The sequence below is a fragment of the Methanomicrobiales archaeon HGW-Methanomicrobiales-1 genome, from assembly GCA_002839675.1.
In the GTDB taxonomy this organism is placed as follows: domain Archaea; phylum Halobacteriota; class Methanomicrobia; order Methanomicrobiales; family Methanospirillaceae; genus Methanoregula.
This window is the reverse complement of the sequence record PGYM01000002.1, coordinates 334,172-391,842: the sequence shown is the minus strand read 5'-3', so window position 1 is coordinate 391,842 and position 57,671 is coordinate 334,172. Positions and strand designations below refer to the sequence as shown.

58 protein-coding genes (2 of these 58 running past the window's edge) are annotated in these 57,671 nt (G+C 52.9%); 29 read left to right on the top strand and 29 right to left on the bottom strand.

Translation table 11 applies throughout. The features are described from left to right. Nucleotides 1–36 carry the 3' portion of a lysine transporter LysE gene (locus tag CVV30_08320; GenBank protein PKL69549.1) on the top strand. The gene continues 642 nt to the left of window position 1, outside the view, so the window shows 36 of its 678 coding nt (coding positions 643–678); its start codon lies beyond the left edge, outside the window; its stop codon occupies nt 34–36. Nucleotides 37–249: 213 nt separating this feature from the next. On the opposite strand, the gene CVV30_08315 is transcribed toward CVV30_08320, so the two are convergent. The 6 genes from CVV30_08315 to CVV30_08290 are packed head-to-tail and all read right to left on the bottom strand — an operon-like array spanning nt 250 to nt 4,085. After that, a complete protein-coding gene (locus CVV30_08315; protein PKL69548.1) occupies nt 250–1,047 on the bottom strand; it encodes a hypothetical protein in 798 nt (265 codons plus the stop codon). Next, complete coding sequence (locus CVV30_08310; protein ID PKL69547.1) at nt 1,047–1,514, bottom strand: hypothetical protein; 468 nt, start codon at nt 1,512–1,514, stop codon at nt 1,047–1,049. Before CVV30_08310 ends, CVV30_08315 begins: the two co-directional genes overlap by 1 nt. Beyond that, entirely contained in the window at nt 1,492–1,863 is a 372-nt protein-coding gene (locus CVV30_08305) for a hypothetical protein (protein ID PKL69546.1), read from the bottom strand. Before CVV30_08305 ends, CVV30_08310 begins: the two co-directional genes overlap by 23 nt. Continuing rightward, nucleotides 1,851–2,363: a hypothetical protein gene (locus tag CVV30_08300; GenBank protein ID PKL69545.1), complete on the bottom strand. Its 513-nt coding sequence runs from the start codon at nt 2,361–2,363 to the stop codon at nt 1,851–1,853. Before CVV30_08300 ends, CVV30_08305 begins: the two co-directional genes overlap by 13 nt. Further along, a complete protein-coding gene (locus CVV30_08295; GenBank protein PKL69544.1) occupies nt 2,357–3,466 on the bottom strand; it encodes a hypothetical protein in 1,110 nt (369 codons plus the stop codon). The genes CVV30_08300 and CVV30_08295 overlap by 7 nt, the downstream gene beginning before the upstream one ends. Beyond that, nucleotides 3,459–4,085, bottom strand: a complete 627-nt coding sequence (locus CVV30_08290; protein PKL69543.1) for a hypothetical protein — start codon at nt 4,083–4,085, stop codon at nt 3,459–3,461. The genes CVV30_08295 and CVV30_08290 overlap by 8 nt, the downstream gene beginning before the upstream one ends. Nucleotides 4,086–4,303: 218 nt before the next feature. Between CVV30_08290 and CVV30_08285 the strand changes: the two genes are divergently transcribed. Continuing rightward, nucleotides 4,304–7,585 carry a hypothetical protein gene (locus CVV30_08285; protein PKL69542.1) on the top strand — a complete coding sequence of 1,094 codons (3,282 nt, stop codon included), beginning with the start codon at nt 4,304–4,306 and terminating at the stop codon, nt 7,583–7,585. Nucleotides 7,586–7,689: 104 nt separating this feature from the next. On the opposite strand, the gene CVV30_08280 is transcribed toward CVV30_08285, so the two are convergent. Both CVV30_08280 and CVV30_08275 read right to left on the bottom strand, forming a co-directional pair. Then, nucleotides 7,690–8,562: an ATP phosphoribosyltransferase gene (locus tag CVV30_08280; protein PKL69541.1), complete on the bottom strand. Its 873-nt coding sequence runs from the start codon at nt 8,560–8,562 to the stop codon at nt 7,690–7,692. A gap of 63 nt (nt 8,563–8,625) precedes the next feature. Further along, a complete protein-coding gene (locus CVV30_08275) occupies nt 8,626–9,891 on the bottom strand; it encodes a DUF1015 domain-containing protein (protein PKL69540.1) in 1,266 nt (421 codons plus the stop codon). 156 nt (nt 9,892–10,047) lie between these two features. Between CVV30_08275 and rimI the strand changes: the two genes are divergently transcribed. Further along, nucleotides 10,048–10,533, top strand: coding sequence for a ribosomal-protein-alanine N-acetyltransferase (gene rimI / locus CVV30_08270; GenBank protein PKL69539.1), 486 nt, complete (start codon nt 10,048–10,050; stop codon nt 10,531–10,533). Nucleotides 10,534–10,571: 38 nt separating this feature from the next. Here the strand turns inward: rimI and hmgA are convergent, their stop codons facing one another. Next, nucleotides 10,572–11,849 carry a hydroxymethylglutaryl-CoA reductase (NADPH) gene (gene hmgA / locus CVV30_08265; GenBank protein ID PKL69538.1) on the bottom strand — a complete coding sequence of 426 codons (1,278 nt, stop codon included), beginning with the start codon at nt 11,847–11,849 and terminating at the stop codon, nt 10,572–10,574. Between the two features lie 42 nt (nt 11,850–11,891). On the opposite strand from hmgA, the gene CVV30_08260 reads away from it, so the two are divergent. From CVV30_08260 to CVV30_08245, 4 genes are all read left to right on the top strand, one after another. Beyond that, nucleotides 11,892–12,809, top strand: a complete 918-nt coding sequence (locus CVV30_08260) for a methyltransferase (GenBank protein PKL69537.1) — start codon at nt 11,892–11,894, stop codon at nt 12,807–12,809. Between the two features lie 80 nt (nt 12,810–12,889). Beyond that, on the top strand, nt 12,890–13,135 hold the full coding sequence (locus tag CVV30_08255; GenBank protein PKL69536.1) for a hypothetical protein: 246 nt from the start codon (nt 12,890–12,892) through the stop codon (nt 13,133–13,135). 233 nt (nt 13,136–13,368) lie between these two features. Next, nucleotides 13,369–14,706: a ribonuclease J gene (locus CVV30_08250; GenBank protein ID PKL69535.1), complete on the top strand. Its 1,338-nt coding sequence runs from the start codon at nt 13,369–13,371 to the stop codon at nt 14,704–14,706. 209 nt (nt 14,707–14,915) lie between these two features. Further along, nucleotides 14,916–15,659, top strand: a complete 744-nt coding sequence (locus CVV30_08245; protein ID PKL69534.1) for a hypothetical protein — start codon at nt 14,916–14,918, stop codon at nt 15,657–15,659. Nucleotides 15,660–15,686: 27 nt separating this feature from the next. Here the strand turns inward: CVV30_08245 and CVV30_08240 are convergent, their stop codons facing one another. The 4 genes from CVV30_08240 to CVV30_08225 are packed head-to-tail and all read right to left on the bottom strand — an operon-like array spanning nt 15,687 to nt 18,997. Then, nucleotides 15,687–16,076 carry a transcriptional regulator gene (locus CVV30_08240; GenBank protein ID PKL69533.1) on the bottom strand — a complete coding sequence of 130 codons (390 nt, stop codon included), beginning with the start codon at nt 16,074–16,076 and terminating at the stop codon, nt 15,687–15,689. Nucleotide 16,077: 1 nt separating this feature from the next. Further along, nucleotides 16,078–17,244 (bottom strand): acetyl-CoA acetyltransferase, encoded by a 1,167-nt coding sequence (locus CVV30_08235; protein ID PKL69532.1) that lies wholly within the window; start codon nt 17,242–17,244, stop codon nt 16,078–16,080. Next, complete coding sequence (locus tag CVV30_08230) at nt 17,241–18,293, bottom strand: hydroxymethylglutaryl-CoA synthase (GenBank protein ID PKL69531.1); 1,053 nt, start codon at nt 18,291–18,293, stop codon at nt 17,241–17,243. The genes CVV30_08235 and CVV30_08230 overlap by 4 nt, the downstream gene beginning before the upstream one ends. Beyond that, nucleotides 18,287–18,997: a transcriptional regulator gene (locus CVV30_08225; protein PKL69530.1), complete on the bottom strand. Its 711-nt coding sequence runs from the start codon at nt 18,995–18,997 to the stop codon at nt 18,287–18,289. Before CVV30_08225 ends, CVV30_08230 begins: the two co-directional genes overlap by 7 nt. Nucleotides 18,998–19,121: 124 nt before the next feature. On the opposite strand from CVV30_08225, the gene CVV30_08220 reads away from it, so the two are divergent. From CVV30_08220 to CVV30_08210, 3 genes are all read left to right on the top strand, one after another. Beyond that, complete coding sequence (locus CVV30_08220; protein PKL69529.1) at nt 19,122–19,787, top strand: riboflavin kinase; 666 nt, start codon at nt 19,122–19,124, stop codon at nt 19,785–19,787. Then, complete coding sequence (gene ribB / locus CVV30_08215) at nt 19,784–20,464, top strand: 3,4-dihydroxy-2-butanone-4-phosphate synthase (GenBank protein PKL69528.1); 681 nt, start codon at nt 19,784–19,786, stop codon at nt 20,462–20,464. Before CVV30_08220 ends, ribB begins: the two co-directional genes overlap by 4 nt. Before the next feature lie 88 nt (nt 20,465–20,552). Further along, nucleotides 20,553–21,743 (top strand): peptidase M24, encoded by a 1,191-nt coding sequence (locus CVV30_08210; GenBank protein ID PKL69527.1) that lies wholly within the window; start codon nt 20,553–20,555, stop codon nt 21,741–21,743. A gap of 304 nt (nt 21,744–22,047) precedes the next feature. On the opposite strand, the gene CVV30_08205 is transcribed toward CVV30_08210, so the two are convergent. Together CVV30_08205 and CVV30_08200 are read right to left on the bottom strand one after the other, a co-directional pair. Beyond that, on the bottom strand, nt 22,048–22,629 hold the full coding sequence (locus CVV30_08205; protein PKL69781.1) for a nucleic acid-binding protein: 582 nt from the start codon (nt 22,627–22,629) through the stop codon (nt 22,048–22,050). Nucleotides 22,630–22,646: 17 nt separating this feature from the next. Next, a complete protein-coding gene (locus CVV30_08200; protein PKL69526.1) occupies nt 22,647–23,894 on the bottom strand; it encodes a nucleotide-binding protein in 1,248 nt (415 codons plus the stop codon). Between the two features lie 147 nt (nt 23,895–24,041). Here CVV30_08200 and CVV30_08195 point away from each other — a divergent pair, with 147 nt between their 5' ends. Further along, complete coding sequence (locus tag CVV30_08195) at nt 24,042–24,239, top strand: disulfide oxidoreductase (protein PKL69525.1); 198 nt, start codon at nt 24,042–24,044, stop codon at nt 24,237–24,239. Between the two features lie 12 nt (nt 24,240–24,251). Here CVV30_08195 and CVV30_08190 read toward each other — a convergent pair whose 3' ends face one another. Beyond that, nucleotides 24,252–25,127: a hypothetical protein gene (locus CVV30_08190; GenBank protein PKL69524.1), complete on the bottom strand. Its 876-nt coding sequence runs from the start codon at nt 25,125–25,127 to the stop codon at nt 24,252–24,254. A gap of 150 nt (nt 25,128–25,277) precedes the next feature. Beyond that, nucleotides 25,278–26,594 carry a hypothetical protein gene (locus CVV30_08185; GenBank protein ID PKL69523.1) on the bottom strand — a complete coding sequence of 439 codons (1,317 nt, stop codon included), beginning with the start codon at nt 26,592–26,594 and terminating at the stop codon, nt 25,278–25,280. 297 nt (nt 26,595–26,891) lie between these two features. Between CVV30_08185 and CVV30_08180 the strand changes: the two genes are divergently transcribed. Beyond that, nucleotides 26,892–27,320, top strand: a complete 429-nt coding sequence (locus CVV30_08180; GenBank protein PKL69522.1) for a hypothetical protein — start codon at nt 26,892–26,894, stop codon at nt 27,318–27,320. 41 nt (nt 27,321–27,361) lie between these two features. On the opposite strand, the gene CVV30_08175 is transcribed toward CVV30_08180, so the two are convergent. The 3 genes from CVV30_08175 to CVV30_08165 form a co-directional block, all read right to left on the bottom strand. Further along, nucleotides 27,362–27,724: an oxidoreductase gene (locus CVV30_08175; protein PKL69521.1), complete on the bottom strand. Its 363-nt coding sequence runs from the start codon at nt 27,722–27,724 to the stop codon at nt 27,362–27,364. Between the two features lie 124 nt (nt 27,725–27,848). Next, nucleotides 27,849–28,487, bottom strand: coding sequence for an orotidine-5'-phosphate decarboxylase (gene pyrF, locus CVV30_08170; GenBank protein PKL69520.1), 639 nt, complete (start codon nt 28,485–28,487; stop codon nt 27,849–27,851). Next, nucleotides 28,484–29,416 carry a deoxyhypusine synthase gene (locus CVV30_08165; protein PKL69519.1) on the bottom strand — a complete coding sequence of 311 codons (933 nt, stop codon included), beginning with the start codon at nt 29,414–29,416 and terminating at the stop codon, nt 28,484–28,486. Before CVV30_08165 ends, pyrF begins: the two co-directional genes overlap by 4 nt. 318 nt (nt 29,417–29,734) lie before the next feature. Here CVV30_08165 and CVV30_08160 point away from each other — a divergent pair, with 318 nt between their 5' ends. The 8 genes from CVV30_08160 (at nt 29,735) to CVV30_08125 (ending at nt 33,641) form a co-directional block, all read left to right on the top strand. After that, a complete protein-coding gene (locus CVV30_08160) occupies nt 29,735–30,244 on the top strand; it encodes a hypothetical protein (GenBank protein ID PKL69518.1) in 510 nt (169 codons plus the stop codon). A 45-nt stretch (nt 30,245–30,289) separates the two neighbouring features. Further along, nucleotides 30,290–30,673: a hypothetical protein gene (locus CVV30_08155; protein PKL69517.1), complete on the top strand. Its 384-nt coding sequence runs from the start codon at nt 30,290–30,292 to the stop codon at nt 30,671–30,673. Nucleotides 30,674–30,676: 3 nt separating this feature from the next. Next, nucleotides 30,677–30,994: a hypothetical protein gene (locus CVV30_08150; protein PKL69516.1), complete on the top strand. Its 318-nt coding sequence runs from the start codon at nt 30,677–30,679 to the stop codon at nt 30,992–30,994. After that, the gene (locus tag CVV30_08145) at nt 30,991–31,212 is read left to right on the top strand and encodes a hypothetical protein (GenBank protein ID PKL69515.1); all 222 of its coding nucleotides are present in this window, start codon (nt 30,991–30,993) and stop codon (nt 31,210–31,212) included. The genes CVV30_08150 and CVV30_08145 overlap by 4 nt, the downstream gene beginning before the upstream one ends. Nucleotide 31,213: 1 nt before the next feature. Then, the gene (locus CVV30_08140) at nt 31,214–31,570 is read left to right on the top strand and encodes a hypothetical protein (protein ID PKL69514.1); all 357 of its coding nucleotides are present in this window, start codon (nt 31,214–31,216) and stop codon (nt 31,568–31,570) included. After that, nucleotides 31,521–31,823 (top strand): hypothetical protein, encoded by a 303-nt coding sequence (locus CVV30_08135; GenBank protein ID PKL69513.1) that lies wholly within the window; start codon nt 31,521–31,523, stop codon nt 31,821–31,823. Before CVV30_08140 ends, CVV30_08135 begins: the two co-directional genes overlap by 50 nt. Before the next feature lie 139 nt (nt 31,824–31,962). Then, nucleotides 31,963–33,069, top strand: a complete 1,107-nt coding sequence (locus CVV30_08130; GenBank protein PKL69512.1) for a hypothetical protein — start codon at nt 31,963–31,965, stop codon at nt 33,067–33,069. Nucleotides 33,070–33,194: 125 nt separating this feature from the next. Continuing rightward, a complete protein-coding gene (locus CVV30_08125; protein ID PKL69511.1) occupies nt 33,195–33,641 on the top strand; it encodes a hypothetical protein in 447 nt (148 codons plus the stop codon). Nucleotides 33,642–33,880: 239 nt separating this feature from the next. On the opposite strand, the gene CVV30_08120 is transcribed toward CVV30_08125, so the two are convergent. Next, entirely contained in the window at nt 33,881–34,423 is a 543-nt protein-coding gene (locus tag CVV30_08120; GenBank protein PKL69510.1) for a hypothetical protein, read from the bottom strand. Between the two features lie 108 nt (nt 34,424–34,531). Beyond that, nucleotides 34,532–35,083 (bottom strand): hypothetical protein, encoded by a 552-nt coding sequence (locus tag CVV30_08115; GenBank protein PKL69509.1) that lies wholly within the window; start codon nt 35,081–35,083, stop codon nt 34,532–34,534. Between the two features lie 472 nt (nt 35,084–35,555). Between CVV30_08115 and CVV30_08110 the strand changes: the two genes are divergently transcribed. From CVV30_08110 to CVV30_08085, 6 genes are all read left to right on the top strand, one after another. Continuing rightward, nucleotides 35,556–38,582: an SAM-dependent methyltransferase gene (locus tag CVV30_08110; GenBank protein ID PKL69508.1), complete on the top strand. Its 3,027-nt coding sequence runs from the start codon at nt 35,556–35,558 to the stop codon at nt 38,580–38,582. Nucleotides 38,583–38,596: 14 nt separating this feature from the next. After that, on the top strand, nt 38,597–39,892 hold the full coding sequence (locus CVV30_08105) for a hypothetical protein (GenBank protein PKL69507.1): 1,296 nt from the start codon (nt 38,597–38,599) through the stop codon (nt 39,890–39,892). 228 nt (nt 39,893–40,120) lie between these two features. Continuing rightward, a complete protein-coding gene (locus CVV30_08100) occupies nt 40,121–41,569 on the top strand; it encodes an MFS transporter (GenBank protein PKL69506.1) in 1,449 nt (482 codons plus the stop codon). Between the two features lie 62 nt (nt 41,570–41,631). Then, a complete protein-coding gene (locus tag CVV30_08095) occupies nt 41,632–44,019 on the top strand; it encodes a hypothetical protein (protein PKL69505.1) in 2,388 nt (795 codons plus the stop codon). Between the two features lie 171 nt (nt 44,020–44,190). After that, a complete protein-coding gene (locus CVV30_08090) occupies nt 44,191–44,448 on the top strand; it encodes a hypothetical protein (protein PKL69504.1) in 258 nt (85 codons plus the stop codon). After that, the gene (locus CVV30_08085; GenBank protein PKL69503.1) at nt 44,445–44,834 is read left to right on the top strand and encodes a hypothetical protein; all 390 of its coding nucleotides are present in this window, start codon (nt 44,445–44,447) and stop codon (nt 44,832–44,834) included. Before CVV30_08090 ends, CVV30_08085 begins: the two co-directional genes overlap by 4 nt. A 653-nt stretch (nt 44,835–45,487) precedes the next feature. On the opposite strand, the gene CVV30_08080 is transcribed toward CVV30_08085, so the two are convergent. The 4 genes from CVV30_08080 to CVV30_08065 all read right to left on the bottom strand — a co-directional run bounded on the left by CVV30_08080 (nt 45,488) and on the right by CVV30_08065 (nt 52,256). After that, complete coding sequence (locus tag CVV30_08080; GenBank protein PKL69502.1) at nt 45,488–45,931, bottom strand: hypothetical protein; 444 nt, start codon at nt 45,929–45,931, stop codon at nt 45,488–45,490. A 183-nt stretch (nt 45,932–46,114) separates the two neighbouring features. Beyond that, a complete protein-coding gene (locus CVV30_08075; protein PKL69501.1) occupies nt 46,115–49,054 on the bottom strand; it encodes a hypothetical protein in 2,940 nt (979 codons plus the stop codon). Nucleotides 49,055–49,208: 154 nt separating this feature from the next. Next, a complete protein-coding gene (locus CVV30_08070; protein PKL69500.1) occupies nt 49,209–50,909 on the bottom strand; it encodes a hypothetical protein in 1,701 nt (566 codons plus the stop codon). 114 nt (nt 50,910–51,023) lie between these two features. Continuing rightward, on the bottom strand, nt 51,024–52,256 hold the full coding sequence (locus CVV30_08065) for a tRNA(Ile2) 2-agmatinylcytidine synthetase (protein PKL69499.1): 1,233 nt from the start codon (nt 52,254–52,256) through the stop codon (nt 51,024–51,026). A 43-nt stretch (nt 52,257–52,299) separates the two neighbouring features. On the opposite strand from CVV30_08065, the gene CVV30_08060 reads away from it, so the two are divergent. After that, entirely contained in the window at nt 52,300–53,226 is a 927-nt protein-coding gene (locus tag CVV30_08060; protein PKL69498.1) for a transcriptional regulator, read from the top strand. A 75-nt stretch (nt 53,227–53,301) separates the two neighbouring features. Then, nucleotides 53,302–54,957: a thermosome subunit gene (locus tag CVV30_08055; protein ID PKL69497.1), complete on the top strand. Its 1,656-nt coding sequence runs from the start codon at nt 53,302–53,304 to the stop codon at nt 54,955–54,957. Between the two features lie 189 nt (nt 54,958–55,146). On the opposite strand, the gene CVV30_08050 is transcribed toward CVV30_08055, so the two are convergent. Together CVV30_08050 and CVV30_08045 are read right to left on the bottom strand one after the other, a co-directional pair. Next, complete coding sequence (locus CVV30_08050) at nt 55,147–55,707, bottom strand: hypothetical protein (GenBank protein PKL69496.1); 561 nt, start codon at nt 55,705–55,707, stop codon at nt 55,147–55,149. A gap of 142 nt (nt 55,708–55,849) precedes the next feature. After that, complete coding sequence (locus CVV30_08045; protein ID PKL69495.1) at nt 55,850–56,389, bottom strand: hypothetical protein; 540 nt, start codon at nt 56,387–56,389, stop codon at nt 55,850–55,852. Between the two features lie 207 nt (nt 56,390–56,596). Here CVV30_08045 and CVV30_08040 point away from each other — a divergent pair, with 207 nt between their 5' ends. Next, the gene (locus tag CVV30_08040) at nt 56,597–56,962 is read left to right on the top strand and encodes a hypothetical protein (GenBank protein ID PKL69494.1); all 366 of its coding nucleotides are present in this window, start codon (nt 56,597–56,599) and stop codon (nt 56,960–56,962) included. Between the two features lie 75 nt (nt 56,963–57,037). On the opposite strand, the gene CVV30_08035 is transcribed toward CVV30_08040, so the two are convergent. Further along, nucleotides 57,038–57,671, bottom strand: the 3' portion of a protein-coding gene (locus CVV30_08035; protein ID PKL69493.1) for a hypothetical protein. The gene runs 89 nt beyond the window's last position; 634 of the gene's 723 nt are visible here — the last part of the coding sequence; the start codon falls outside the window, past its right edge; it ends in the stop codon at nt 57,038–57,040.

The window sequence follows — 57,671 nt, the reverse complement described above, 5'->3', positions numbered from 1 at the left end:
CTGGTTCTGCTTGCACTACCTTACGTGCAGGGATAGGATGAGGATTGAGATCGATTCTGGTGTGCAGTAATCTTCGGAATTGCTCCGGATAACGGTCAGATCGCCCGTCCAAGGTTTTCTGTGCCTTACTCACGAGAGAACGCTTATCCATTCGGTAATCGAAAAAGTGATCGGATCTTCAATAAAGAATTTTGGACCTATTGTCGGGATAAAAACCGTTTGGTATTCAATTAACTTGCCCAAAAAAGATCAGAGCGATCTGATGATCACTTCGTATTGTTTGATCACCAGAGTGTTGGTTGGTGGCAGGTTATACGTCAGTATCGATCCCGTACCTGGCGTTCCACTTACCAGTGTCATGCCCTGTGTTTTCTGGAAATAGTTATCCCACGCTATCGAGTAATCCTGTGTCGGGTCTGGGGTGTATTCCAGAGTTACTATATCTCCTGCTGGGAGGCTTTCAATTCTGAATTGCGTCTCTCCTAGGGCCATCTGGACGGTTCCCACTCCTGTCCGAGATAGTATGTCGGTGCTGGTAATATTGACAAGATTAATGACCATGGTATTCGTCTGGCTGTCATGGAACCACCGTGGCTCAGCGAGCATTACCGATCCCGGCTCCGCGTGTGGGCGTTTTACGACCGCTCCATTCTGGAGAGATATGTCCGTGCCGGCAGACGCAGAGGAGTACATCAGATCCCCGGAATGGAAGGAATCCACGTAAATGGTAGTGGAGTTGTATATTTTTATCGACGATGTTGCAGGAGTATATCCCGAACCGAATACCGCCAGCGTCCCGCCCCCGATCTTTAAGGATGTTTCCTTGTAAGGCACAGCCTTATACGCGAGACTTTTTACGTCGTTTTGCAATACGATTATGTTCTTTTCCATGATCTGTTCATCTGCACTTGTCTGCTGTTGGAGCAGCATCGGGTAACCGTAGAGTGTTACCATCCCGATACCGGCTATTACAATAGTGAATATGAGAAGAAACCCGATTGATTCGGATACTCCTGCAGTGCATGAAATCCGGTTTTTACCCGTCATTAAAACCCTCTTGAATCAAAGCTTATCATATTCAGTCCCGTGCCGGTAGTATTTCCCATTGCCCTTTGGGTAGAACCGATACCGGCAATCGCTACATTGGTGGTAATCATGCCTCCCGAGACTGTGACGGTCTGGGTTGTTGGATCACTCCCGACAGTATTTCCGATCTCAACATAATACCCCCTTCCCGCGACATCATCCGGGATATCGAACCGTGAGGTAATATTCCCAGTGACGGGGGCGATGGCATACGTGTCAACAATCCTGGTGGAGATACCGTTACTAATATCGGTAAATGCTGAATACGTGAGAGTGTTCACCGGCCCCTGCATGAAATTTGCATTGACTAAAAGCAGCATCACCACAAAGAGGATCATCAGGATTCCGGAAATCAGGATGTACTCTATCATCGTTGCCACGCCGGCGTCGTCACTATCAAGGTTCCTAAGGTGATCTCCAGTCCTCATTATATTCCACCACCCCGTTGTTGTAATGGATTTCACCATAGGTAAATCCCTCACTCGTGGTATTTGAGAATAATACCACCGCATTCTGCCGGCCCAATGACATAGTATGGATATCTTTCTGCACGTTCGTTTTGTTTTTGAATGGATCGGTGTCATCCATATAAGCAGTCTGAATGATCACGTCACGAATGCCCCTGATATCATGTTTCGGGAATTCCAGTACGGCCTCCGCGGTTGTCTGTCCAACTACTGTTGACTGGTTGAGAACGATCGCAATGAAGAACAGGCTGAAACTCACGACAAATCCCATTAGCACTATCCACTGTGCATCATCTTTTAATCCCGCCATAAGAGTACCTCCACGAGAACGGCATGTTTCCCTGAACAGGAGAGGGCAGAACAATCGGGAAATCGTTTTTCGACAATTACCCACTCGGAAACACGTACGGGATGTTCCCCTCCAACAAGTGGGCGCCCGGAATTACTCAGGCTGGTACTGTTGATGGATCCGGTCAAATCTGCGTAGGTCACATTTGCTGCAAACTGGACATGATCCCGGTCAGTTCCGGTCTTGTTATTGACGATATTAAGAAACATTTCACTGAATGTTTCGGAACGATCCTGTTCAACAATTGTCTGAAGGGGGCTTTTTACGATTGTACTGTTGGGTGCAGTGTTCATCATCTTCAGGGCATCATTTCCCAGTACTTCCAGCTGCATATCGCTGATGTGGGTATCTCCCGCAGTGTATACCGATGTGCTGTTGACAACAATGAATGCGGTCAGGAGCATAATCAGGCCCGCGGCGATGCCCTCGATGGTATATAGCTGGCCCGAATCGTTTACCATACCGCCACCTCCATGACTGCATCGTTGAGAGTCGGCTGGGTCACATTTGTCGGAATGTAATTGTAATCAAAGGGGCTTTTTGTAGTGGAATTCAGGTACTGCTGGCCGAACGGATAATCAATGGTAGAGTCGAGCCCGAAGGTCAGGTTGATATAGATAGTATCTGTGGGGGATGCGTACTTGAAAAATGACGGCTGGAATATCATAGAGATATTCTCCACAACCCCGGGACGTGGTTGCGGCAGCGGGCGGGTCGCAACTGGTTTTCCATCCATGTAGAGATACGTGGTCACATCATTCACGGCCAGATCGTTGAGTGTTGTTTCCCCGTACGATGATTTGTAAAACCGGATCTGGGTCAGATTTGCAGTTGCGTATTTATTTTCTGGAATTCCGGGTGGCCGGACCGGAATGGCATTCAGACCGGATATATTGATAATAATCCGATCCTTCTGCGGATTGATCTGGTATGCGGAATCTGTGATATCCCCCTTGAGGAGTTTCGTACCATCGATCTGCATGGAGAACTGGTGGTATGAAACGTTCTCTGAATTGTTAAATCCAAACTCCCGGATCATGCGGGAATCAATGGTAGTATTGCTCGAGGATTTGATCTTCACATCCCTGCGGATATACCCATAGGGGTAATTGTCCGGCACAACGTCTCCAATAGAGAGGAGTCCCTCGCCGACCACCATGAGGGAAACATTGAACCGGTAGGGGTTGTCCCCGAAGATCACGCGTGGACGATAATCATCGGGATAGGAATATACCGTAGAGCAGAAAAAACGGTTCACTTTATTTTTATCGAGGATATGGGGGGAATCTTTTGTAATGGCAAACCCGAACCGTTTAATATCCACTTTATTACTGTCTGCCAGGAATTCCCACGCGTTACTGTCAACGGGTGGTCCTGCCGGGTTGCCCGGATCTTCGACAAGAATTACACTGGTCCGGTAAGCTATCGCATCGTAATCGATCGTGCTGGATTTCAATCCAATAAACAGGCCCGGTACCATGGTTGCCACCCAGATAAAGGCAATCATGAATATCGTGAAACCTGTCAGGAAATCTATCGACATTATCCCGGAATCGTCAGTCATGGGATGATTTCAACGCCCCTGTCTTCGCATCAAATTCCATGACTCGTGTAGCCCCATTTCCTGAAACGGTAAGGGTATAGTTATCCATCGAGAGTGCAAGATCCCGGGACCCTGTCAGGTTTTCACCCGGGTTCCTGATAATCGCCGCCCGGTTCTTCAGGAAAAGATCTTCTGGTGTGATGATCGAATTCATCTGAATCTCCCTCTGGGGGAAGACCCCAGTCCAGGCAACGATGGTTCTGCCTTGTGGGTCATAGGTGACAATGGATGTGCTGGTGTTGTGGCGCACCGCAAATGTCCAACTAACGGTCTTTCCCTCCTCGTCAAGACCGATTCCTCTGGCGAATAGGATCTGGTTTTTTGGGGAGGGATTTACTGCACTGTCGTTCCCGGTGTTGAACTGAAGGTTAGTAAGATCGGCAGTAATTTCCCTGAAACTAAGCATTGCCTTTTGTTCCTGAGTTATGGTCTCGGTCCGGAACCCGAAATCGGAAACCGTTCCGGTCTCATTTTGGGGAGAGGCGGGTGGCTGCGTACTGCAACCGATGGTAAAACAGGTAGCAAGTACGAGGATAAGTGAAAATAAGACTGTAAGATGCTTTCGGGCCGTTGTGCTCATGTATGCTTCTCATGCTTTTTTGTGGTGATGAACTATTTATGTTGATTCATCTGCTTGAATTTTTGTACGCTCCTGCAAGGCAACACTCGGGTGGGCAAACACTGATTAAGGTAACAAAACTCATCATTTTGCAAATTTGACAAAAAATATGACTTTTTTCAATATAAAAAAATATAAATACTCAAAAATATAATGTATCGCTCAGGAAGGGATCAGGTTTGAAGATCCACCGCATAATTCTGATTGCACTTGGCTTGTTTTTCATGGTGAGCATCACAGCCGCCGCAGACCTGACCCCCTCGACTATGGTCAGCTCAAATCTCGGCTGGATTATTGCAAACGGTAACGATCAGGTTACCATTATCGTTCACGTCATGCAAGGGTCGCCTGCAACGGATGTGTCCGGAGCGAATGTCGTCTTCTCCCTTGTGGGCGATTCACAGGATTTGGGAACACTATCTTCCCCGTCTGCAACAACCGGCATTGACGGTATCGCACAAACCGTGTTCCGGAGCAAGACCAAGAGCGGGACGGTGACCATCAATGCCACCGTTACCTCCACTGATGGGACGATATTACCTATCAGCTGTACCCAGCGAATTGATCACGATATTCCATCGGGAGCAGTAGTTGATTACCCGCTCAAAGTGACAGCGGGTTCAGTCACCCAAATCGTTATCCCACTTACAGACATTTCGAATAATCCCGTTGATAATAAAAACACGGCAGAAATCCACAATATCGTTCTCCATATGTCAGGCGACGGGGGCGCAGGCTTCCTGCAGGGCACGGAATATGTGCAGGATCTGACAGTTCCAACAGATGGGGGAGGGAATGCTTCTGTGGATCTTCGGGTCTCAACACTTGCCGGGCCAAATAACATCCAGATCTACCCAATCGGATCATATCTGGGAGGCCTGGTCACTATCACGGGCGTAGCGGACAGCGATCCGTGTTATCTGGTCCAGCTGCACCCCTCTCCTTCGTCTTGGCCTGCCGATGGCAAGGATCCAGAGCACAGTTTTATCTTTTACTGGACGGTTCTGGATAAAAATCACAATCCTATTGGATATGCAGATCTCTGGGTCACGACATCCAAGCCAGGGGAAGAAGTCCATCTGATTACGGGTCCCGATGGTATCGCTTCCACACCTTATGGTGCGAAGAGCATCGCCGGTATATACACCATTACAGCCACGCCAGTTGTTCCCGGAACAACTACTGCAATGAATGCAACGCTTCTTTGTACTGATACACTTGAGTCTGGCTTCTGCAGTCAGACTGTAGAATTTACCGCCTTGGACCCGGTTGACATGTTCCTGACAGCAAGCCCCCAGACAATGGTCAGCATGGATGTTGACGGGGCAAAACCGGTTGATGTCAAAGCCCGGGTGGTAGATGTCTCGGGCAATGCAGTCAAGGGAGAGACCGTCATTTTCACGAAGTCTGCCGACACGCTTACCTACACGAAGCCTGATGGCACTCTAGGCACGTTCGCGGAAACCGTTTCATCATCACTTACCCCTCCAACTACGGTCACCACTGCGATGGACAGCGGTTATGCAACTGTTCAGTTCCTACCGGGAACCTTTGCCAAGAAGGGAGAGACAGGGTACGATGAGGCAGCAACGGGATCCTGTAAAGTGACAGCTACATGGACTAATGGGAAGACCGGCGAGGTAAAGACCCGGGAGATCACGTTTGTCTGGAAGAATTATCCGTTTCTTACTGTTGAATCGGAGATTGATAACTTGGATCCCAATGTGGGGGATATCATCAATGTCAAGATCTGGATCAAGGGGACCGGCGCAGCACTCCAGCCAAAGCCAATCGATGTCGTGCTCTGTAATGACCGGTCAGGGAGCATGCTGCTGGATTATCCTGATAGGATGGTCCAGGCCAAGGATGCGGCTTTGACTTTTTCCTCAAAACTAACGGAAGGAAAGGATCATATCGGGCTTGTATCCTTTGGTGATAATGATGGAGAATCCGGTTGGGCGAAACTGGCACCGACTAAATCGGGAAGCTCATGGAGCTGGGATCATGTGTATGGTAGCTGGTATTGGGTAGCCGACGATTCAGCTTATGAGTGTGGCAACGGTTGTCCCGGGTATTATTACAACAAATATGATCCAGCTTCCCCCCACCAGCTCTACCTCAACGCTCACTACAATGCAGGGAAACCGAAGGATTACGGGGATAATGTTTACGCGAGCAATGATCTCGTTCTGAACTTGCATACCCTGACAGAGGTAACTGGAGGTCTCGACGGAATTGTACCTGCCGGGGGAACTCCAACACGTGAAGGACTGTACAATGCGGTTTCGCAGTTTCCTGCTTACTCGACAGAGAGACCCGTAAGAGCGATCATCCTGCTGACGGATGGTAAATGGAATACCGGGGGAGATCCCGAAAGTATAAAGACATCTCCCTCGATCAAGTCATTCCCCGATGTCGGAACAGGCAGTATTATTGCATGGGCAAATAGCAAAAAAATAAAGATATTCACTATCGGCCTTGGATCTGATGTGAGTAGTGATGAACTGACCCGGTACGCCACGGATACCGGAGGTAAATACTACCCGGCCAGCGATCCCACTCAACTGGCGACCATCTACACAGATATTGCCGGGGCGCTGAACGAGCAGGCTGGCGGACAGACCCAGCTGAAAGCCGACTTCGGTAAAATCACCGTTGACGGAAATGCTGTTACCGGTGATGCAGTAGATGAATATCTTGAATATGTGTACAATCCTGGCGGAGGAGCCTCATCCTCAACACTGGTGAAAAAGTACACAGAGGTCCCGGTTATTCCCCCGAAGAACCAGTATTATGAATACGTACGTGACGATACCGGCAACTGGACGAACCCTACCCTTATCCCAGGGCTGACCCCAAAGCAACTGGACTTCGATGTAGGTAAGATAATCCTGAATGATATCTGGATGGCAAACATCCAGTTCGAGATGAAAAAGGCTGGTGCGATTGGGATCTTTGGCGATCAGAGTCCAGTCACCTTCATCGACACGGTCACCGGTAAAAGCCAGACGGTAACTGTGCCATCCAAAATATGGACAATTCATCCGGGTCAAGCGGATAATCCTTTCGGGACACCAACAACCCTCACGGTGACAGATGTGCTGGTTACGCCCGTTGCAACGGATCCGAACCTCATGACGGTGTCATGGAAGATTGGATATGACGGGGACAAACACTTGAACGAGAAGCTGTTGTACTGTTCCGAGACCAGTTCAAATCCTGTTTCCTGCGCAGCATCTCAAAATTTATGGCCGGCATATGCAAATCTACTGATTTCACCCCCCGCTGGCAATAGCGGCACATACTCATTCGTAATTGATACCAGCACCTTGAAACCGGGGGATATCTACCGGATAACCGTACGGGCCTCAGAATCCACACCGGGGGGAAAAGAAAATTCCGGTTCTGCCCTCTATTCGAAAGGTGATGTATCAACAAGGGCGTTTATCAAGCTGGAATAATATTCTTATTTGTTCAATCCTTTTTTTTCATCATATGATGGATGTATTTCTGATAATTTTTTATGTTATTGATATCGAAAAAATAAATTTCTCCTGTTGCCCAGCTACGGCACAATCTTCGTTATCGGGATCTCCAGGATATCTTCTGCCCCACACGCCTTGAGCCGGGGGATCAGCTGGTTCACCATATTTTTCTGCACAACCGTCTGGATACTGTAATAATCGATCCCATGGAGCTGGCTCACCGTCGGCTTTTTCATTGCTGGCAGGGCTGCAACAATCTTCTCCATCGATGCAGAAGGAACGTTCATGGTCAGGAGCACCTTGTTTCTTGCTTCAATGACGCCAAAGAGCAGCGTCCGGATCTCTTCGATCTCCCGACGCTTCACCGGGTCTGCCCAGCTTGCCTTGTTCGCACAGATCACCGTGTGGGACTCCATGATCTGCCCGATGATCTTCAGCCCGTTCTTGCGCAACGTGGTGCCGGTCTCGGTCAGGTCGACAACAACATCCATGAGATCGGGGACTTTTGCCTCAGATGCACCGAATGAATGGAACATCTGGACGGGAATTTTCAGATCTTCGAAAAACTTCCTCGTGAGCTCAGGGTATTCGGTCGTCACCCGGCTGTTCGGGCGGATCTGGGAGACATTTTCGATGGGCTCGTCACGGTGGACCGCGATCACGATCTTTACGTTGCCTTCCCCGGTCTTGCTGTACGAGAGGTTGGCCACCTCCACGACATCCGAGTTGGTCTCGTTCACCCAGTCAAGACCAGAGATGCCTATATCAAAATAGCCCTTCTCCACGTACGTGGGGATCTCCTGCGGGCGCAGGATCTTGATCTTGCCGATCCGATCATCAGCAATGCGGGGATTGTAATCGCGGTCCGTGCGCTTGACCTCAAGGTCTGCTTCCTTGAAGAGCTGGAGTGTCTGTGCTTCAAGGCTGCCTTTCGGGAGTGCGATGGTAATCATACCGTATACTCTTCGCGGTAAAAAGAATAAAGATGAGGGGTTGGTACAGGTTTACCACGGAATTCACTCGAACGTGTGAACCACAAGCCCGCTCAAGAGTTTGGGCTCGAACCACGTGGACTTGGGGGGCATGACGCCTCCGGCATCGGCAATGGACAGTACGGTCTCGACCCGGACCGGCTGCATGGCAAACGCGAGCCGGTATTCCCCGTTGTCGACAAGCCGTTCCAGATCGGCAACCGGCCGGGCACCCCCGAGATACTGGAGCCGGGCATCGCCACGGGGATCGGTGATCCCGAGCATGCCTTCCAGCACCCACGTCTGGAGCACAGCCACGTCAAGGGCATCTAATGGTGCCGCATTCTTCTCCAGCAGGCGCGTGCACTCATACCACTGGCCCCCAAGATACATGTGCACAACGTGGTAGCGTTCCGGTTTCTTGCACTTTGGTTTTATGTTGAATCCGCGTCCGTCCACCCTGCCGTACGGCTCGACATCAAAATATTTTTTCAAAGCGTCAAGGAAGGTGTCCTGTGTGTACGTGCCCAGATCCATGAGCAACCGGCTGTAGCCATGGATCTTTACCTTGTCGTGGGCAAACATGACCCCCATGAACCGGAAAGTTTCTTCATCGCAGGGGACCTTTGCTGCGATCCTGCGGTCAGCCACGTTTACTGCCGCCTTTGCCCGGTGGTGCCCGTCAGCGATATAGAGTGAGGGTAGGCCTGCGAAGTGCTGTTCGAACCGGGCAAGGATGGTCGGGTCCGTGATACGGAAGATCTGGTGAATATCTCCATCATCGGTCCGCACCTCTGCATCGGGAACCGCGCCTCCGGAAACCTGTGCATTGATGAGCGAATAGATGTCCCCGCTGTTCCGGAACAGGAGTACTACCGGCCCGTTGTGCGCCTTTACGGCTTCAATGTGCCGGGTCCGGTCCTCTTCCTTGTCGTACCGGGTCTGCTCGTGCCTGCGGATATGGTTCTGCCGGTAATCGTCAACATCAAGACAGCAGCAGAGGCCAAGGAACGTATCCCCGTCCTGTTTCACCCGGTAGGCGTACATGCCCGGCTCGGGATCCTTTTGGATCTTTCCTGATTCCTGGAGTGCTGCAAAGTTCTCGTGCGCCCGCTCGTATACCTTGTCATCGTGGGGGTCGATGCCGGGCAGTTCCGCATCCGGCCTGCTCACGCGCAGGAAACTCTCGGGTTTTTTCTCAATGATCCTGCGGGCTTCATTTGCAGTCACGACATCATACGGAACGGCAGCGATTGCCTGCGCACATTCACGGGTGGGGCGCACCCCGGAAAAACGATAGATCTTTACCATACCAACACCAGCACCGGACAGGGAGACACAGTTGCTCTAAAAGTTGGGTGTGATCCCTTATATTTCCGCACACCGCTGCCGCCCGTTCAGGGGCAAAAACTTTGACCTGCGGGCTCCCAGCAGTACAGCAATATCCCCATTGTGGGAGACCCCGACATGATCCGACCCCATGATCTTGTGACCTATCCGCTGCCCTTGATACGGCGGGCAATACCCTCTGATCTCGCGGCGATTGTAGCTATTGAGAAAGAGTGCTTTATCGACCCGTGGGAAATGCCGGTCTTTTTAGAGGCGCTCACCTATTACCCGACCACCTACTTTGTTGCAGTCTGCGACGGTCAGGTAGTGGGCTTTGTGGTGGGTGGGCTCGAAGATAATGGCGAGAATATCTACGGCCATCTCTGCAACCTGGGGATCAGCCCGATGTACCGCCATAAAGGGATCGGCAGGCTGCTTGTGCGCCGGGTAGAACACCAGTTTGCCCTCGAACTTGCAACCGCAGTCCAGCTCGAAGTGCGGGTATCCAACACGGCAGCGCAGCAGTTTTACAAACGGCTGGGTTACCGGCACGTGTTCGGGATTGACCAGTACTATGCAAACGGGGAAGATGCGTTTGTGATGATGAAGTGGTTCCGGTTCTGATGAAAAAAGAAAATATCCGGGAATACTTTTTTTAAATATCAGCCGCGCCCGAGCTGCTGGTGTGCCCGGGCAAGGTGCTGGGCGGCAAGTGCACCGAGAAGGGACAGTTCCCCGGCAAGGACGGCTGCACCAATGATCTCGCCCAGTTTCTTTGCATTGGTTCCCGGGGGTGAACCACTGCCGGCAACCCCTAAAATTTTGAGGCATTCCTGTTGCGTCCCGACAACGGTTCCCCCTCCCACGGTCCCTACTGGGAGGGAGGGAAGCGTGACCGCGACGTAAATCCCGGTATCCGTGAGATCAACGGTGGTGATACAGGTGCTGCCATCGATTGCATGCGCCGCGTCCTGCCCGCAGGCAATGAACATCGCTGCCACAACGTTTGCCGCGTGCGCATTGAAGCCCATGGCGCCGGCCCGGGCTGACCCCACGAGGTTCTTCCGGTAGTTCACTTCATGAATGGTCTTTGCATCGGTCTTGAAGATCTGGGCGATCAGTTCGTGGGAGAGGGCAACTCCCGCGACAACGCTGCGCCCCCGGCCCATGATTGCGTTGATTGCGGCTGGTTTCTTGTCCGTACACATATTGCCGGAAAGGGCAATGAGCCGCACTCCCGTTCCCTGTGCGATCAGGTCGGCCACTTTCGCGCTTGCGATGGTGACCATGTTCATCCCCATCGCATCCTTGGTGTCGAACTCCAGCCTCACATAGACACTTGTTCCCGCTACAAAGGTGACCATATCATTCAGTTTCCCATGGGACGTCGTACTCTCCGCAGCTGCTTTGAGTTCATCGCGGTGAGCGACCACCCAGTCGCAGACCTGTGCCGCGTGAACTATGCTGTCGGCAGCAAAGACCGGTGCCCGGGTCATCCCGTCATGCAGGACACGCACTTCGGCCCCACCGGCTCTCGAGATCGCACTGCACCCGCGGTTCACGGATGCGATAAGCGCACCTTCCGTTGTTGCGAGTGGGAGCCAGTATTTGCCCTGCGCGTAACCGCCTTTTATCGAGATCGGCCCGGCTACGCCAAGCGGTACCTGTATCGTGCCGATCATATTCTCGCAATTGCGTTTCACTACGCGCTCGATATCGATCGAGAAGATGCCGAGATTTTCGAGTTTTGTACCGGTCTCCTCTTCGATATATTCCCGGCGCACGCGGATCGCATCCATGGCCGTGAGCTCGGTCTCCAGCTGGTAAAGCCGGAGTTCCCCGCTCTTCAGTTTTCCGTGGATTATTGTGTCCCGCTCATTGTTCCGACCGGAACCTTCACTGTTTCCGGCCCCTGATCGGTGCCCGCCATCATCAGCCATGAATAATGGTAGCACGTATAAATTTATGATACACGTGGTTGCATGACAGTTGAACAATGGGGCATCCGGGTACCTGCACGCGAGGGAGAAACCACACGGCGGGCACTTATCGATGAAGGCGCGCTCGATCTCTCACTTAAGGTACGGCGCGATGGCGACGCGCTCCTCCTCCCGCTTCTTGACTGGCGCGAGGGTGCAGAGCAGTGCCAGTTCGAGCAGAACCCGGAGCGTGTGGTGCTGCCACGGCACGAACTGGTAGGCGGGATTGCGATCATACAGGAGAACGATCCGGTGGGCGCGCAGAAGATTCTCGACTCACGCCCCTCCCTTCATACCATCGTCTACGCGAAAGGTGAAGTGTCGGGCGAGTACCGCACCCGTGAGTTCGAAGTAATTGCCGGTGTTCCCACGACCCGAACTGAAGTGATCGAGTACGGGCACCGCTTCCATGTCGATCTTGAAGCCGCCTACTTCTCCGCCCGGCTCTCTTCAGAGCGGCAACGCATTCTTGAGCAGACTGGCAGGAACGAGACAGTACTCGATATGTTTGCCGGTGTTGGTCCATTCGCGATCACGCTTGCAGCGCGGGCTGCGCTTGTGGTTGCCTGTGATCTCAACCCCCGGGCTGTAGAACTGATGCTGGAAAACATTGCGCAGAACCGGACAACAAACGTGCTTCCCGTGCTCGCGGATGCCCGGAGACTGGCCGGGATCTTCCCGTGGCGGTTTGACCGGATCGTGATGAACCTCCCCCTGTCCGGTACGGAATTTTTACAAGACGCGTTCCGGCTCTGCAAGCCTGGTGGGACCATTCACTTCTATTCGCTGGTATCAGCAGAAGGGGAGCACCGGGAGTGCATTGGCGAACTGGGGGGAGAAGTGCTGGCCGAGCGGGTTGTGCGGTCGTACTCACCCGGGCAGTGGCATGCGGTGTATGATATCTGTGTGAAGTGTTCGTAAGGGTCCGGTTGCAAACCCTCTGAAGCAAGTGGGGGAACGTGCAACAATAAAGAAACCTGGTTACCCCCACGCGAACTGGCATGCGAGGCTCACATGTTCACCGGTTTGATGACTGGCAGAAAACAAAGATTGATGTGGTTGCCTCACCATTTACCATAGACACAAATTCCGGGAATCTTCTCATAACCCGGAATGGCCTGCGCGGGAAACAGTGCAGGAATCATGCGGACGATGGTAACATGCCATCGAAGAAACAGCATCAGGAGAAGACTCTGATGCCAGTACAGGATCCCGATGATCCACGGTTTCGTGGTGATGGCCCCTGAGGCCCTTTTTCCGTAACGGGCAAATATCCGTACGGTTCGTTAAGGGAATTTCGCCGATATGTCGAAGATGGCTCACCAACGGATAGTTTCCCCGGTTTACTCCGGGGGATTTGGCCGATAGTTAATCCGGCGGATTCACACGGGATCGCAAGATAGATGCGATGTCATAAAAACCGGGAAATAATTCCCGCAGATTATACAATCAGAAAAAAAATCAGGAGATACAACACATAATGGAAATAGAGATTATAGCCGTAGGCGGATACGACGAAGTCGGGCGCAACATGACCGCCGTTCGCTGCGGAAAGGAAATTGTCATTTTTGACATGGGGCTCCGCCTCGACCAGTTGATGATCCACGAGGACGCGGAAGTTGACGAGATGCATTCTCTTGATCTGATCAAGATCAAGGCAATTCCGGATGATACGATACTGCAAAAGGTTGAGGGTACGGTAAAAGCAATCGTTTGCTCGCACGGACACCTGGACCATATCGGGGCGATTCCCAAACTTGCGCACCGGTACAATGCACCGATTATCGCAACCCCCTATGCAACCGAACTGATCCGGCAGCAGATCGCGGGTGAGAAGAAATTTGAAGTAAAAAACAAACTCTTCGCACTCAACGCCGGTCAACGGTACACGCTCTCCCCGAACCTCGTACTGGAATTCGTACGCACGCAGCATTCGATCATTGATACCGTGACACCGGTGCTTCACACACCCCACGGTGCGATCGTCTATGCCTGCGACTTCAAGTTTGACCGGTCACCGGTCATCGGCCAGCCTCCGGACTTTGCCCGGTTCCGGCAGCTCGGCAAAGAGGGAGTGCTGGCTCTCATCGTGGAAAGCACCTATATCCATCGCCCGGGACGGTGCCCCAGCGAGCGGATTGCCCGCGATCTTGTGCGGGGTGTTATCACGAGTTTCGAGGACGACAAGAATGCGATCGTTGTGTCAACGTTCTCATCCCACATCGCCCGGGTCAAGACAATTGCGGAATGTGCCCATGAGATCGGCAGGAAGCCTATCTTTCTCGGGCGCTCGATGGAGAAATACTCCGTTGCCGCAGAACAGATGAAACTCGTCTCATTCCCTGAGACCGCAAGCGTTTATGGGAACCGACGAACCGTTGATCGTATGATGCGGCGGATGATGAAGGAGGGAAAGGATCAGTTCCTGCCTATTGTCACCGGCCACCAGGGTGAGCCCGGATCAATCCTGACCCGGCTTGCAGCGGGCGATACTCCCTACCAGCTGAGCAAGGGTGACAAGGTACTCTTCTCGGCAAACATTATACCAAACCCGATGAACATCGGAAACCGGTACAGGATCGAGCAGCAGCTTAAAATGGCCGGGGCCCGGATTTTTGATGATCTGCACGTGAGCGGCCATGCGTACCGGGAAGACCACTACGAGTTTCTCGAGATGCTAAAACCCCAGCATATCATCCCTGCTCATGCAGACATGAAGATGACGGCAGGCTATGCTGATTTTGCCAGCGATCTTGGGTATACCCTGGATAATGATGTTCACCTGATGAGGAACGGGCAGCGGCTCAGGATCAAATGAGAACCGTTCTGACGATGATAAAAAACCATGAAATGGTTCAGTGAGAAAATACCCCATATTATTTCCTGTTTTCAAAAATACGGTAGATTTGCACCTTTCTAAAAACCTGCCAACGTTCATTTTATCAAGGCTCTTTCGCCCGCCCAATGAATGCATCTCGTGATCGAAACCCAAAATTACCTGATGGTTCCATAAGAGATAAGAAATCCATGACGCCCAATACCGAATGGAAAAAAGTTGCAGCCTCGCTGATTGCAGCAGTTATATTTGTGCTGATTTTTTTCCTGTCATACCTGTTCATTGACGGTATGGACGGAGGGTATGCGATTGCTTTTGTCTCTCTCTTTCTCGCGATCAGCAGTATTGCTGTTGCCCTGCTCTTTGTCCACCGGGCCCGGGTGATGGATACGATCCTTGCCGATCCCTCCCTGCTAGCCCACTGGACCTATCCGGAGGATGTAGCCCGGGTAAGCGTGGAGCGGGAGTATGGTGAATTTCAGGAGCGGAACCGGGCGGTATTTTTCATTGTCGGGGGGATGCTCGTGATTGTGGCGCTTTTCTTCCTGATCTTCGTTGAGGATGGTGGCCTTGAGACCGGCATTTTCCTGCTTGCACTGATGGTATTTTTATATATTGTCTCCCGGATCATGCCCTGGATCGAACGGCAGCGGGCAATGAAAGCATCGCACGATGCGTTTCTCTCCCACTTCGGGATCATCTACGAGGGGGTAGTCTACCCGTTCCGCTCATTTCTTGTGTGGAAGACCGGGATCCAGCTTCGCAAGGCCGCCAAGAAGAAGCCGATGGCGATTATTTTTTCATTTTCCCAGCTGGTCGATCGTTTTATTATCCAGCCATTTGATGTGGTAATTCCCATCCCTACCGGGGAAGAAGAAAGAGCCGTCTGGATCGTGCGGGAAATGGGTGGTGAAGTACCTGATGATTATCCGTAACCGGATGATTTGGAAAAAAAGAAATGATTACTCCGGCGCAAACTTGGTGCCGTAGTGGATGATGCCGCTCTCGCCATCGGTGGCGATCCTGCGGAATACGCTTTTGACCCGCATGCCGATCTTTACTTCGCTCGGGTCGCAGATAACCTGGGTGGTCATCCTCGGTCCTTCGTCGAGCTTGATGATGGCAAGCACGTACGGTCCGTGAGATGCGAAATTGTCCGGGGCTGTCTGGATGATCGTGTACGTGACAACCTCTCCCTTTCCGGCAAATTTGTGGTTCACAATCTTTCCGTCCCTGCGGCAGTCCGGGCAGAATGACCGCGGGGGGAAGAAGTGGCTTCCACAGGTCTCGCATTTCGTGCCGATCAGGTTGTAGCGCTGCGGTATCTTTCGCCAGAATCGTGCGACTGACATCTTACACCCTCCCGAGAATGTGCACAGCGACCGTGGCACCGGTTCCGCCCACGTTGTGCGTCATGCCGATCTTTGCGCCATCGACCTGCCGTCTGCCCGCATCGCCGCGGAGCTGCTGGACAATCTCGTATACCTGCTTGATACCGGTAGCCCCGACGGGGTGGCCGCAGGCCTTGAGGCCGCCGCTTGTGTTGACCGGAATTGAGCCTCCAAGGGCAGTCTCGCCGTCGGCGGTGAATTTGCCCGCCGTGCCCTTCTTGCAGAACCCGAGGTCTTCGATGGCACAGATCTCTGCGATCGAGAAGCAGTCGTGCACTTCGACCATATTGATGTCCTTGTGCGTCAGTTTTGCCATCTTAAACGCCCGCTGGCCTGCAGCAATAGTCGCGTCCAGCGTTGAAATGTCCCGTCGGTCGTGGAGGGTGATCGTATCGCTTGCCTGTGCGCTCGCGAGAACCTTGATTGGCGTGTCGGTGAATTCGCGGGCACGGTCGAGCGGTGCGACAATAACTGCCGCTGCCCCGTCCGTGATGGGTGAGCAGTCAAAGAGTCGGAGAGGGTCAGCGACCATGGTAGATCTCAGCACGGTATCGAGGGTGATCTCCTGCTGGAACTGGGCAATGGGGTTACGGGCGCCGTTGTAATGGTTCTTCACGGCCACCTGTGCCAGTTGTTCGCGTGTCATGCCATATTTGTGCATGTAGTCCTGTGCGATCATTGCGTAAAGGCCGGGGAATGTCGCGCCGACAAACCCTTCCCACTCGCGGTCTGCAGCACCGGTGAGGGCGTCGGTACTTGCACCCGGCTCCACATCGGTCATCTTTTCGACACCTGCTGCGACAACGATATCTTCCATACCGCTTGCAACGGCGATGACAGCCTGCCGGAAGGCAAGACCCCCGGATGCGCATGCGGCTTCAACCCGCGTTGACGGGATGTGGCGTGTTGCCATACCTGCGTAGTCTGCGATCAGGGCGCCGATGTGCTCCTGCTCGATGAAGCGTCCTGCGCTCATGTTCCCGACATACATTGCATCGATCTTTTCCCCGGAAAGCTGGGCATCCTCAAGGGCGAGAGCCCCTGCCTCCACAAACATATCCCGGAAGGACTCCGACCATTTCTCACCGAATCGGGTGCAGCCTACACCAATCACTGCTACGTCTCTCATGATTGCATCACCAGTTTTCCTTTGTGCTGTGCATATCGTGCATAATCAAGGTATATGGGATTTTCAAGCAGTTTCTCGACACTCGGTGCTGCATCCCGCCTGAATGCATCCGACAGGATTGCATCAGTCACTTCAATATCGAATGCGTCGCCGCCGGCACCGGACCCGAACGAGCAGACAAAGATGGTGTCGCCCGGTTTTGCGATGTCGAGTGTTGCTGCAAGACCAATGGGTGATGCACCGGAGTAGGTATTACCGAGGTGCGGCACCACAAGGCCCGGCTTTATCTGTGCAGTAGTGAAGCCGAGGTCCTTTGCAACTTTCTGCGGGAACTTCGCGTTGGGCTGGTGGAAGACTGCATACGTAAAGTCCTTCGGAGTCTTTTTGGTCTGCTCGAAGAGGAGGTTGCTTGCACCCTTCACGTGCTTGAAGTATCCGGGATCGCCGGTGAACCGCCCACCATGGCGGGGGTAATCCTGTCCTTCGCGGCGCCAGAAATCCGGCGTGTCGGTGGTGAAAGAACAGGTGTGGTGGATCGTTGCGATCGGATCATCGTTCCCGATAACATAGGCTGCCCCGCCTGCCGCTGCGGTGTACTCGAGCGCATCGCCCGGCGCACCCTGCGAGACATCGGAACCGATGGCAAGCCCCAAGGGGATCATTTTGCTCTTCACCATGCCCATACAAGTCTGGATTGCAGCCGTACCTGCCTTGCAGGCAAATTCATAGTCCGCTGCGGTCATATTCGGGGTGGCACCGATGGCTTCCCCGACCGTGCATGCCGTAGGTTTCACCGCATACGGATGCGACTCGCTGCCCACGTACACGGCCCCGATATCTTTCGGGTCAACATGCCGGCGCAGGAGTGCGTTTCGTGCCGCTTCAACAGCAATGGTTGCTGCGTCTTCGTCAAGGTCAGGAACTGACTTCTCAAAAACGCCCAGTCCCCCGGTGATGTCTGCGGCATTTGCGCCCCAGACCCGGGCAATCTCTTCGACCTTGATACGATATTTCGGTATATATACACCGTAAGTAATGATGCCTACCATTCTTTGTTCCTCAGAGTACTCACGATTTTATCCACATCCATGCTCGTACACAAGACGGTGATGCGATCGCGTTCTGCCATCTTTTCCACGATGGGGTGGACATCTGCAGCATCGATTCCCTGCAGCACCACACATCGCGGCTTGAACGGTGTCACGCGGATGGCAACCATCGGTGATTTTCCGGTCGAGACATTGGTAAAGACCAGCGCCCGTTCCGTGCTCCAGCCGTAAAGACGATTGAACTCATCGGATGAGAGTTGCATGATCGCGTTCAGGCTGTTGACCACGGTATAGCCGAAGATGGCCTTGTCCATGGAACCACAGAGTACTGAGCACCCGATCGCATCTGAAAAATCTTTCAGTGGTACGGGTGAACCGTACTCGTGGAGGTCATAGATCACATCATCGTCAACTGCCGAAAAGAGCATGGTTGAGAATTTTTCAATGTGTTTACCGCCGGTCTCCTCATCAGAGGTGAGGAGTGCATCGACAATCTTGCCGACAACGGCGGTTCCGGGGCTTTTCCTCCTTCCGCTCTCGTAATCACTGATTACGGACGGTGAGACACCAAGGCGTTCTGATAAGACGCCGGGTGCGATCTCGAAGTTCATGCGCCATTTTTTCAGCGCATGCCCCGGTGAGTCCGACAGCGTAATCTCACCAGCCATCTTTTCAGCGAGCTGGTTCCGCTTTCCGGATTTCATGCTTATTAACAAAGACCCGTTGAGTTATATAATTAGCGAACGTGGCTTCGACAGTGAACGAACCCCGACGGAGGATTTCCCGGAGGGCAACTCATAAATAGGGAGCAACTCAATTTTGATAAGTATGATACCTGCTGAAGATCTCCAGTGTCTCAAGGCCATTGCACTGCGTGGCGGTTGCAAGGGCCCCGTCTTTGTCTCCACGCAAAGCATCGGTACGATGCTTGCGATCAGCCAGCAGACCGCATCGCGGCGACTCAAAGGGCTTGAAACGCAGGGGCTCATCAGCCGGACCCTTGCCTCTGACGGCCAGCATGTTACCCTGACCAAGCATGGTGAGGATGAACTCCGCAGGGAACACCAGGAATATTCCCGTATCTTTACTGAGGGTGGCAAGTCCTATGTGCTGAATGGCGCTGTAGTTTCTGGCATCGGCGAGGGAAAATATTACATGAGCCTTGCCTCTTACAAGGAACAGTTCAATACCCATCTTGGATTTGAGCCCTACCCTGGCACGCTCAACATCCGCCTCTCTCCTTCCAGCATCGCGGTGCGCAAGAAGATCGATGCGCTCGAGTGGACACGCATCAAGGGATTCTCAACGGACGGCCGGACCTTCGGCGATGCGAAATGCATTGCGTGCCGGATTGGCACGATTTCCTGCGGAATTGTTGTGCCCGGCAGAACTCACTACCCCGAGGACATTATAGAAGTGATAGCACCGATGGCACTTCGCAGGAAACTCGGTGTCGAGGACTCGGACAGCGTCAGCGTCGAGGTGGGGCCGTGATCGATGAGGCGCTTGCAGCGCTGCGTGATGGGAAATTTATCCTTCTCTATGATTTCGCAGATCGGGAAGGCGAGACGGATTTTGCGATCCGCTCCGACTCAGTCACCCCAAAAGATATCCTGCGGATGCGCAAGGATGGCGGCGGGCTGATCTGCACGGCAGTCCACCCGGTTGCAGCCCAGCGGCTCGGCCTCCCGTTTGCCAGCGATGCCCTAAGGGCAATTGCGGTTGCGGAACGGGATGGCGACATCCCGTACGACCGGAAGAATCACTCCTCCTTCTCACTCTGGGTGAACCACCGGAATACATTCACGGGTATCACCGATCGCGACCGGACCCTGACGGTCAACGCGATCGCCGAGCAGGTGAAGCGTGCGCTCAATGGTGGCGATGTGAGTTTCCACGAAACATTCCGCACACCGGGCCATATGGCCCTTCTCAGGGCAGCGGACGGGCTTCTTGATGTGAGGAAAGGCCAGACCGAGCTCTCGATCGCGATGGCCGAGATGGCGGGAATCACACCGGCAGTCACGATTTGTGAGATGCTTGACGATGAGTCCGGCTATGCGCTGTCAAAAGAAGATGCACAGCGCTATGCGAGAAAGCACGGGCTCGTGTTTATCGATGGACCGACCGTTATGGAACGATGGGAAGCAGAGAAAAGCAAAAGGAAATAAAATTCCCGATTTAACCTTTTTACTAATACCATAACCCCGGATTCCCGGCAGATTTCATTATTCTTATCATCCCTTAAGCCCCATTTTTATCCACATGAAAGTTCCGCTCACCGAACTCGAAGACCGGCTGAAGCGTTTCCGGGCCCGGATGGATAGTACCTGTCCCGGCTGGGAGCTTGCAGCCATTGTTGGCAAGATCCCCCTCTACTATTTCACGGGCACGATGCAAGACGGACTCCTGCTCATCCCACAGGCAGGCGATGCCGTCTTCTGGGTACGGCAGAGTTTTGAGCGGGGACTGGCAGAGTCGCTCTTTCCGGACATCCGGAATATGAAGAGCTACCGGGACGTAGCTGCGGGAATGGGAAATCTTCCGTCCACCGTGTATCTTGAAACCGACACAATGCCGATCGCTCAGCTCCAGCGGTTGCAGAAATACCTGCCATTTACGAACGTAAAGTCAGTCGATGAACAGGTTTCAGCAGTCAGGTCTGTGAAGAGCCGGTATGAACTTTCCCTGATGGAACATGCGGGGAAAATTCACCGCCACGTGCTTGAAGACTGCATTCCCGGTATGCTGGTAGAAGGGATCGATGAGGTCGAACTCACCTGCGATCTCTACTCTCTCATGGTAAAGGAGGGCCACCAGGGTATCATCCGGTTCGGTATGTTCAACGAGATGCTGCTCGGCCAGATCGGGTTTGGCACGAGTTCCATCTCTCCCACGTGTGTCAATACCCCTGGCGGCATCTTCGGTATGCACCCGTCCGTTCCGCTGATGGGCTGCCGGGAACGGAAACTGAAGAAGGGCGACTTAGTGGTGATCGATATCGGGTGCGGGTACAAAGGGTACCAGACCGACAAGACCATGAGCTATATGTTCGGGAAGCCGATTCCCGATGAAGCAATACGGGAGCACGAGCGGTGCGTCGAGATACAGGATCAGCTGGCTGCGCTCCTCAAACCAGGGGCTATCCCGTCAGAGCTCTACACAACCGTCATGGAGGGGCTTGAGCCTGAATTCCTGAACAATTTCATGGGATTCGGGAAGCACAAGGTCAAGTTCCTCGGTCACGGGATCGGGCTCTGGATTGATGAGATGCCAGTCATTGCGCAAGGATTCGATGAACCCCTACAGGAAGGAATGGTCTTTGCCCTCGAACCTAAGAAAGGCATCCCGAAGATTGGACTGGTGGGGATCGAGAACACGTTTATCGTAACCCCGCAGGGGGGCCGGTCGATCACGGGGAAGAGCCGTGGACTCGTTGAGGTATACTGACGGTTACTATTGTATTCAATGCGATTGGCTGTGCAGAGATGAGGGGGATTTTTGTGTCCTGCGACTGCCTGCTCACTTTTTTGCCAGTTTTTTCAGGCATTCCTCGGGTAGCATCTTTGCAATGGTCATCTTTGTCGGACATCGCCCGAGTTTGAACCCCAGTTTCTTTGCCTCTTCCTTTAGCACTTTTGTTTCAATGTCCTTGATGAGCGCACTGATCTCTTTCTGCTCCATAGGGATCGAAGAGTGATTGGAACCAGGAATGATAAGGTTTGTGCCGTAATGAAAAAAATGAAGACTGGGATTACATTTTGATCTGGGCCAGCGCATCGTACGCAATCTTCCGGAAGGTCACCGGATCAATCGTGGGATACTGCTCTTTGGCCTTGATAACATCCGGTGCAGTGCCTGCGGCGAAAGCCTCGATCCGGTCCAGCGTGCGTTCAGCCGTGTCAAGCACCCAGAGATCCCGGGTCTCTTTGTCCACGACATTGATCGATTCCACGCGGACCGATACCATCGGTGCACTGGCCTCGTCCTTCCTGTACAGGCTCGGCTTGCCGATGACCGCGACAAAGGCCGGCGTCTCTATCTTTGCCAGCTGCTGCATTGCCTCGGGCTGGTAACTGCCAGCCATGATAAAGAAGGTCCCGGTCGGATCTACGACCCTGCCGCGATAGAAAATATTCTGGTCTCCCTGCCGTGTCTTTTCGGTCAGCGTGCCGACAATGAAGATCCGGTTGCTGCGTTCCCCGGTCGGGAGCAGGACAAACGTAGGGCTCTTCTCGTCCTCGCCATCCTTGAACTGGTACCGGCATTCCCGCAGTTCGCTGGCAAATACCCGGCGTGCCGGTTCGCGTTCGAACGACCCCTCCTTTCTTCCCATCTCGCGTGCGGGAGTGCTCATGATGCACCCCCGGCCCGGTTGAGAAGTGCCGTATGTTTTTCGCTTTCAAATGTCACCGGCTCGCATTTATTGACGAGAACGCGGTTTTCGATCTCGCGCCCGTGGCAGGTAATGTAGCGGCCGAGCACCTTATCCCGCATCTGGAGGAAAACCTCGTCCATGCCCAGCGGGTTGTTCTCGGCAATTTCCTGTGCCGCAGCAAGGGAAATGCCCGTGAGCGACTCCACCACATCGCGCTGGAGCAGGATGCTGTGAGTCTTTTCGCCGTCGTCAAGCCATCCCTTGATCCGCAGGTCATAGGTGAATTTCGGCTGGATCTCGTGCACGGGGCAGTAGTTCTGACGTGAGAGGGCACGGTTGCACCCTTCCACCGGGCAGCGCTTGATGATGCCGGAGCCGGGTGCGACATGAACGATGGCGCCACTGACTGCAGCTTCGCCCCCGCTCACCGCAATATCGCCCTCTTCCTGCATGACCATCGCGGTATTGAGGTTCAGCGAGAGCCTGCCATTGTACTCGTCCACCTGTGCATAGAAAATATTGTATACCGAACCCGGTGTCAGGCTTTCCTTGCCCGGCTCTTTCCAGATCACGAACTTGATCGTGCCGGTCTCATCGCCCAGCAGGCCGGACTGGAGCATCCGTTCATGGGAGGCATCCCATTCCTGGACTACCTTTGCCCGGATGCTTCCGATACCCGGGTGCAGTCCGCTGATCGGTACGGTCGAGGGCATGAGTGCCCGGTCCTCTTCAATCTCCTTGATCGTGGTGCCGGAATGGATCTTCAGGCTCGCGATACCTTTGAACTCGTCTACGACTGCAGACTCGATCCGGTACCAGGACCCCTGTGCCATGGCCGGTGCATTCGCCTTTGCCCATGCGACAAAGCGGATGGCACCGGAATCATCGGCTATAACGCCCCCCTGGGCAATCGCGGGTGATGCGGGAGCTGCGAGTGCCACGATCTTGCCTTCGATCGTAACCCACTCGCCGGGTGCCGCATCTGCGATCTTCTTCTCTGCTGTCCCGCTGCTGCCAGTGCCGGCGCTTCCGCCAGTCCCCATCGTGGGGATGTTGAACTCCTTGTTGAGCTCATTGGTCACGCTGCGTTCTGCTTCTGATGGCTGGACGCCAAACTCCTCGATCAGTCTGCGGAGTTTGCCTTCGATCTTCTTGGGATCAACGGTCTGTCCGCTTTTTAAGAACTTACGGGAGATTCTGTCTGCTGCTTCGGAAAAATCCATCTTCGTACATCTCCACATAATCATCGGATCTGATCATGTCTATATATTGCGAAGTGTGCGCTGCGAAAGTAATCCATTTATAAAAAACGATTATAAACAATCGCCGTAATGGTCAGGTTTATGTGACCACAGGAAGACTAACTGAGTATGGCAGAAATTAACGCAGACAGCACTATCTACGATCTCTTAAAGGCAAAACCAGAATCCACCGAAGCGCTCTTCAAGTTCGGCATGGGCTGCGTCGGGTGTGCGATCGCCCGCGGCGAGACGATACGCCAGGCCGCAGAGGCACACGGAATTCCGCTGGCCGAACTCCTTGCGGCACTCGGCATCAACGAAAAGTAAGGACAACACCGGTCATTCTTTTTTTTGCAGTGCTTTGAGTTCAGCGAGCGAAGCCGAAGGGAATTTTTTCAAGTAACCGGAGATCTCTGGCTCATGAAGAAGGGTACATCCCGCGCAGTTCCAGACTTTATTCCCATTCGAGCTGGCTGACCATGTCCCAAGACTTTCGTCACCGCACGGGTAGAACGGGCAGTAGCAGAAGTCACAGTTCTGCCCGGCAAAATGGCAGGGATAATAGGGGCAGTTATGCGGGGTCCACTCCACCCAGTGCTCGCCCTTGATCCGGCTGAACACAAAAAAACCCGGTTGGTGTTCCTGAATCCCGCTGTCATGACGTTTAATCGCGTGAGGAATGCCATGAAGCACGGCAGCCCGGACCCGGTGCCCGATCTCTGTAATCCGGCCGGCACAGGTATGGGTTATTGCGTTTTCGCAGGCCGTGATCACCGCATCGGTCGGTGTGCCGCTCAGCGGGAGATCGAGGGTGGCAAGTGCATCTGCCTTTGCCTCGGTTGCCACCATAATAGTCTCGAGCAGAGCAGCGTCTTTCATTCCCTCGCTGCTGGTGACAATGATATTAATTTTCCCGGCTGATTCCGGGGGCTCGCGCCGGACTCCCGCTGTGATAAAGACCGTCACGAAATCATACTGGAGCACGCAGCATTGCTGCACCGGTACCTGCGTGGGCAGCCCAAAGAAATCTGTTGAATGTCCGGCCCCGGCAGCAACTGATGCCAGTCCCTTTCCAGGGTCATCATGATCCCAGCCCGCGGGAATGGTATGGTTAAAAAGGGTTAAAACTGTCCGGATGCCGCCGTTAGTACCGGTACTGGCTGCGCGGAACGAACCGCGGATGAAAAGGGTATTGTTTTCAAGCGAGTATCTCATCGGAATTTCCCGTGATCAATAATGCTGGGGGCATCTTTAAAAACCTCCGTTATTTCATCCGGATGGTTGGGGGATCACAAATTCTCAACTTATCTTATAGTGAGTGATGCAGGAAATACGGTAGGTATGATCTTTCCCTGAATGTGCAGGTTACTTAAGGTGATTGACAAACCCGGTGATGTCCTGGACAATACCGTTGATGAACACCAGTTTTTTATTCGCATCAAATTCTGCAAGTGCCGTCACACTGACCGAGATGGGTGCCCCGTCCCGCTTTTTTAAGTGGATAATATGGTTTTTTACAAACCCGCTTTTCAGCAACTGATCCAGCAGATCCTGTCTTCCATCAGGAGTTAAAAAAACATCCACAACATCGATACTCTTAAGGTCCGATATGGAAGGAAACCCGAGAATTTGCAGGAGGGCCGTGTTTCCCCAGACAAACCTCCCCCGGGGATCTCCGGTACTCCGGTAGAAGCCAACATTGAGATCCTCGACCAGTGTACGGTACTTGTCTTCGTGTTCCCGCATGTGCTGTTCGATCTTTTCCTGCGTGATGTCACGGATAATCGCAGATGCTCCTACAATTGTATTCCCCTCTCCCTTGATTGGGCAGATCGTTATCAGGGCATCGATGGGTGTTTTATTTTCCCCGGTCATCCTCAATTCTCGCCGCATGATGCAATCCCCCTGCATAATGCCTTTCAAGAGGGCATCGGCATCCCCGTACTGTGCATCATCCGCAAGCATGGTGAGCGGCTTTCCGTTCACTTCGCTCTCGGTAAACCCATACAACCGTTCTGCGGCGGGATTCCACGAAACGATCCTGCCTTCAGTGGTAGTCCCGATGATCGCTTCGCCTGAGGATCTGACCAGGCCCCGGTATTTTGCCTCGCTGATCTCCAGCATATCCTGGGATTTTTTCCGGGCCGTGTTATCCTCTATAATGAAGGTGAAACCCTGAGTGCCATCTTCATAAGCGGTTGGCACCCGCTTGATGCGGAAATGATATTTTTCCCCGCGGATTGTACAGGTTTTTTCAGTGATGAACTCACGTTCATCAGTCTCACCTTTTTTCACGGGATCTACCGGAAGATCTTGGAAAAATGGCTCACGGATCTGATCGATCCGCCTGCCTACAAGGTCTTCTTTTTTCTCGTTGAAGAGATGGGGGACCGGTTCGTTCACCTGGAGGATCTTCCCGTCGCGATCGACCATGATCACAAGATCCGATGAAAACTCAAGTATTGCAGAAACCGGGACCGTTCTGGCAACATAATAGACTTTAGCAGCTCCGACAATCTGGACTTCGACATGGCCTGATATAAGGAGCATATCAAGATATTTTGCCAGCGTGTTCCTGTTCATTTTCATCTGGGAGTTGACAGCTGATATGGTCATTCCCCTCGGGTGCCATTTGAGGATCTGCCGGATACGGTCCATTCTCTCCTGGTCGAGAACTGCCATAATAATTACCTGAGCATCAGGGATAGTAGATATATGTTTTGTTATATTGCACGCTGGATAAAAATGGTGCTGAATCCCTAACTTGTCAAAAAACCGGACAATTTAAATTCCGGCAATAATTTCCCTTTTTTTAGATACAACAATGAAAACGGAAAAAGATCTGCACGGCACATCACCATGCAGATCAGCAATGCGTACCCGGAATCGATCCAGATGTGCAAATTCTTATTTTTCGGTCAGATTAATGGTTTTTTTGCCACGGCACCATAATGGAGTGCCCGGCAATAGGTGAGATATATGGCAATGTTACCAAACCGACAAATTCCCTTGGAAGCCCAGTACCTGTACCGGCAGGCACTTGACCTGTCAATGGAGGGAAAGAAAGAAGATGCGCTGATGTGCCTGAAAAAGGTCGTGTTTATAGCACACCGCTTCAGCAATGCGTACAATGCGATGGGCAACTGTCTCGATGAACTCGGCCGGTATGAAGAAGCGGTCAGGAAATACGACAAAGTCATTGATATTGATCCGCATCACACAGAAGTCCGGTTCAAGCGGGCTCTTGTTATCGAAAAGATACAGCGAAGTGAAGCGGTGAAACGGAGCTACGGAAAAATGAATGTTCCGGAAGGAGAACCGGATGAGAACAGAGTCCGTCTGTGCCCTGATAATATACTGAAATGTGATTTTCCTTTCAGTCTGATGCGAATCGGGTTGAATTATTAGGATTTTCCTTTTATTATCTATGCAAAAAAGAATAGGGGATTTTACGCTACTGAATACCGGGTCCGGTCTTTGAGTTCCTGCTGCTTGCCGGCATTCCAGCCGGATACATCCTGCAGGTAGCCGGTAACCCTGCTGATCTGCGTGACATCGTGGGAGCCGCACTCAGGGCAGACGGGTTTACCGCACAGGGGGCAGTACTCGATTCCTGACATGATCTCGTGGGAGCAGTGGCAGTGGTCAAGCGGGCACATGATCTCAAGATGGGTCTCACCGCAATTCGGGCACGGGCTCTCTTCAACAATGAGGTGGCAGGTGTGGCACTTGTATTTGCGTTCCTTTTCAGGAATCTCGTTTACACTCTTGAATTTTTGTGCCATTTTCTGTTGTTCTGCCGACCAATCCATAGTATATCATCGCACAAGTCCTTAATAAATATTTAGACCCTGCAGGGTGCAGGGTATGCGATTTCCTTAATATAGAAGCGTGTATATGCGGATCTGGCTTTAAAACGAGGGAAAAAATGTCGATTTACTTCGAGCGGATATGAGCAAATGCCTGCGCGGCTTTCGCCGGGTCTTCTGCTTCATAGATCGCGCGTCCAACAATGATCCCGTCAACGAGTTTTGCAACCGTATCCGCATCCCCGCCCTGTGCCCCAACGCCCGGTGAAAGGATCTTCCGTTTGCCGACAATGCCCCGAAGGATCTTCACCCGTTCGGGCCGTGTGGCAGGCGCGATGATCCCATCAGCCCCGCATTCCATAGCTAGTTCTGCGATCTTCTCTGCAGTGCCACCATGGAAGAACCCGGTAGCACCGGGATGACTCATCTCGGCAACCACGTAGCAGGCCCCCCCGCACTCAAACGCGGTCTCGACACAGGCAAGCACCGAATCTTTTCCCACGAACCCGTGGCAGATGATCGAAGAGAACCCGGCATCGAAGACCTGCTCGGCGATCAGCCGGTTGGTGTTGGGGATATCAGCCACCTTGAAGTCGGCGATAAGCGGGAGGTCGTAGTCTTCCAGTTCGTCGGCAATCGCAAGCCCGCAGGAAAGTATCAGCGGGTAGCCGAGCTTGATGGCATCGATATGGGGAGCACAGGCCTCTGCGATGGACAAGGCCTGCTTCTTCTCGGTTGCGTCAAGCGCGAGAATGAGGTCCGTCATGAGAGCCTCTCCATGACTGCAGCTACCATAACGGGGAGCGTGATCGTGGCATCGCCGTACACGGTGACTGCCTGGGCCTCTTCCGTGATTTTACCCCACGACCGGGCCTCGTCCAGCGTTGCGCCCGAGAGCCCGCCGAGATCCGGACGGTCACCGGTCAGCTGGACTGCATAGGAGAACCCGTTAGGGGTCATGAGCATGCTCTGGAGGATGAAGTTCTTCGGCACACCGCCCCCGACCAGCATGGCACCGGCTTTCTTTGTGGTAAAGCAGAGGTCCATGAGGGCCGGCATATCGGCAAATGCATCAACAGTCACTTTGTTGGTCTGGGAGAAGAGCCAGTACTGGAGACCGATCATGGAGTCCTGTACCGCAGGGCAGTAGACCGGGATATTGTTGTGATACGCGGTGTGCAGGATGCCTGACTTTAAGTTCTTCCCGATATGCCGGAGAAGAGCGGAGATGGAAATGGTACTACCGGGTTCAAGTTCCCCGAACACTTTTTGCATGAATTCTTCGAAATGTTCGAACGCCTCGTTGGGGAGGTACACATCGTAGATCCGGTTGATCTCATCGTGCCGGAGTTCGATATCGCTGCAGAACGCGGTGCCGTGGAAATGTTTGCAGCCGATCGCTTCGATGATATCGTGGGTCAGGTTTGCGCCCGTGGAGACGAGCACATCGATATGCCCGGCCTTGATCAGGTCAGAGACGATCCCGCCCATACCGGCAGGGACCATCGCCCCGGCGAGCCCGAAGAACTTCGTGGTCTCTTTGTCCTGCAGCATCTGCTCGTAGATATCCACGGCGCGGGACAGCGATCCGCCATTGTACGCCCCGGCCTTTCCCATTGCCATGACCAGTTCATTAACAGTCATCTTCGGTTTCAGGTGCATCTGGGTGACCGGTTCATCGCACTGTTTTGCCATACTCTCTTCTCCCAGTTATGGGGAGGTATTGGTGTTCCGTACAGATAACAGTGTTTCAGGAATAGTCTCACCCGGAGCCGGGATTAATGGCAGGATCTCCCTGTCATGGAAAAACCGTGTTTTTTAATGTGAATGCCAAGCGATAAACAAAAACGGCAGTTTTTTGCAAAAAAAGAGTATTTTTTACGAAAAGTTTTGCTCATGCAGCATCTTTTCTGTATGCGCTGATGCACCGGGAACCCGGCAAAAAGAGAAAAAACGTTTTTTTGGGCGCCACTATCAGGAAGATATTTACCCTTTTAAGATGGTCTATCCTCTATGAAAGAGGTACGGTTTACCATTAAGAAGCGGGCATTCCCGAGCCAGGGACGGGTGCGGCTCAACATCGCACACCTGCCCGACCTGGGAATCCACGAAGGGGATCATGTGGATCTCGTCAACGAAGCCACGAAGAAATCAGTAACCGTCACGGTCATTGCCGACACCATGGTCCGGGTAGGGCATGTCCGGGTAAGCGAAGAGGATCTTAAGACGATCGGCCTTAACGACGATGATGACGTCATTGTGAAAAAAACACCCCCCCTGCAGGAAAAGATCAAGAAGGCGGCAGCAGATGCCAACAAATCGTTTTCAAAAGGTGTTGACAAACTTGACGAGTCGGTGAAAAAGACTTCCGGGGAAGTCAAAGCCAGCGCAGAAAAAGCTGCCGACAAGGTAAAAAAAGAGACAAAGAAAGCATCTGATAAAGTCGGGAAAGCGGCTGCAAAAACCGTCAAATCTGTGAAAAAAACGGTAAAGAAGGCAACCGGCACTCACGATCAACTCTGATCCGGCCCGGTTCTTAAACACTGTAAAAAGTAACAGGGTGAAAAAATGGCAACAGAAGCAGTAATCACCGACACCGTCCTCATGGGTATCCTTGTTGTTCTCGCTATGGTCGTTATATATCTCATTGTCCGGGAGATACGCATCATGAAGACTGCCAACCGCACGGTTGAGCTTGAACTGGAAAAGGACAAACTCAAACTCTTAAAGCAGCACGAAGAGTCGAAAGCCTTCCCGTTTACCCGGCTCTCCATGGAACAGACCGCCGAGATAAAAACCGTTGAAGACGATAATGCGGGCCTCGAGACGAATATCTTTGCAAAGGAAAAACTTATTGAAACCCGGCTGACCCGTCTCGAAAATCTCGTAAAAACAAGAAAACTGGATAATCTGTTAGGAAATATCCAGGAACAGGAGAAGCAGGTGAAATAAACCATGTACCCGGTTATTAACCAGAATCCGAACCAGAACGCAACCGGAGATTCGTTCTGGGACCAGTTCTCCCATATCCCCGGCACTATTGAGTCCCATCTCCCCTCATTCGATAAATCGCTCGATCTCTATTTCGACAAGAACTTTGCCGCCATTATCGAGGAATGGGACCTGGTAACCGACAGCGATCTCCACAAGCTGGAAAACCGGCTTGCAGCCGTGAGCATGGAGATCAGCAGCCTGTATGAAGGGAAGATGGCCGTCGAGAGCCGGGCAAAGAAGCTTGACAATCTGATTACGTCGCTGGAGAAGTCATTATGATCGGCATGGACACGTACCTGAATGCGTATGTTGATCGCAGGATGAACAATATCGTTGACGAATGGGATCTTGCCACCAGAACAGATCTCGCAAACTTCACGGATCGCCTGGATTCGATCGAGCGGGAGGTCCCCCGGCTGAAAGCATTCGGGCAGGCAGCAGCGGACAAGCTCACCGAGCTTGAAAACCGTGCCAATAAACTCAAGGGGATGATCTGAGATGGACTTACTGGAATTCATCATCATCGTCATTGTATTGTGTGCGATTATTTTCCTGATCTATTACTTTATCCGGGGCGCAAAGGGCGATATCTCGCTCGACCGCCCGGTGGAGAGCCGGGTGGACGAGTACCTTGACCGCCGTTTCCAGCACATGGTTGAGGAATGGCAGCTGGTCTCCCACCCGAAACTCCAGCAGTTTAAGGAACAGCACTACAAGGAGATCGAAAACGACGAAGCGCGTCTCGCTGAATTAAAGAAATACGAGTCTGGGATGCAGACCACATTGTCAACCCTGGAGGCACGTCTTGACACTCTGGAAAAAGAGCTTGCCCGGAAAGGCAGCTCCAAAAAGTAATGAATCTCCCGATCACCTCCGCGAGCTGAAAAAAGAGATCACCGTGATGCGCAAACAAGGGGAGCCTCCCATAAAGGACCCCGGCAGTTTCGCCCGTTACATGTGTGATCTCTGCTCAACTCCCCATACGATCTCAGAGCTCCGCCAGTGTGTTCTCTGCGGGCGATGGGCGTGCGATGCCTGCTGGAAGGATGAATATTATACCTGCAAATCCTGTGCCGGGATCATTAAAATTCATACAATGAAGGGCTAAGATCAGATTCCCGATAATCTTTTTTCCCATTGGTTTACTAACTGTACAGAACAGGAGAACTCCTGGGACAGATCCGGGAAAACAAAAATTCCACTACGTTTAATGGCCTGAGAACCAAACGCAGTGAATCCCAAGCACTATGGTGACACCGTTGACTGCCGGCACGATGAACTCAGGAACCGAGAGCGAAATTCCCCTCCGGGAGATTATCAGCAACGAACTGGCTGCCGTTCAGCAGAATCGGGCCGGGCTGATGACACCGAGGGGCCACACGGGAATACATCTTCTCATCCTTCTGGTGTGCATTTTCACTAACGTGATCTTCTCTCTCGTCCGTCCGGATTATTTCGGGCTTTTCATTGCAGCCAGCTTCTACCTCAATATGTATTATTTTATCACACTGCTGATCCCGACAAATTTCCAGGGCACAAGCCTTCCGGCAGCGGACTTATCAAAGTTCCATGCATGGCTTAAGGAAATCGGGGTCACCTCCGGGACCACCCGGTTTACCCGGCTGTTTATCAACTCCCTTTTCATGAACAGTCGGGCCCTGTCACTTGGGATCGGGCTGATCTTCTCCATCGACATCGTGTTTGCCCTCATCCATTTCACCCGGGGACTCCCGCTCAGCACCACGCTTATCGTGATTGCCCAGTGTGCTATTATCGTAACCTTTTACCTGCTGGTCTGGAAGGTGGAACCTTTCTCGACTACGTATGTAAAGAAAGTGGAGAAGGCGAAACGGACACTGCACCGTCAGAGACTGCCACCCCAGCTGGTCGCAGCAGTGTTTATCTTCGGATTCCTGCTTGCCATATTCCTGTTCCTGACCACCATCATCTACCTGCCGGGCGTTACCCTGAACGCCTTTTTAAACGAGTCCCAGCTGGCCGAGCTCGGGCACCTGTTCGCCCTCTTGGCCGTCATCGCCTTCAGCCAGTATTTCATTATCCGGTATATCCACGGTATCACCAGCAGGACAATGGCAGACCGGCTCTTTGATTTCAAGGAACAATCGTTACAGGAGCTCCTTGACCGGGAGGAATCGAACCCGTCCACGACCGATGCGGACCAGAACCCGTTTGACATAAGTGCCCAGCTGCTCGAATCCAAGATCTTCATCATCAAGAGGAATTCGCTTGCCGGGATATTCCCGGTCTTTGTAGTAGACCTCGACTTCTCGGTGATGATGGACAGCACGACCCTGACTGCCATCAAGGGATATATCGTGGAAAAAAAACACTAAAATGCATTCGGGTTTTCCCGGTAAAAATGGATAAATTTCCAGCGGCATTTTTTCACATCAGAAAAAAGATCGGATGTTTTCCCCGAATTCGGAAAATCCATACCCTTTAATAATCAAAAACAAAAATGAACCGCATGGAAAACTGTAGTATTTGCGGGGTCTCAAAGGCCCAGATCGTGGGAATCATCGGTGCAGTCCTTCTCATTATTGGATGTTTTGTCCCGTTATTTTCCCTTACCATTCTGGGAAAAACACTGTCGGTCACTTTTATGACAGCCGGGTTTGCCATTTACGGTGGAGCGTTAATCCTTACCGCACTGGTTATTATCGGCCTCCTCATGGTAAAGAAAATTCCGGAAGCCCAGGGAGCCGGATTCGCGGTCTTCATTACGATCCTTGTCTTTTTCGTAGATGCGATAACCGGTTATAACAGCATCAAGGATATGGGAATCATCGCATCGTTTGCCGCAGGCTTCGTCAGCTTCGGGTATGCATGGATAGTGCTTTTTGTTGGTGCAATCCTTGTTGGTGCAGCACCGTATGTTGACCGCTTGTTCCCGGCCAAGGCATAATTCCTGCAAGGGATAACCGGCAGCTAATTCTTTTTTAAAATCTTTTTTGCTCTGGAGAAATCTTGGTTTTATCAATCCGTTCGTGTTCTCTGAAGATTACGCGGGTGATCCTTTCAACTCCGTTTATACTATCCCGGTTTTTTTAAGAATTGTAAAATATCCAACTGCCTGCTACGGTGACAGAACAAAAAAAAGAAAAAAGATAATCCTATCCCAAATGGGATAGGATCTCACACGTTTCAGAACGCTACGACCGTTTCACCTTTCTTCATGAACAGGCCGGCGATGATGCTGATAATCCCCAGGAACAGGCAGTAGATGCCCACGAGCAGGATTAAGACAACCGATCCCTCGGTTGGGATCGGGGCAAAGCCGATCAGGATCCCGAAAAGAACGGCGAAAAACCCGCTGATACCCAGCAGGACCCGGAATGGCAGTTCCTTTAAGGAGTAGGCAATGGCCAGTTCTGCAATTCCCGTGATGATCGCCCATGCCGCGATCAGGATGGTCAGGGCAAAGAACATCGCAAAGGGCGATATGAACATGAGGAGGGCAATGATCACACCGATAATTGACAGGATGAGCACACCCCAGTGCACCTTGCCGGACTCGCTTAGAGAGATTGCTCCGGTTACCATTGAAATGATCAATAAGAAAATCCCGATGATGTAGGCAAATATTGCCTGCATCCCCACCGGGAGGGTAAAGCACAGGATCCCTATTATCAGAGCAAAGATACCGCGGGCCAGAAGTCCGCCTTTTGTCAGAATTTCAACTTCCATAGAAGATCATCTTCGATTAACGATCGCGTGGGATTTAATTATTTCCAGAACTGTGCCCGAAAAATAAAACATTATGGATTTTTTTAACAGGGCTCTGAAAAAAAGTAGTTACGCCGCCCTCACGCTGATTGCCATCTCCGCAATCTTCCGGTAAACTTTTGCCGTTTCGGACTGGGTCCACCGGTCGAACACGAGCGACTGGAATGGCTGCCAGATCGTCACCCAGCAGAAGATCACCAGCACGTTCTCGATCACTTCTACGAGAGGATCTCCTTTGAACTGGGAACAGATGGCTATGCCGATAAACGAGGGAATACAAACTGCAAGCGTCAGCCGGAACTCGCGGAGACCAACTTTCTGGGTAAGCCGCATATCCCGCTGCACCTCACCCGCACGTGACCGGAAATGGGACCGGATCGAAGAAGGGATCGCGGCTTGCCGTTCGGATGTCATCTCGGACTGGGGGAGAGCGATCTCTATCTGATCGCAGTGACCCATCTGGGATCCCACGTCCAGCACTTCCCGGAAGATCTTCTCCTCGGCCCGGTCCGAGAGTTCCCGGTTGTTCTCGGGTGTTGGATCATCCGGGTCGTAGAAATGAGCAATTGTCCGGAACGTTACCGATGCACCGTTGTTTTTCTGTTCGTTATCGTTTTGCATGTATCCATATCCCCTTACACCAATTGCGTTTCAGCCAACCGGGATTGAAGTACACCCATGCTGTCAGCACCTTCACGAGTCCCTTGATCGTGATCATCTGCACCAGGGTTATACCTGCATAAACGATCGTCATCGCCCTTTCGATTTATAAATACCGGTTCTCATATTTCCGTATCCTGCTGTTCACCGGAAACAGACAATGGTCCCACTCCCGTACCCTGAAACGGGGAAGACACTCCTCCCCACCATAATCATTAAGACCCAATACCCCACATTCTCGTTAATAAGCAGTCCCCGTAAGATCGTTACGAAAATTTATGAAAAATCCAGAATGGAAGGTGAAATTTCACCATAACTCGCTCCGGTGATGGCAAACACACAGGAGCAACTATCGTTACCGCGTACCGGAATAATTGCGCAGGATGGATGAACTGGTGTATGCCCGCATAACGTATCCAAATGGTGTTGGACTATGAAAAAAACCCAGACGCCTGTTCTGCCGGAGAGAAGAGCGGGAAAAGATTCAGTTTCCCCGAAACAAAACACCAGGGCCCGGCAGCCTGACAAGAAAAATGCACCTGAAGTAAACTTTCCCATCATTGGCATTGGTGCCTCTGCCGGGGGGCTTGAAGCCTTCGAACTCTTCTTTAAAACAATGCCTGCCGACAGGAACATGGCGTTTGTGCTCGTGCCTCACCTTGATCCGGGGCATGCGAGCATGCTCTCCGATATCCTCCAGCGGGATACCAATATGCCGGTCCACGAGGCTGAGGACCAGATAAAGATCGAGGCGAACCACGTCTACATCATTCCGCCCAACAAGGACATGGCAATCTTCCATGGCACAATCAACTTAAGTGTCCCGGAACAGGCACGGGGACTGCGGTTGCCCATAGACACCTTCTTCCGGTCGCTTGCTGAAGACCAGGGTGAACGGGCGATCTGCGTGATCCTGTCCGGGAGCGGGTCGGATGGCACCCTTGGGCTCCGGGCAATTCATGGCGCTGGCGGGGTTTCCTTTGTGCAGGAACCGTCCACCGCAAAATATGACGGCATGCCTTCAAGTGCTGTCCAGAGCGGCCTTGCCACCTATGTGCTGCCGGTCGATAAGATTACTGAGCAGCTGGTCAGCTATGTCAGGACCATTGCTGAAACCGGCGTTCCCCCGGCTCCCCCGGTTCCTGCGACCCTAAGTGCCATGCGGCGTATCATGATGCTCCTGCGTTCGAGAACCGGCAACGACTTTTCCCAGTACAAGCAGAGCACGATCAATCGCCGGATAGACCGGCGGATGGTTGTGCATAATCTGACGGATAAGGATGCATATGCCCGGTACCTCCAGGAAAATCCCGCAGAGGTTCACACCCTGTTTAAGGAACTGCTCATCAACGTGACCAGTTTTTTCAGGGACAAAGAGGCGTTTGAAGCCCTGAACAACGAGGTACTGCCCCGGCTGTTTAAGGACAGAGAGGAGAACTCAGTCATAAGGATCTGGGTACCAGGGTGCGCCTCCGGAGAAGAGGCCTATTCCCTCGCCATGATCTTCCGCGAGTATATGGATCTGATCAAACGGGAGTTTAAGCTCCAGATCTATGCAACGGATATCGATGACGAGGCGATCGTGACCGCACGGGCGGGCCTGTACCCGGCAAATATTGCCATCGATGTCTCACCCGAGCGGCTCCGGCGGTTCTTTGTAACCGAGGAGACCGGCTACCGGATTAAAAAAGAGATCCGGGAGATGGTCGTCTTTGCGATCCAGAACGTGATCAAAGACCCGCCATTTACCCGGATGGACCTGATCAGCTGCCGGAACCTGTTGATCTACCTTGATGCCGAACTCCAGAATCAGGTGATCCCGGCGTTCCATTACGCGCTCAAACCGGAAGGGGTGCTCTTCCTGAGCCCGTCCGAAGGCATCGGGAATTTCACCGATCTCTTTGGCCCGCTCGACAAAAAGTGGAAGATCTATGCGGCCAAACCCTCAGCATTGTCCGGAAGGACGCTTGTTGCCCGTCGGTTCGCGTGGACCGGTGTACCCCCCGAAATGGAAGCAGGAGTGGCTGATGTCAGGAGAGATAAGACAAACTTTGCCGAACTCACCCGGCGCGTGCTCATCCAGTCTTTTGCCCCCCCGTCCGTGATCACCGATGAGGAAGGAAATATCGTTTACGTGCATGGTGACACCGGGAAATACCTCCAACCGGCCCAGGGCCAGGTAAGCACGAATGTCATCGATATGGCACGCGAGGGACTGCAGCTGGACTTACGCTCTGCTATCCAGAACGCCGTGGCAAAGAAGATCCCGGTAATCACAAAGGCCATCCCGGTCAGGACGAATGGCGGCACACACGGGGTTGATCTTATCGTTCGGTCCCTTGCCGGCAATGATGTAGGACGGGACCTGCTGCTCATCAGTTTCCAGGAGGCCGGACTGGCTCCCCCGGAGGAACACGGGCCGGCGAAACGTGGTACCAAAAAAGGGGAGATAAAACGCGTAGAGGAGCTGGAGCGGGACCTTGCGTACACCAAAGAGAATCTGCAGGCTATGATCGAGGAGATGCAGGCAGCAAATGAGGAACTCACATCAACGAATGAAGAGCTCCAGTCCACCAATGAGGAGCTCCAGTCCACCAATGAAGAACTTGAGACCTCAAAAGAGGAACTCCAGTCAGTCAATGAAGAGATCGTGACGGTGAATGCAGAACTGCAGGCAAAGATCGAGCAGCTCACGGATATCCAGAACGATATGAAGAACCTGCTGGAGAACGTCAATATCGGGACGATATTTCTGGATGACCATCTCGCCATCAGACGGTTCACCCATGATGCCCTGCGGGTTTTCCGGCTTGCAGCATCGGATACGGGACGCCCGCTTGCTGACATACGGTCCCTGATCCCGGATGAGGATCTGATCCCCGATGCAGCTGCGGTACTTGATTCGCTCATCCCCCGGGAGAAGCAGGTGCTGACAACAAATAACGAATGGTTCCATGTCCGCATCATGCCCTACCGTACGCTGGAGAACGTGATTGACGGTGTAGTACTGACGTTTTCCGACATCACCGCCATCAAAGCAGTCGAAACAGAAGTACAGGCTGCCCGTGACTATGCCCAGAACATCGTAAACACGATCCGGGAACCGCTGGTGATCCTGAACGGTTTGTTTGAAGTGGTGTCTGCGAGCCGTGCGTTCTACGAGGAATTCCATGTTACCCCCAAAGAGACCGTGGGACGTCCGCTCTACTCACTGGGTGACCGGCAATGGGACATCCCCCGGCTCCACGAGCTGCTGGAGGATGTGCTGCCAAAGGATACGAGCTTTGAAAATTTCAGGATTGAGTTTGATTTCCCGGTTATCGGGCAGAGGAAAATGCTGTTAAACGCCCGCCGGATCTCCGGCAAAACAGAGACCGCAGATCTCATTCTGCTGGCAATTGAAGACATTACGCCACCGGGAAGTGCAGGGAAGAACAGCACACCCGGCGGGAGTGGTTGACAAGGGGACAAAAAATGGCAGCGGGAAAGAAGAGACCGGAAGCGAAGAACACGGGCACCCCGGGCAACGGACGTTCTTTGCGGGATTATGCTGAGGAACAGCTCGCACACGCAACGAAGCGTTCTCCCGACCTTACCAGGCAGACGGCAGAAGAACTCATTCACGAACTCCAGGTGCACCAGATCGAGCTCGAAACACAGGCGGAAGAACTCCGGAGAGCGCATCTCGAGCTCGAAGAGTCCCGGGACCAGTACCTCGACCTGTATGATTTCGCCCCTCTTGGCTATCTCACCCTGACTGACAAGGCACTGATCTCACAGGTGAACCTGTCTGCTGCGGTGCTCCTCGGCATTGACCGCAGCAGGCTGATCAATGCACGGTTCAGGACCTGGATTGTTCCTGAAGATATGGAGATCTGGGACCAGTATTTCATCACTCTGCTGCAGTCAGAAAAGAAACACACAGCCACCCTCATGCTCAGGCGGGGTGACCGGCCTCCGTTTCATGCCCGGCTGGAAGGTGTCAGGCTCATCGGCAGCGGCAACGAACCTTCAATGCGGGTGGCAATCAGCGACATCACGGATATCAAGCAGGCAGAACGGGCCCGGCGCGAAAGCGAGCAGCTCTTAAAAACCGTTATTGAAATTCTTCCGGTAGGAGTCATGATCCTGGATGCTAAGGGTGTGGTTACTACCATCAACCCGGAAGCGGAGCGGATCTGGGGCAGGAACTGTTCCAGGATCCCCCATAAGTTCCCGGAATGCACGTGCTGGCGGCTGGAAGACGGGGCCCGGATAGAGGCCCGTAACTGGGCTGGGGCACGAGCGGTTGAAAAAGGCGAGACAACACTCGAGGAGCAGATCGAGATCAAGTGTTCCGGTGGCATCCACAAGGTGGTCCTCAACTCCGCCCTTCCCCTCCGGAGCAGCGAGGGGAGCCTCGGCGGGGCCCTGGTCGTAACGCATGATATCACCGAGGGCAAAATTGCAGAAGAGCGAATCCAGTGGCTGGCAAGTTTCCCGGAACTGAACCCGGATGCGATAATCGAGCTCGACGCAAACGGTACGATCACGTATGCCAATCCCGCAACCAGAACGATCCTCAAGGATCTGGACCTGCCGGATGACCCCGCCCTCTTCGTTCCCGGGGACAGGGCAGAGATCACCGGGCTGCTCAGCACCGGTTCCGAAGCCCGGATCTACCGGGAAATTTCCCTGGGCCCTGAGATCTTTGCAGAAGATATCTCGCTGGATACCGGGCTGCAGGTTGTCCGGATCTATGCCCGGAATATCTCCCTGCGTCGTGAATAATCATTCACCGCAACCCAGTTCATTGAAACTGACCTCCGGAGATCGTGCTGGTGAGCCGGAACAAAGGCAGCGGGTTTTCGATCCGCAGAGCGGCTGATTCCCGTATGCAGCATTGCCGGTTTTTTGAAAATATCCAGTTATTCCCCGGTCCTGTTCCCACGGGGACTTTATTGAGAAGCATTCTTATGGGGAAACCATCCAATTTCCTCTAATCGGATCCTGATTCGCATGAGTGAAAGTTCGTCTCCCCCGAAAATGTCCCCAAAGGACCTGATGATCGTCATCGTGATCGCGCTCGGTTCATTCATGGCCGGTCTCGATGCAACGATTGTGAATATTGCTCTTCCCGCGATTGCAAAATCCCTTGATATCTCCACGGTGCTGGCTTCGTGGGTGCTCAACGCGTACCTGATCATTCTCGTCAGTCTCCTGCTCGCCGCATCACGCCTCGGGGATATGAAGGGGTACCGGAATATTTTCCTTGGCGGCTTTGCCCTCTTCACCGCCGGTTCGGCTCTCTGTGGATTATCTTCCACGATTGACATGCTGATATTGTCACGGATGATCCAGGCCGTGGGTGGTGCGGTCATCTCGGCGCTGGGCGCAGTCATGGTCACCTCCTACCTGTCGGCATCCCTGCGGGGACAGGCACTCGGCGTTGTTGCCATGTTCACCATGCTCGGGGCCGCTCTTGGCCCGGTAGTCGGGGGTTTTCTCACCAGCGCATTTTCCTGGCAGTACATTTTCTTTGTGAACCTGCCGGTCGGAATCATCGCGATCATTCTCGGTATCCACATCCTCCCGAAGATGGCGCCGGTAGCCCCGACAGCAAAGCTCGATATTCCCGGTGTCCTGCTCATCTTTATTGCGCTGGGCTCGCTGATCGTTGGCCTGACCTCAGTGGAGGGCAACTTCCCTACTCTCGGAATGGTTGCTCTTATTGTATCGGCGATCTTCTGGGTACTCTTCATCGTACAGGAACGCCGGGGGAAAGAGCCATTAATCAATACCAGCCTCTTTGCCAACCGCGGGTACTCGCTCCAGAATATTAACGTGATGCTGATCCAGATGGCGATGGCCGGGGTCATGGTTATCATGCCATTCTACCTGGAACTCATCAAGAACATTCCTGCGGATAATGCAGGGACAATCCTGCTTGCGTTACCGGTCGGGATGATCCTGACTGCACCGCTCGCGGGAAAGGTCTCGGATGTCATCGGCACGAAAAAACCGATCATCACCGGTTTTGTGATCTGTGCGGTTGCCCTGTTCCTCCTCTCTACGATTTCCGCCCACACGAGCGTGGGACACATCTGCATCTACCTGTTCTTACTCGGTGCGGGAACCGGCATTGCATTCTCGCCGCTGAACAGCGCAGTGATGGGCGAGTGCCCGGCAAAAGACCGCGGGTCCACGAGCGGGCTTGTCAAGATGATGACCAATCTCGGTTCATCGCTCGGGGTTGCGCTTGTCATGCTTGTCGCTATGATCGCTGCCGGACCAAAACTAGCCCAGGTTTCGTCCCATGCAATCTCTTCAACCGAGCTGGCCGGTGCGTTTGATGCAGCGTTCCTGTTCTGCATGGTTTTAGAGATCATCGGCATCGTGCTGATGCTCGGGGTTGCCGAGAAAGAGCCCTCGGGCGAGAGCAGCGGAGAAGTGGGGATCGGATTCTGATCCCTTCCCTCTCTTTTCATCCATCAACACCGTTATTTTCCGGGAAGCACAGTACTACAACCATGCCGAGCACGGACCCTGCCCAAAAAGATACGGTTCGTCCTTTAATCGACCGTGCCCGGACCGCCCTCCAGCACGATCTCTCATCCTGGCGCGAACAGCTCGCCCGCAGTATTGCCCGGAATAATCATGGCCTGCCGAGCGATACGATCGCAGCAGCGACAAACCAGATCCTCGGGCGTCTCCTCTTCCTGCGTATTGCAGAAGATCGCGGACTTTTGGAAGCCGGGACCCTCCGGCAGATCCAGGGGACCTCCGATCCCCTCAGTGCCATTTCAGAATTTTTTTTGCCCATCGCAGATCCGTGGAAAGAGATTCCGGTAACTGCCTGGCTTCAGCTGGTTGCCACCAAGCCAGTGGTTCCCGAAGATCGCGTGATACAAAAAATTCTCCTGCAGCTCTGCGAGCCGGAACGGCGTTACGATTTTTCATCCCTCTCCAATGAAACGATTGCAGAAGTACTTGATCAGCATTTCTCCAGCGCCATCCGCCGCTCTGCTGCGGACCAGGCAGTCATTGTCCCGGCGCCTGATGCGCTCCAGTCACAGGGAACTCCCACACCTTCCGATGAACTGATCGCGTGCATGGTTCACCAGTCTCTTGCCGGCGTATACGCGAACCGGCACCCGGACGACCTGCTTCCCGTCCGGGTCCTCGACATGGCGTGTGGTGCCGGGCGGACACTTCTTTCTGCATACCAGTACCTTCTCGCTCATGCCGGTAGTGGCAGTCACACGTTTGCCGAGCGGCAGGAGCATCTTGTTGCCTCTGTTCATGGCGTTGATCTCGACCCGCATGCCGTTGCAGTCACAAAGATGCTCCTCTTTTTCGAGCTCTGCAGGGATGAACAGGCCCGGAGCCTGCCGGAAAAATTCTCGAGTCTCGCAGGGTCGGTGTTACGGGCGCTTGACCGGAATATCCTGTGCGGGAATTCCCTTGTTGCCGAAGATGCCGGGTCGGATGAATCGATTGCATTCTCCCCGGCGCATGGGCGGCACCGGATCAATCCTCTTGACTGGCACAGTGCATTTCCCGAAATCCTGCGGTCGGGAGGTTTTGACGCGGTGCTCGGCAACCTGCCTGATGGCCCGCTCCAGCCGCACGAGTGGGTGCACCGGTATTTCCAGCGCCATTATTCCGTATACCATCAGCAGGCGGATCGTTCCGCCTATTTTATCGAGCGAGGACTTTCGCTCCTCTGCCCGGGCGGAACGTTTGGCTGCGTTGCGGGTAACCGCTGGCTCCGAGCCAAATCCGGCGCACCGGTCCGTAAGTTCCTGCTCCAGTACCAGATCGAAGAGATCGCTGATGTCGGCACGGAAACCGGCGATAAGCTGCACCCCTCGCTCTGCCTGCTCCGGATCACCCGCAGCCCGCCATCGCATGCGTTTTTTGCCGCCCCGCTGGATCTGAACAGTGCAGAACCGCTGGAGGTACAGGTTCGTGCGGGGAAGTTCCCGCTCGATCAGACTGTGCTGGGTGCCGGCGGCTGGACGCTCCGCGACACCCGGGTCCAGGATCTCTTAGGAAAAGTCCGCAGCGCCGGCACTCCTTTGGAGGAGGTCGTGATGGGCCGGGTCCATCACGGGATTATTTCCGGGCTGGACGAGGCGTTTGTTATCGATGCCCGGCAGAGAAAAGAGCTGATCGCCGAATCCCCGAAAAGCAAAATTTTTATCCGGCCGTTCCTGTCCGCAGGAGAAATTGTCCGGTACGGTTCATCCCCATCATCCCGCTTCATTATTTTTATTCCGCAGGGCTGGACGAAATCCCATGCGGGCGACCAGGCCAGCTGGCGATGGCTCCGGAAAAAATTCCCGGCCATTACCCGGCACCTGAAGCCTTTTGCTGAGCGGGCAAAGGAGCGCAAGCACCAGGGCGATTTCTGGTGGGAGTGTGCCTGCGAGTCGGGTGTCTTTGACCATGACCGGCCCCGGGTATTTTTCCCGGGTTCTGGAAAATTCCAGACCTTTATGTTCGATGCAGGCGCTGCGGTGCCGGACCGGCATACCCGTTTCATCAGTTCCTCCAGTCTCTTCCTGCTCGCGGTGCTCAACAGCCGGCTGGGCACATTCGTTCTCAGAGTTATCGCAGATGAAATGCCGGAAAAAAACCAGCTGAAAGTGTGGGAGCGGATCGCGGCACTGCCGATCTATACGCCGGATTTTGATCACCCGGATGACAAGGCCCGGCACGATCGTATGGTCACGCTCGTTACCGGGATGCTGGAACTGCACGAGCATCTGGGCCACGCAAAGACCGATCAGGAGCGGCGGCTCATTGCGCAGGAGATCGGGTCGACCGACCGGCAGATCGATTCATTGGTGTACGGGTTGTATGGATTGACAGCCGATGAGATTGCGGTGGTGGAGGAGAGCGTGGGGAAATGACAAACAATGTTCTTTTCCAGAATATAAATTTCCCATAATTTTTTTTACCATTTTTTATTTTTTTACCAAAAATTTTATTTTACCAAACCCCCCCATTATCTCATACGCGGGAGAGGTGTTGATGTGAAACAGAAAAGTTCGCGTTCAGGAAAAACAAAGAAGTCCACTGGCGTGCACGAACCGCTGGCTGAGTACCTGCAGGACACCGGCCCGGTCATCACGGTAGATGCAACGGGCAGGATGGTGCTTCCCAAAAAAATCCGGGACCATTACAATGCCAACCGGTTCGAGGTCCGGGAAACCAAAGGGCACATCGAGCTCATCCCCGTCAAACCGCTCAGTTCGCTGCTTGGTATTTTTCCCGATCTGGATATGGAAGCGATCTACCGCGACCACGACCGTGAGGTTGCGGAGGAGGATAAGGAGTGACCGGCATCCTCATCGATACCTATGCTTGGATCGAGATCTTCCGGAACAGTCCCTGGGGACGGCAGGCACTGGAATGCATTGAGCAGAATTCCCCGCTAGCAGTCTCCGTGCTGACCCTGTACGAGCTCCAGTACCGCTTCAGCGATCTCTATGGTGAAGAAAAAACCGGTTCTTTCATTGCAACGATCCTCTCGCATGCCGAAGTAATTCCGGTCGACAGGCAGATCGCGATCGCGGCTGGCACGATCAAGGCCGGACAAAAGAAGATTGGCAATGGTATGGGTGCAGTGGACTGCATGATCCTGGCAACCGCCCGGATCCATAACCTGAAGGTGCTGACTGGCGATACACACTTCAAGGATCTTGAAGAGACAATCATTCTCTGAATCCTTTTTAAAAAAAATATTTTTACCTCTCTAAAGGCTGGCAACTGATGAGGCTGCCGCTGCAGCGAAGATGCGATCCACTGATCCCGGCTTGCATTTTTAACCTGTTATTAATATATGACGCCCATAGCGGCCATTTGCTGGGCACAAAACCTCCTGCCACGGACTGAAATATACCCCCAAAAAAGGGGCTGCTGTAAGCCCGCTAAATTGCAGGGTTGAAATCCCTTAAAATAAGTCCAATAGGGAAAATACGCGTTTAAATCAATATTTATTCGGAGCGTGGACACCATTTTTACTGGTCAAAAAAGTGCCTTTGTCCGATTGGCAAACCGGGCATTATACGGGCTTATTTGAGATACGGTTGTGGTCTCTCATGAAGTGGGGACGGGATCCTGGCAACAGGTGTCGCTCGTACGGCCCGTTTCCGGCATGACCCCCAAAAAGGGGGTTCTTTTCTCTTTGACCGTGCTACCCTACCCACGAAAAAAGGGGCTGTTGTAAGCCCGCTAAATTGCAGGGTCAAAATCCCCTTTAATCAGTCCAATAGGAAAAATACCCATTTAAATCAATATTTTATTGGGGCGTGGACACCATTTTTACTGGTCAAAAAAGTGCCTTCGTCCGATTGGCAAACCGGGCATTATACGGGCTTATCCGACTTCATCCCTCTTTTTGGAGGTCAGGGGGATATCGATCCGGAAGGGTGCCTTCTTCCACTTCTCCTCATCATAGTGAGTGTTCCGGTAATTCTCCGCGGTGTTGAATTCGATCTCCGCGGTTGTTGCCGGCAGGATGTAGAACCGGCGCCAGGCCCGTTCGTTCTGCGTCCGGACCCAGAGCTCGCGGAGCACCCAGGGAGGAAGGGGCAGGGTTCGCAGCCCGGTTACTTCATCCGGGAATTTATTTTCAATAATGATATCGTCATCTAGTGCGTACCGGATTTTTTTCAATTTGATCGCGGCAATCACGGCCGGCCGGAAAATGAACCCGTCGAATGGAAGATCTGCTATCGTATTGCTCAGCCAGCAAAATCCCATCTTTCCCGCACAGCATTCTGCTTCTTCAGTAACCGTTGTTGGTTTCCTGCCCCGCATGTTTTTAATCACCGGATTTCCGGATTATATTCCGGTTCGACTGTTCTAAAAAAGAATGAATGGATGGTAAATACGCTTTGTCGTTTGAAAGCTCTGCCATCGCGAAGCGGGCGACCCTTCGATCGCAAATGGACGCTTTTGAATTCAGATTCAGCAAGTTTGTTTTCTTCTGGTTTACTCGACTCACTTACCTGCCACACTATTCGTACGCCACATCCCTTTCGGTACCGTCATCTCGAACCGTGCCCCTTTGCCCGGCTCACCATTCTCAACAATGGTAATGCCGGTGATGTGGAGGATCTCCCGGGACAGGGCCAGGCCGAGACCGGTGTTCTTTCCAAAGCCCCGTTCAAAGATCTTTTCCTTGTCAGAAGCAGCCACACCCGCACCATCATCTTCGCACACAATTATTTTATCGCCATTACGGTTTTCAACCGAGAACCGGATTGTTGTATTTTTCCCCCCGTAGCGCACCCCATTTTCCATCAGGTTGAAAAAGACCTTGGCAATCAGCGGGTCGGCAAACACTTCCATTTCCGCAGGAAGATCGTTTTTCAATGTAATTTGCCCGGGAGGGATTTCCTGTGCCGCAGTATGGGCGAGGGTCCGGACATCATGCCAGACCGGTTCAGAAACGCCGATATCTTCGTATTCCTTCATGAACTGGATCATCGAAGAGATCTGCTCTGCCGCTGTTTTTGTCTTCAAGAAATATTCGTTAAGCGCAGTGTCCGGCAGCTTCTCTTCCAGCAGCGCAAGGTACCCTTTGAGCACCGTCAGTTTGTTATTAATGTCATGACAGGTGATGCCGGACAGAAGGTGGAGCTTCTGGTTTGCCAGCAGCAGCGCCTTTTCGGCCAGCCTGCGCCTGGTCACATCGTGCAGGATCCCTTCGATACCCTGTACCTTCCCGTCCGCATCATAATAGAAATGGCTGCTGGCAGTCACGTAACGAACCGTGCCATCGCCGGCTATGAGGGATACCGGATAATCATTGACGATCCCGTTTTCCTTCAGTACGGCCAGGAATTGTTCGCGCTCTTTCGGGTCAGCGTAGATGCCGTCAGCGATATTACGCCCTATTACCTCCTCGGGTGATGCATATCCTGACATCCGGATCCCCGCCGGGCTCACCATCGTGATATTGCCATCCAGATCCGTCCGGTAGAACAGATCCTGCATGTTCTCGATGATGGTGCGGTAATTCGCTTCGCTATCCCGCAGCGCCTCTTCCGCCCGCCTGCGTTCGGTGATATCGGTAAGTACTGTCAGCGTTGACGGGCTTTCCCGGTTCGGGATCCGGGTTGCCCTGACTACAACCCAGCGGTGCTCTCCCGAGGGGGCGATGATCTCGATCTCGTAGGGGTCAACCGCAATTCCCTTGTACCGGAGCATGGTGTTCTTTTTGATCAATTCGTGATAGGCCGGAGCAGCATAGGAGAGGACCGAAGTCCCGATAATCTGTTCCGGTGTTTTTCCCATAAGGCGCGCTCCTTCATCGTTGACAAATACAATGGTCTCGCCTTCATGAATGATAACAAAATCCGGCAGCTGCGCTTCAAGTTGCTGGTAGATTACCTCGCTGTCCCACAGCGCCTTTTCGGTACTCTTGATCTCCGTGATATCACGGATGGAGATAACACTCTTTTTCGTACCGGGAATCATGGCTACCGCAAGAGAAGCGTATCGTAACTCCCCGCTTTTATGGATAAACCGGAATTCGTAATTCTTCGGCGCTGACTCAGGATTTGTTCTCCTGAGGTGGTGATATTCCAGCATCTTTTCCCGGTCTTCCTTTGCTATGAGCTGCGGCCACGTCATCCGCCCCTCAATCTCTTCCCGTGAATATCCCCAGGTTTTTTCCATCTCCTCATTGATACGCGATACGGTTGTATCCTCTTCAATGATGACCATCGCAGTTCCCGTATTTTCAAAGACCGTCTGGTAGAGTTCCTCAGCACGTACCCGTGCAGTAATATCCACAAGGGATGCTACGCTGTTTTTGGAACCCGGGATCAGGTCGACATACACAAAACAGTGGTGGACGGTTTTTTTTGCATCGATCAGCCTGCATTCATAGACTTTTGGGATGAGGGTTGGATCGTTCCGTCGGGCGTAATGGTATTCCGTCATCCACTCCGCATCACCGGGATCGATAAAAACCGTCCAGCTCTTCTTGTTCTCCTGCTCTGCCCGGGGAACCCCGGTCAGTTTTACCCAGCCATCGTTGGCGAGCAGGATAGTGGTATCAGGTGCGATGATGATAGTGGCAGTCCCGGTATTGTTAAAAATCGTCCGGTACAGGTTCTCCGATCTTTTTAAGGATTCTTCCGCCTGTTTTCGTTCGGTGATATCCCGGAATATACCCTCAACCCCGAGATAATTCCCGTCAGCATTGTAATACTCATGGCTGCTGGTGGAGATGATGACCGGTGTCCCGTCCTGTTTTTTCAGGGTGATCTCATAGTTCGTGACCGCCCCGTTCTTCCTGATATCGGCCAGGACTGTTTCCCGCTCTTCAGGATTGTAATACAGAGTCTGTGCGATATTTTTCCCGTGCAGTTCCGTAACGGATGCATAACCCAGCAGTGATGCAAGGGACGGGCTTGCGAATATGAGGTTGCCCTCTGCATCGCTGCGGTAATAGGCATCCTGGATATTTTCAAGAATGCTCCGGTAGTCCTGTTCGCGTTGTTGTATCTGCTGCTGTTTCTCCCTGAATGCTTTTTCCGTACTGCGGCGCTCAACGGCGGTCCGGATTTTATGCGAGAGCTCGGCAAACTGAGCCTGGGGGTTGCCGCCTTTCTGGAGGTAATAATCCGCCCCGCTGTTGAGGGCGAGGATCACCACTTCCTCGCGACCCCTTCCGGTAAAAAGGATAAACGGGATCTGTCCATGGAAAAGGCGGACCTGTTTTAAAAATTCCAGGCCATCCATGTCCGGCATCATATAATCGGCAATGATGGCATCGAACTGTTCTGTCACGAGGAGCGCAAGGGCAGCCGGCGCCGAATCTATGGTGGTGACGGAAAAATCCCCGGTTCTTTCAAGGAACAGCTTCCCGACATCAAGAAGGGCCGGTTCGTCATCAACGTAGAGTACTGAGATCATTGGTTTGACCATGGCAGGTGGATGATCAAGAGAAGATTGCCTTTATACTAAAAGATATCCAAAAAAATCTACCGAACAAATGCCCGGAAATATAGGAAAACTCCAGAAGCGGGCGCGGACAGATGCACAGATCCTGTCAGAGAGCGGTTGCCTGCTCTTTTGGTTTTTACGGCCTGTTCGCGTTCATCCCGGTGTCCGCCGCACGCCACATCCCCTTCGGCACAATAATCTCGAACCGCACGCCTTTGCCCGGCTCGCCATTTTCAAGGATGGTAATGCCGGTCATAGAAAGGATCTCCTTTGACAGGAACAGGCCCAGCCCGGTATGTTTGCCAAATCCTTTCAAAAAGATTCGTTTCTTGTCCTCTGCGGCAATTCCTGCACCATCATCACAATATATTACAGTAAGACTATCCCCAGTCTCCTGCACGGAAAAATCCATGCTGGTTACATGATTGCCATGACGAAGGGAATTTTCCATCAGGTTGTAAAAGACCTTCCCGACAAGTGGATCGGCAAAGATTTCCACCCGGTTCACCTTGACTGCGATCTTCACTTCCAGGGGTTTCAGCTGCTGTGTTGCCGAGTCGATGATATCGGCAAGGATCTGCCATTTCGGTGCCTGTGCCCCGATGTCCTGGTAGTCGCGGGTAAACTCGATCTGCCACTGGATGGCTTCGGCGACCTCTTCTTCCTTCCGGATATATTCCAGGGCTACGGCGTCTGTCACCTCTTCTTTTGAGAGTTCAAGAAATGTCCGCAATCCCATGAGCTGGTTGAGGATATCATGCCGGGTGATGCTGTTGAGCATCGTGAGTTTTTTATTTGCCAGGTGAAGTGCATCTTCCGCCTGTTTGCGCTCCGAAATATCGCGGGTTACGCTGATGATATGCACAATGCCCTGCAGGACAATGGTTTTTGCCGACACCAGGCCGGAAAATCCGCTCACGTCTTTTCGCAGGAATGTGACTTCGAAATTTTCGCAAAATCCTTTCTCCTGGAGTTCGTTAATCATGTTCTGGCGGTCTGCAGAATTTTTCCAGACATTGAGATCAACAATGGTTTTTCCTACGGATTCGTCCCGTGTGAACCCGGTTATGGCGGTGAACCCTTCATTGATATTTACGATAGTACCATCATCAAGGCGGGTGATGAGAGCTGCATCAGGACTGGTGTTGAAGATGAGTTCGAACTCTTCTTTTGCTTCGCTCATCTCCGCATTCAGCCGCTGGTTGACCATGATGATCAGGCCAACGGTCATGAGAATTCCCTGGATGAGCGAGGCCAGGAATGTCGCGGTCTGTACGAGTGTGGGGGTGAACACGGTATTGACCGGGGCAATAGTGAGAGCTGCCACCGCACGAAAAACAAAAAAACTGCCATAGGCAAGAAAAACCACAGCAACTGCATGGGCAGACGTCGTGATCGAACGGGGCTTTTCACCGAGCAGGCTCAGTCCGGTCCATAAGGAGATGATTGCGATTGCAACCGATATGATTGCAGTCCTCTCAGTGATGTCATTGCTGGCATAGGTAAAATAAAGAAACGCTGCCAGGAATAGTGCAACGATCGCACCGATAACCCGGCGATTCTCTCTTTGATCGAGAAACCTCGTAATCCCGATATAGATACACAATAATCCTGTAACGAGCAGGGTATTTGCGAGGATAATGGTGATCAGCGCATTGGGAATTGCATCCCGCAGGAGCAGTAACAGGTATCCGGCTGCCGCACAGCTGCTGCCCTGCACCCACCAGCTGATCCCCCGGTAGGTTTTGTTCGTCAGATACTGGAACAGGAATGCAATTGACTGCAGGAGACTGATGATGACCAGTACGATTGCAAGCGTGCGAATATCGATCTCCATCTAGGTCCTCCGGTTGTCCATCTTTTTTTCACCGAACAGGGAAATACATGTCGCCACTGAGCGGACACTCATGTTTCTGCGACCGGAATCAGTTATTGTCCGATCCACGATCACTCATGTGCCGTCAGAACCCGGTTCGCCCCGGCACAAGGGTTTTGCCAGGTGACGCCGGGCGGTTGGCGGGACTTCGTACCATCCCGTCTCCAGCGTGCGGGAAATCTCCAGCACTTCCGGATCAGCAGCCCGGGCATCGCACCGCTTGCATTTCCAGCCTTTTCCCTTTCCATCGCTGGTCATCCTCTTGTTGCATGTAGTGCAGAGCGGCGGGCGGGTGACCTTAGGCTGGGCGAGTGAGACTACCTTGATCTTCTCTAAGTTGATGCTCCCCTTCTTGAAACTGCCAACGGCGATCACTTCGTCGCCCGGCACCAGTTGCCGGATGATCTGCCGGAAGTTCTTGGTCGGTTCATAGGCCATGCACCGTACGGGGAAGTCCCCGTCTTTCATGATGAACGAGACGTGTCCCCCCTCTTTTGTTTTCGGGGCACTGGTCACTTCCCCGGGTACAATATAAGAGAGCAGTTCGCCAAGACAGCCAGTCCTTCCGGGCAGCAGGTGGGCATCGGTTCCCTGGTTCGTCACCCAGATCTGCTCGATCCCGGGTTTCTCGGACTGTATCTGCTGCCGGGCTGCCATCACCCACCGCGGGCTCTCGCCCCGGATCCCAAAGAGGACCGGGTCGGGGGTGTGCGGAACGCAGACCACAACATCGTTGGCGATATCCACGGTATCCCACGTATGGGGAAATGTTGCCGCCTCGGCTGCAAACAGGCTCTCGCGGCTCACCTCACGTGGCGTGCCGAACCGTGCCGGCTCGCGATACACCAGGATCTCGGAAGTCGTATCCGCAAGCTCGCTTGCCACGGCTGCCGTTGCCCCAATAAGCCCGCGCCGGTTCTTCCAGCCTTTATACTGTGCGCCGGCTTTTTCAAGGATGGCAACTGCTTCTTCAGTTGTGCAGAAGTCAGTGACCGCTTTCCGGTAAAACGCCGGATCCAGCTGCCGGTTCACGACCACGACGCCGGGATTTGTGTTCTCGCAGGAAAAATCGGCCAGTTCTTCGACGAGAGTGCATGCAATATCGAAAGCCCGGGCGGGATCCCCCTCCACATCGAACATGACTGCTGCATTCCCCCGGGTCTTCCAGGTCACGTTTGGGTTGAGCCGGACCAGCCGGGCTTGCCGCACCTGCATGTGTTCGTGGATCAGCCGGCGGACAAACACTGCCCCGAGGTAGGTAGTGCACATTCCCTGCGGGGAGTCCGTGTCATCAATCCCGATCAGCATGTCTATATTAATATATGGGCACGCTCCATCCATTTGTAACTGCATGTCCCAGGACCGCCAGCTTCAGCTGGTTACCAGCGTAATGATCACGGCAGGCTTCGATGTCTCCGAGAAGTTCACCCTCCGCCCAAGGAGTTTCGATCTCATTGCCCGGAACGACGGGACGTTGCTCGTCATCAAGGTGGTTTCCCACATTGATTCCGTGAGTGAAGAGGTGGCGTTCGATATCGAGCTCATATCGCGCCTGCTGGGAGGCATACCGCTGATTGTCGGAGAGCGCGCACGCGATGCGGAGCTGGAACGCGGGGCTGTATACGTCCGGTACGGGATCTATGCGATCAGCCCTTCGACGCTCTACGATTACTTTGTCGAGAAGATCCCCCCGCTCGTGTACGCATCTCCCGGCGGGTTGTATGTCAACATCAATGGCGAAGCGCTCCGGGAACTCCGGGAGCATCGCAACATGTCGCTTGGCGATCTCGGCAACGTGCTCGGTGTCTCGCGGCGTACTATCAGCAAGTACGAGGGCGGGATGGGCACCACACTGGATGTTGCCATACGGATCGAGGAATTCTTCAACACCGGCGTTGTCGAGTCGATCGACCTCATCCAGCACGAACCGCCAAAGGTGATGGATCCTGAAAAAGAGCAGCAGGGATCCCACCTGCAGAGCCCGATGGAATTCCTGCAACAGATAGGCGTCCGGCTCCATACGCTCCACGGCGCCCCGTTCCAGGCCCTCCTCACGTTTGACAAGCAGACGATCCTCACGGGCTATGGCCCGGCCCAGAAAGTGGTAAAACGGGCAGCCCTCATCGGCAACCTCTCGCAGATTGCAAAGAAGCACGCGATGTGCATCATCACCGATTACAACAAGGAAAAGAAGATCGGAAAGACGCTGGTAATTGGCGAGAAGCGCCTCCAACGGATCGAGGATGGTTTTGAACTCCTCGACCTTCTGGGCGACTGAATTTTTTTACAGAAATTATATATAGAACCACAAACCAATTTTAGTGCTAAATCTAGTGCAAAAGTGGTGAAATTTATGTCACAACAACTTGGAGGACAGCAGATTCTTATTCTCAAAGAAGGCAGCACCCGTACCCGCGGCCGCGACGCTCAGGGTATGAACATCACCGCCGCAAAGGCAGTGGCAAGTGCAGTCAGGACCACACTCGGTCCAAAAGGTATGGACAAGATGCTCGTCGACACCATTGGCGACGTAGTGATCACCAATGATGGTGTCACGATCCTTAAGGAAATGGACATCGAGCACCCGGCCGCAAAGATGATGGTCGAGGTCGCAAAGACCCAGGACGATGAAGTCGGCGACGGCACAACCACCGCAGTCATCATTGCCGGGGAACTCTTAAAGAAGGCAGAAGACCTCCTTGAGATGGACGTCCACCCGACGATTATTGCCGCAGGCTACCGTCAGGCAGCTGAGAAGGCCCAGCAGCTCTTAAAAGAGATCGCCTTCGATATAAAAATCACCGACAAGGTGCTTTTAAAGAACATTGCAGGTACCGCGATGACCGGCAAGGGCGCAGAGGCCAGCAAGGACAAGCTCTGTGACCTCGTTGTCAAGGCAGTGACCATGGTCACCGATGCAGACGGCTCTGTTGATATCGAGAACATCAAGGTCGAGAAGAAGACCGGTGGCTCGATCGAGGACTCCGAGATTGTAGAAGGCGTACTCATCGACAAGGAACGCGTCCACCCCTCGATGCCCAAGAAGGTCACCAATGCAAAGATCCTTCTCTTAAACGCAGCAGTCGAGTTCAAGAAGACCGAAGTCGATGCCGAGATCAATATCACCTCTCCCGACCAGCTTCAGGCATTCCTCGATGAGGAAGAGCGCATGGTCAAGGATATCGTTGACAAGATCGTCAAGAGCGGTGCAAACGTCCTCTTCTGCCAGAAGGGTATTGACGACATTGCACAGCACTACCTTGCAAAGGCAGGACTCTTTGCAACCCGCCGTGTCAAGAAGAGCGACATGGAAAAGCTTGCCCGTGCAACCGGTGCAAGCCTTGTCTCCTCGATCGATGCAATCTCCAAAGAAGAGCTCGGCAAGGCCGGACTCGTTGAGGAGCGCAAAGTCAGCGGAGAAGACATGACCTTTGTCGAGCAGTGCAAGAACCCCAAGGCAGTCTCCATCATCATCAAGGGTGGAACCGAGCACGTAGTCGATGAACTCGAACGCGCTATCCACGATGCACTCCGCGTTGTCGGTGTTGTTGTCGAGGACAAGAAGGTTGTCGCCGGTGGCGGCGCACCCGAGACCGAGCTCTCGCTCCGTCTCCGCGAGTACGCAGCAACCGTTGGCGGTCGGGCCCAGCTCGCCATCAATGCATTTGCAGACGCACTCGAGGTCATCCCGAGGACCCTTGCAGAGAATGCAGGACTTGACCCCATCGACATGCTTGTTGAGATCCGTGCAGCCCACGAAAAGAAGGGCAAGAAGACCTTTGGTCTCAATGTCTTTGAGGGAAAGGTCGTCGATATGAAGGCAGCCGGTGTTGTCGAGCCCCTCCGGGTCAAGACCCAGGCGATCTCCTCAGCAGCAGAAGCAGCCATCATGATCCTGCGCATTGACGATGTCATTGCATCCTCAAAGAGCCATGCACCCGAAGGCGGTATGCCCCCGGGTGGCATGGGTGGAATGGGCGGCATGCCTCCGGGCATGGGCGACTTCTAAACCCCATTTTATTAAATATTTTTTATTCTTTTATCCAGTACTTCTCCGCAGCCGGGACTATCCATTTTTATCCGGTCGGGATTGTGCATCTTTACCCGACTACTCAGGCTCAGATCTGTCCGGCTCATATTCTGACAGGGCCGGAAAATCCCGGGTAAAAGTTGTTAATTAAAAAAGAAGGATTTGGTTTTAAGCTGTTGTTGGTATTACAGCAGGATTACCGACAAGTGACTCGCCTTTCTTGACGATGATCACGCAGGTGGCGTTCGAATAGGTATCCATAATTTCAAACGTCCCCTCATTCGCCCCGAAGGTATAGTCCCACTGGGAACCCTTCATAAAATCCCCTGAATTGAACATGCCCTGGTGGCTTCCCGTTGTCTTGATAGCATGGACGGTTGCATCATCATTCACCCAGATGAGACCCGTTCCCGGCAGGACGGTGAGTTCCCTGGGGACAAAAGTATTGTTCCGGATATAGATTGTAGTGATTTTCGTGGATGGTGTCATCACCGGTGCGGGTGTTTTAACTACGGTTGCCACGGTTGGTGCCATTGTGGTAACATTCTGGGTGATGGTGGCAACCGGTGCGGGTTCCGTGGTTGGTGCCGGTGTTGCTTCGGTGGGGGGAACTGTTGGAACCACGGTCGTTTCCACCATTGTTACATTCGCCGTCTTTGCCGGTTGGGTACATCCGCTGATCATCGCAATGACGATGACCAGGATGAATAATCCTATAAGTTTTTTCATAGAAATTACATTGTTTTTGCCTTATAATTAAATTTACTAAATGATTTGGGACCGGTTTAGCCGTAGCACAAAAAAATGCCCTCTGTCTGGCGATAGCACCTGTCACGGGTAAGGGTGATACAAAAAAGGAGAGGGAATCTGATCAGGGTGATGGTGTCTCCATGGTTGGAGCACCAACAACCGATGCCCCCTGCTTGACAACAATCGCCCCTTTCATCTCCGGATGATAGATGCACGTGAATTCGAACACGCCTTCACTGGCACCAAAGGTGTTCCCCCACGTAGCTCCGGGAATAATGTCGCCAGAGTTGAACATACCTGCATGAATGCCGGTTGATTTGACTGCGTGGACGGTGACATCCTCATTCACCCAGGTGATGCCGGTTCCCGGCAGGACCGTGAGTTCCTTCGGAACGAACGTGTTGTTCCGCATGTAGATGATCGTGTTTTTTGTCTGGGGCACCAGGGTGATCTTCGGCTTGGACTCCGTAGCTGTCATTGTAGGTACCATCGTCTGTTCCGGTGTTTGCATCATGGTGGGTGCCGGTGTTGCCACCGTTGGCGGCACGGTGGGAACTGCGGTAGGTTCCGGGGTGGTTACGGCAGGTGCTGCCGGCTGGGTACACCCGCTGATCATCGCAATGACGATCACCAGGATGAACAATCCAATGAGCTTCTTCATGGAAATTACATTGTTACGCCCTTGTAATTAAATTTACTCAAAAAACTGGAACCGGTTTTGCAGCAGCTCCAAGAATTGCTGCAAGTTTGTTCTTTACGCTCGTAATTGTCCCGCTCGCCCCCGGTAACCCGGTATTCACCTCACCGATTTCCCGGAAAAATCCGGTGGTCAACAGATTAATGAACCCGAACGCTTCCAATATCATTCATGAGCGACCGGTTCATTTTCACAAAATATCGCACGGACTGCTATCACTGCAAACAGGTGGCAGACCAGATCATCAAGGCAGTTCCCTACCAGGCCCAGGTAGCGTGCGCAAACTGCGGGGCGACCCGTGTCTATGTCCCGCGGGTCGAACAGGTTGCAAAGACCGGAGCGTACACGAAGATCGGGTGCTATGATCTCTGGGAACTTGTAGAAACTGCCGAGTGCCGGCACTGTCATGTTACCGGCCCGCATGATCTAACGATCGGATGCAGGCATTTTACCGTCCGGTGCCAGAACTGCGGGTTCACCCATTTCTACAAATCTGATATCGAATACATGGCAAAGGATGAACTGAACGTCGGGTAAGCCGGAACCGGTGGATCTTTCACCGTGGCTGTCCCTCATTTTTAAAAAAGAAAAAAACCCGGTATCAGTGGCCGTTCATTCGCACGTGCGGGAACTGAGTGCCGGGTAACTGTTTGCGTATTTTTCCAGGACCTGTTCGAGTTTTTCCTGGGTCACCGGGCTTTTTGTGCACAGGAAGAAGATAATCTCGTTATCGGTAATAGTCAAGGGCGATGAACCGGTAAGTTCTGACAGCTGGGAGCACCGCTGCCGGAGATAGTCTTCATGGACTTTCCGGGGAAAATGCTGGTAGATCAGCAGGACCGAGTCCTTATCGAGATGGTCATAGATCATCTTCAGCTCGGAAAAGAGAAGATGGCGCTGGTCCGGCTTGCTCTCCTCAAGCCCGATATCAGGGTCGAGAAACACCAGTGACTTTTTCGGGAATTTTCCAAAAATGCTCTCGAAATAGTGTTCCCGTTCCTTGTGGGTGAAGGCATGCGGGTGCAGGATATCCATGATGATATTCTCGTTTTTGAAATAGTAATGGAGATACTGGACATAATCGAGATCATTCTCGATCTCCTGGAGCCGTGCTACCTGCTGGAGAAGATTGGTGTTCTGGCTCCCCGCTTTTCCGGATTTTACTGCCTTTCCCAGATCCTTTTTCGTCCCGGCATCCAGCTCTGTCTTCCCGTTGTTCTCAGTCAACATAGGTATGAAGGAGAAA

Bases quoted from the DNA above. Each gene is read 5' to 3' on its own strand.
- CVV30_08315 (PKL69548.1), bottom strand. From the start codon at position 1,047: ATGACGGGTAAAAACCGGATTTCATGCACTGCAGGAGTATCCGAATCA.
- CVV30_08310 (PKL69547.1), bottom strand. From the start codon at position 1,514: ATGAGGACTGGAGATCACCTTAGGAACCTTGATAGTGACGACGCCGGC.
- CVV30_08305 (PKL69546.1), bottom strand. From the start codon at position 1,863: ATGGCGGGATTAAAAGATGATGCACAGTGGATAGTGCTAATGGGATTT.
- CVV30_08300 (PKL69545.1), bottom strand. From the start codon at position 2,363: ATGGTAAACGATTCGGGCCAGCTATATACCATCGAGGGCATCGCCGCG.
- CVV30_08295 (PKL69544.1), bottom strand. From the start codon at position 3,466: ATGACTGACGATTCCGGGATAATGTCGATAGATTTCCTGACAGGTTTC.
- CVV30_08290 (PKL69543.1), bottom strand. From the start codon at position 4,085: ATGAGCACAACGGCCCGAAAGCATCTTACAGTCTTATTTTCACTTATC.
- CVV30_08280 (PKL69541.1), bottom strand. From the start codon at position 8,562: ATGATTACCATCGCACTCCCGAAAGGCAGCCTTGAAGCACAGACACTC.
- CVV30_08275 (PKL69540.1), bottom strand. From the start codon at position 9,891: ATGGTAAAGATCTATCGTTTTTCCGGGGTGCGCCCCACCCGTGAATGT.
- rimI (PKL69539.1), top strand. From the start codon at position 10,048: ATGATCCGACCCCATGATCTTGTGACCTATCCGCTGCCCTTGATACGG.
- hmgA (PKL69538.1), bottom strand. From the start codon at position 11,849: ATGGCTGATGATGGCGGGCACCGATCAGGGGCCGGAAACAGTGAAGGT.
- CVV30_08260 (PKL69537.1), top strand. From the start codon at position 11,892: ATGACAGTTGAACAATGGGGCATCCGGGTACCTGCACGCGAGGGAGAA.
- CVV30_08255 (PKL69536.1), top strand. From the start codon at position 12,890: ATGCGAGGCTCACATGTTCACCGGTTTGATGACTGGCAGAAAACAAAG.
- CVV30_08250 (PKL69535.1), top strand. From the start codon at position 13,369: ATGGAAATAGAGATTATAGCCGTAGGCGGATACGACGAAGTCGGGCGC.
- CVV30_08245 (PKL69534.1), top strand. From the start codon at position 14,916: ATGACGCCCAATACCGAATGGAAAAAAGTTGCAGCCTCGCTGATTGCA.
- CVV30_08240 (PKL69533.1), bottom strand. From the start codon at position 16,076: ATGTCAGTCGCACGATTCTGGCGAAAGATACCGCAGCGCTACAACCTG.
- CVV30_08235 (PKL69532.1), bottom strand. From the start codon at position 17,244: ATGAGAGACGTAGCAGTGATTGGTGTAGGCTGCACCCGATTCGGTGAG.
- CVV30_08230 (PKL69531.1), bottom strand. From the start codon at position 18,293: ATGGTAGGCATCATTACTTACGGTGTATATATACCGAAATATCGTATC.
- CVV30_08225 (PKL69530.1), bottom strand. From the start codon at position 18,997: ATGAAATCCGGAAAGCGGAACCAGCTCGCTGAAAAGATGGCTGGTGAG.
- CVV30_08220 (PKL69529.1), top strand. From the start codon at position 19,122: ATGATACCTGCTGAAGATCTCCAGTGTCTCAAGGCCATTGCACTGCGT.
- CVV30_08205 (PKL69781.1), bottom strand. From the start codon at position 22,629: ATGGGAAGAAAGGAGGGGTCGTTCGAACGCGAACCGGCACGCCGGGTA.
- CVV30_08200 (PKL69526.1), bottom strand. From the start codon at position 23,894: ATGGATTTTTCCGAAGCAGCAGACAGAATCTCCCGTAAGTTCTTAAAA.
- CVV30_08195 (PKL69525.1), top strand. From the start codon at position 24,042: ATGGCAGAAATTAACGCAGACAGCACTATCTACGATCTCTTAAAGGCA.
- CVV30_08190 (PKL69524.1), bottom strand. From the start codon at position 25,127: ATGAGATACTCGCTTGAAAACAATACCCTTTTCATCCGCGGTTCGTTC.
- CVV30_08185 (PKL69523.1), bottom strand. From the start codon at position 26,594: ATGGCAGTTCTCGACCAGGAGAGAATGGACCGTATCCGGCAGATCCTC.
- CVV30_08180 (PKL69522.1), top strand. From the start codon at position 26,892: ATGGCAATGTTACCAAACCGACAAATTCCCTTGGAAGCCCAGTACCTG.
- CVV30_08175 (PKL69521.1), bottom strand. From the start codon at position 27,724: ATGGATTGGTCGGCAGAACAACAGAAAATGGCACAAAAATTCAAGAGT.
- pyrF (PKL69520.1), bottom strand. From the start codon at position 28,487: ATGACGGACCTCATTCTCGCGCTTGACGCAACCGAGAAGAAGCAGGCC.
- CVV30_08165 (PKL69519.1), bottom strand. From the start codon at position 29,416: ATGGCAAAACAGTGCGATGAACCGGTCACCCAGATGCACCTGAAACCG.
- CVV30_08160 (PKL69518.1), top strand. From the start codon at position 29,735: ATGAAAGAGGTACGGTTTACCATTAAGAAGCGGGCATTCCCGAGCCAG.
- CVV30_08155 (PKL69517.1), top strand. From the start codon at position 30,290: ATGGCAACAGAAGCAGTAATCACCGACACCGTCCTCATGGGTATCCTT.
- CVV30_08150 (PKL69516.1), top strand. From the start codon at position 30,677: ATGTACCCGGTTATTAACCAGAATCCGAACCAGAACGCAACCGGAGAT.
- CVV30_08145 (PKL69515.1), top strand. From the start codon at position 30,991: ATGATCGGCATGGACACGTACCTGAATGCGTATGTTGATCGCAGGATG.
- CVV30_08140 (PKL69514.1), top strand. From the start codon at position 31,214: ATGGACTTACTGGAATTCATCATCATCGTCATTGTATTGTGTGCGATT.
- CVV30_08130 (PKL69512.1), top strand. From the start codon at position 31,963: ATGGTGACACCGTTGACTGCCGGCACGATGAACTCAGGAACCGAGAGC.
- CVV30_08125 (PKL69511.1), top strand. From the start codon at position 33,195: ATGAACCGCATGGAAAACTGTAGTATTTGCGGGGTCTCAAAGGCCCAG.
- CVV30_08120 (PKL69510.1), bottom strand. From the start codon at position 34,423: ATGGAAGTTGAAATTCTGACAAAAGGCGGACTTCTGGCCCGCGGTATC.
- CVV30_08115 (PKL69509.1), bottom strand. From the start codon at position 35,083: ATGCAAAACGATAACGAACAGAAAAACAACGGTGCATCGGTAACGTTC.
- CVV30_08110 (PKL69508.1), top strand. From the start codon at position 35,556: ATGAAAAAAACCCAGACGCCTGTTCTGCCGGAGAGAAGAGCGGGAAAA.
- CVV30_08105 (PKL69507.1), top strand. From the start codon at position 38,597: ATGGCAGCGGGAAAGAAGAGACCGGAAGCGAAGAACACGGGCACCCCG.
- CVV30_08100 (PKL69506.1), top strand. From the start codon at position 40,121: ATGAGTGAAAGTTCGTCTCCCCCGAAAATGTCCCCAAAGGACCTGATG.
- CVV30_08095 (PKL69505.1), top strand. From the start codon at position 41,632: ATGCCGAGCACGGACCCTGCCCAAAAAGATACGGTTCGTCCTTTAATC.
- CVV30_08080 (PKL69502.1), bottom strand. From the start codon at position 45,931: ATGCGGGGCAGGAAACCAACAACGGTTACTGAAGAAGCAGAATGCTGT.
- CVV30_08075 (PKL69501.1), bottom strand. From the start codon at position 49,054: ATGGTCAAACCAATGATCTCAGTACTCTACGTTGATGACGAACCGGCC.
- CVV30_08070 (PKL69500.1), bottom strand. From the start codon at position 50,909: ATGGAGATCGATATTCGCACGCTTGCAATCGTACTGGTCATCATCAGT.
- CVV30_08065 (PKL69499.1), bottom strand. From the start codon at position 52,256: ATGCTGATCGGGATTGATGACACGGACTCCCCGCAGGGAATGTGCACT.
- CVV30_08060 (PKL69498.1), top strand. From the start codon at position 52,300: ATGTCCCAGGACCGCCAGCTTCAGCTGGTTACCAGCGTAATGATCACG.
- CVV30_08055 (PKL69497.1), top strand. From the start codon at position 53,302: ATGTCACAACAACTTGGAGGACAGCAGATTCTTATTCTCAAAGAAGGC.
- CVV30_08050 (PKL69496.1), bottom strand. From the start codon at position 55,707: ATGAAAAAACTTATAGGATTATTCATCCTGGTCATCGTCATTGCGATG.
- CVV30_08045 (PKL69495.1), bottom strand. From the start codon at position 56,389: ATGAAGAAGCTCATTGGATTGTTCATCCTGGTGATCGTCATTGCGATG.
- CVV30_08040 (PKL69494.1), top strand. From the start codon at position 56,597: ATGAGCGACCGGTTCATTTTCACAAAATATCGCACGGACTGCTATCAC.